This window comes from Sphaerospermopsis sp. LEGE 08334 (genome assembly GCF_015207205.1).
In the GTDB taxonomy this organism is placed as follows: Bacteria; Cyanobacteriota; Cyanobacteriia; order Cyanobacteriales; family Nostocaceae; genus Sphaerospermopsis.
The window spans coordinates 1-57671 of the sequence record NZ_JADEXH010000037.1 but is presented as its reverse complement, the minus strand read 5'-3'; the positions used below and the strand labels follow the sequence as shown (position 1 = coordinate 57671).

The 57671-nt window shown below is 36.2% G+C and carries 42 protein-coding genes and 1 pseudogene (1 of these 43 running past the window's edge); 12 read left to right on the top strand and 31 right to left on the bottom strand.

Going from position 1 to position 57671, the window contains the following annotated elements; translation table 11 throughout:
* From IQ237_RS19405 to IQ237_RS19370, 8 genes are all read right to left on the bottom strand, one after another.
* Positions 1-1159 carry the 5' portion of a CHAT domain-containing protein gene (locus IQ237_RS19405; protein WP_194058124.1) on the bottom strand. It extends 266 nt beyond the left edge of the window, so the window shows 1159 of its 1425 coding nt (coding positions 1-1159); its start codon is at positions 1157-1159; the stop codon falls past the left edge of the window.
* 281 nt (positions 1160-1440) lie between these two features.
* Complete coding sequence (locus IQ237_RS19400) at positions 1441-1944, bottom strand: tetratricopeptide repeat protein (RefSeq protein WP_194058122.1); 504 nt, start codon at positions 1942-1944, stop codon at positions 1441-1443.
* Between the two features lie 417 nt (positions 1945-2361).
* Positions 2362-3048 carry an STING domain-containing protein gene (locus IQ237_RS19395; protein WP_194058120.1) on the bottom strand — a complete coding sequence of 229 codons (687 nt, stop codon included), beginning with the start codon at positions 3046-3048 and terminating at the stop codon, positions 2362-2364.
* A 442-nt stretch (positions 3049-3490) separates the two neighbouring features.
* Positions 3491-4222, bottom strand: coding sequence for a hypothetical protein (locus IQ237_RS19390; protein ID WP_194058118.1), 732 nt, complete (start codon positions 4220-4222; stop codon positions 3491-3493).
* Complete coding sequence (locus tag IQ237_RS19385) at positions 4215-6695, bottom strand: CHASE2 domain-containing protein (RefSeq protein ID WP_228020487.1); 2481 nt, start codon at positions 6693-6695, stop codon at positions 4215-4217. The genes IQ237_RS19390 and IQ237_RS19385 overlap by 8 nt, the downstream gene beginning before the upstream one ends.
* Before the next feature lie 277 nt (positions 6696-6972).
* Positions 6973-10335, bottom strand: coding sequence for a CHAT domain-containing tetratricopeptide repeat protein (locus IQ237_RS19380; RefSeq protein ID WP_194058116.1), 3363 nt, complete (start codon positions 10333-10335; stop codon positions 6973-6975).
* 339 nt (positions 10336-10674) lie between these two features.
* Entirely contained in the window at positions 10675-12045 is a 1371-nt protein-coding gene (locus IQ237_RS19375; protein WP_228020486.1) for a DUF1822 family protein, read from the bottom strand.
* A 9-nt stretch (positions 12046-12054) separates the two neighbouring features.
* Positions 12055-13488 carry a hypothetical protein gene (locus IQ237_RS19370; protein ID WP_194058115.1) on the bottom strand — a complete coding sequence of 478 codons (1434 nt, stop codon included), beginning with the start codon at positions 13486-13488 and terminating at the stop codon, positions 12055-12057.
* 557 nt (positions 13489-14045) lie between these two features.
* On the opposite strand from IQ237_RS19370, the gene IQ237_RS19365 reads away from it, so the two are divergent.
* Complete coding sequence (locus IQ237_RS19365; RefSeq protein ID WP_194058113.1) at positions 14046-14357, top strand: hypothetical protein; 312 nt, start codon at positions 14046-14048, stop codon at positions 14355-14357.
* Between the two features lie 532 nt (positions 14358-14889).
* Here the strand turns inward: IQ237_RS19365 and IQ237_RS19360 are convergent.
* The 4 genes from IQ237_RS19360 to IQ237_RS19345 form a co-directional block, all read right to left on the bottom strand.
* Positions 14890-15633 (bottom strand): peptidylprolyl isomerase, encoded by a 744-nt coding sequence (locus tag IQ237_RS19360; protein WP_194058111.1) that lies wholly within the window; start codon positions 15631-15633, stop codon positions 14890-14892.
* Between the two features lie 136 nt (positions 15634-15769).
* Positions 15770-17290, bottom strand: a complete 1521-nt coding sequence (locus tag IQ237_RS19355) for an HlyD family efflux transporter periplasmic adaptor subunit (protein WP_194058109.1) — start codon at positions 17288-17290, stop codon at positions 15770-15772.
* A gap of 55 nt (positions 17291-17345) precedes the next feature.
* On the bottom strand, positions 17346-20060 hold the full coding sequence (locus tag IQ237_RS19350; RefSeq protein ID WP_194058107.1) for a peptidase domain-containing ABC transporter: 2715 nt from the start codon (positions 20058-20060) through the stop codon (positions 17346-17348).
* Positions 20061-20085: 25 nt separating this feature from the next.
* Complete coding sequence (locus IQ237_RS19345; RefSeq protein WP_194058105.1) at positions 20086-20706, bottom strand: helix-turn-helix domain-containing protein; 621 nt, start codon at positions 20704-20706, stop codon at positions 20086-20088.
* 235 nt (positions 20707-20941) lie between these two features.
* Here IQ237_RS19345 and IQ237_RS19340 point away from each other — a divergent pair, with 235 nt between their 5' ends.
* Complete coding sequence (locus tag IQ237_RS19340; RefSeq protein ID WP_194058103.1) at positions 20942-21115, top strand: hypothetical protein; 174 nt, start codon at positions 20942-20944, stop codon at positions 21113-21115.
* 524 nt (positions 21116-21639) lie between these two features.
* On the opposite strand, the gene msrA is transcribed toward IQ237_RS19340, so the two are convergent.
* Both msrA and IQ237_RS19330 read right to left on the bottom strand, forming a co-directional pair.
* The gene (gene msrA / locus IQ237_RS19335; RefSeq protein WP_194058101.1) at positions 21640-22305 is read right to left on the bottom strand and encodes a peptide-methionine (S)-S-oxide reductase MsrA; all 666 of its coding nucleotides are present in this window, start codon (positions 22303-22305) and stop codon (positions 21640-21642) included.
* A gap of 183 nt (positions 22306-22488) precedes the next feature.
* Positions 22489-24657, bottom strand: a complete 2169-nt coding sequence (locus IQ237_RS19330) for a recombinase family protein (protein WP_194058099.1) — start codon at positions 24655-24657, stop codon at positions 22489-22491.
* A gap of 76 nt (positions 24658-24733) precedes the next feature.
* On the opposite strand from IQ237_RS19330, the gene IQ237_RS19325 reads away from it, so the two are divergent.
* Both IQ237_RS19325 and IQ237_RS19320 read left to right on the top strand, forming a co-directional pair.
* Positions 24734-26059 carry a proton extrusion protein PcxA gene (locus IQ237_RS19325; protein ID WP_194058098.1) on the top strand — a complete coding sequence of 442 codons (1326 nt, stop codon included), beginning with the start codon at positions 24734-24736 and terminating at the stop codon, positions 26057-26059.
* Between the two features lie 139 nt (positions 26060-26198).
* Positions 26199-27455, top strand: a complete 1257-nt coding sequence (locus tag IQ237_RS19320; RefSeq protein ID WP_194058096.1) for a murein transglycosylase A — start codon at positions 26199-26201, stop codon at positions 27453-27455.
* Positions 27456-27587: 132 nt separating this feature from the next.
* Here the strand turns inward: IQ237_RS19320 and modB are convergent, their stop codons facing one another.
* The 5 genes and pseudogenes from modB to IQ237_RS19295 form a co-directional block, all read right to left on the bottom strand.
* Entirely contained in the window at positions 27588-29396 is a 1809-nt protein-coding gene (modB, locus tag IQ237_RS19315) for a molybdate ABC transporter permease subunit (RefSeq protein WP_194058094.1), read from the bottom strand.
* A gap of 186 nt (positions 29397-29582) precedes the next feature.
* Positions 29583-30185, bottom strand: a pseudogene (locus tag IQ237_RS19310) (DUF4276 family protein).
* Positions 30182-31333, bottom strand: a complete 1152-nt coding sequence (locus IQ237_RS19305; RefSeq protein WP_194058092.1) for an AAA family ATPase — start codon at positions 31331-31333, stop codon at positions 30182-30184. Before IQ237_RS19305 ends, IQ237_RS19310 begins: the two are co-directional and overlap by 4 nt.
* Positions 31334-31539: 206 nt before the next feature.
* On the bottom strand, positions 31540-32070 hold the full coding sequence (locus tag IQ237_RS19300) for a GNAT family N-acetyltransferase (protein WP_194058090.1): 531 nt from the start codon (positions 32068-32070) through the stop codon (positions 31540-31542).
* Positions 32071-32382 carry a DUF1778 domain-containing protein gene (locus tag IQ237_RS19295; RefSeq protein WP_194058088.1) on the bottom strand — a complete coding sequence of 104 codons (312 nt, stop codon included), beginning with the start codon at positions 32380-32382 and terminating at the stop codon, positions 32071-32073.
* A gap of 168 nt (positions 32383-32550) precedes the next feature.
* Between IQ237_RS19295 and ggt the strand changes: the two genes are divergently transcribed.
* On the top strand, positions 32551-34278 hold the full coding sequence (gene ggt / locus IQ237_RS19290) for a gamma-glutamyltransferase (RefSeq protein ID WP_194058086.1): 1728 nt from the start codon (positions 32551-32553) through the stop codon (positions 34276-34278).
* Here the strand turns inward: ggt and IQ237_RS19285 are convergent.
* The 3 genes from IQ237_RS19285 to IQ237_RS19275 form a co-directional block, all read right to left on the bottom strand.
* A complete protein-coding gene (locus IQ237_RS19285; RefSeq protein ID WP_194058084.1) occupies positions 34275-34532 on the bottom strand; it encodes a hypothetical protein in 258 nt (85 codons plus the stop codon). The genes ggt and IQ237_RS19285 overlap by 4 nt on opposite strands.
* Before the next feature lie 454 nt (positions 34533-34986).
* The gene (locus tag IQ237_RS19280; protein WP_194058082.1) at positions 34987-36417 is read right to left on the bottom strand and encodes a bifunctional orotidine-5'-phosphate decarboxylase/orotate phosphoribosyltransferase; all 1431 of its coding nucleotides are present in this window, start codon (positions 36415-36417) and stop codon (positions 34987-34989) included.
* A gap of 118 nt (positions 36418-36535) precedes the next feature.
* Positions 36536-36697: a hypothetical protein gene (locus IQ237_RS19275; RefSeq protein ID WP_194058138.1), complete on the bottom strand. Its 162-nt coding sequence runs from the start codon at positions 36695-36697 to the stop codon at positions 36536-36538.
* Positions 36698-36899: 202 nt separating this feature from the next.
* Here IQ237_RS19275 and IQ237_RS19270 point away from each other — a divergent pair, with 202 nt between their 5' ends.
* Positions 36900-37700: an Rpn family recombination-promoting nuclease/putative transposase gene (locus tag IQ237_RS19270; RefSeq protein WP_194058080.1), complete on the top strand. Its 801-nt coding sequence runs from the start codon at positions 36900-36902 to the stop codon at positions 37698-37700.
* 62 nt (positions 37701-37762) lie between these two features.
* On the opposite strand, the gene IQ237_RS19265 is transcribed toward IQ237_RS19270, so the two are convergent.
* The 3 genes from IQ237_RS19265 to ruvC all read right to left on the bottom strand — a co-directional run bounded on the left by IQ237_RS19265 (position 37763) and on the right by ruvC (position 39699).
* Positions 37763-38503, bottom strand: coding sequence for a molybdopterin-dependent oxidoreductase (locus tag IQ237_RS19265; protein WP_194058078.1), 741 nt, complete (start codon positions 38501-38503; stop codon positions 37763-37765).
* 67 nt (positions 38504-38570) lie between these two features.
* Entirely contained in the window at positions 38571-39164 is a 594-nt protein-coding gene (locus IQ237_RS19260; protein ID WP_194058076.1) for a cytochrome b/b6 domain-containing protein, read from the bottom strand.
* 43 nt (positions 39165-39207) lie between these two features.
* Complete coding sequence (gene ruvC / locus IQ237_RS19255) at positions 39208-39699, bottom strand: crossover junction endodeoxyribonuclease RuvC (RefSeq protein WP_194058074.1); 492 nt, start codon at positions 39697-39699, stop codon at positions 39208-39210.
* 303 nt (positions 39700-40002) lie between these two features.
* Here ruvC and yvcK point away from each other — a divergent pair, with 303 nt between their 5' ends.
* The 3 genes from yvcK to IQ237_RS19240 all read left to right on the top strand — a co-directional run bounded on the left by yvcK (position 40003) and on the right by IQ237_RS19240 (position 44664).
* Positions 40003-41376 (top strand): gluconeogenesis factor YvcK family protein, encoded by a 1374-nt coding sequence (gene yvcK, locus IQ237_RS19250; RefSeq protein WP_194058072.1) that lies wholly within the window; start codon positions 40003-40005, stop codon positions 41374-41376.
* Between the two features lie 116 nt (positions 41377-41492).
* Complete coding sequence (gene tsaE, locus IQ237_RS19245; RefSeq protein ID WP_194058070.1) at positions 41493-41951, top strand: tRNA (adenosine(37)-N6)-threonylcarbamoyltransferase complex ATPase subunit type 1 TsaE; 459 nt, start codon at positions 41493-41495, stop codon at positions 41949-41951.
* A gap of 397 nt (positions 41952-42348) precedes the next feature.
* The gene (locus tag IQ237_RS19240) at positions 42349-44664 is read left to right on the top strand and encodes a cation:proton antiporter (RefSeq protein WP_194058061.1); all 2316 of its coding nucleotides are present in this window, start codon (positions 42349-42351) and stop codon (positions 44662-44664) included.
* Positions 44665-44737: 73 nt separating this feature from the next.
* Here the strand turns inward: IQ237_RS19240 and IQ237_RS19235 are convergent, their stop codons facing one another.
* The gene (locus tag IQ237_RS19235) at positions 44738-44968 is read right to left on the bottom strand and encodes an RNA-binding protein hfq (protein ID WP_194058059.1); all 231 of its coding nucleotides are present in this window, start codon (positions 44966-44968) and stop codon (positions 44738-44740) included.
* A gap of 165 nt (positions 44969-45133) precedes the next feature.
* On the opposite strand from IQ237_RS19235, the gene dapF reads away from it, so the two are divergent.
* Both dapF and IQ237_RS19225 read left to right on the top strand, forming a co-directional pair.
* Positions 45134-45973, top strand: coding sequence for a diaminopimelate epimerase (dapF, locus tag IQ237_RS19230; protein WP_194058057.1), 840 nt, complete (start codon positions 45134-45136; stop codon positions 45971-45973).
* 159 nt (positions 45974-46132) lie between these two features.
* Positions 46133-46774 (top strand): Uma2 family endonuclease, encoded by a 642-nt coding sequence (locus tag IQ237_RS19225; protein ID WP_194058055.1) that lies wholly within the window; start codon positions 46133-46135, stop codon positions 46772-46774.
* Positions 46775-47046: 272 nt separating this feature from the next.
* Here IQ237_RS19225 and IQ237_RS19220 read toward each other — a convergent pair whose 3' ends face one another.
* Positions 47047-48258, bottom strand: coding sequence for a bifunctional sterol desaturase/short chain dehydrogenase (locus IQ237_RS19220; RefSeq protein WP_194058132.1), 1212 nt, complete (start codon positions 48256-48258; stop codon positions 47047-47049).
* Positions 48259-48495: 237 nt separating this feature from the next.
* On the bottom strand, positions 48496-49299 hold the full coding sequence (locus IQ237_RS19215; protein ID WP_194058053.1) for a sulfite exporter TauE/SafE family protein: 804 nt from the start codon (positions 49297-49299) through the stop codon (positions 48496-48498).
* 660 nt (positions 49300-49959) lie between these two features.
* Between IQ237_RS19215 and IQ237_RS19210 the strand changes: the two genes are divergently transcribed.
* The gene (locus IQ237_RS19210) at positions 49960-50370 is read left to right on the top strand and encodes a hypothetical protein (protein WP_194058051.1); all 411 of its coding nucleotides are present in this window, start codon (positions 49960-49962) and stop codon (positions 50368-50370) included.
* 146 nt (positions 50371-50516) lie between these two features.
* Here the strand turns inward: IQ237_RS19210 and IQ237_RS19205 are convergent, their stop codons facing one another.
* The 3 genes from IQ237_RS19205 to IQ237_RS19195 form a co-directional block, all read right to left on the bottom strand.
* Positions 50517-52565 (bottom strand): ABC transporter ATP-binding protein/permease, encoded by a 2049-nt coding sequence (locus IQ237_RS19205; RefSeq protein WP_194058049.1) that lies wholly within the window; start codon positions 52563-52565, stop codon positions 50517-50519.
* Positions 52566-52680: 115 nt separating this feature from the next.
* Complete coding sequence (locus tag IQ237_RS19200; protein ID WP_194058047.1) at positions 52681-57372, bottom strand: non-ribosomal peptide synthetase; 4692 nt, start codon at positions 57370-57372, stop codon at positions 52681-52683.
* A 3-nt stretch (positions 57373-57375) separates the two neighbouring features.
* Positions 57376-57671, bottom strand: a 296-nt coding sequence (locus IQ237_RS19195) for a phosphopantetheine-binding protein (RefSeq protein ID WP_194058045.1), incomplete at its 5' end; no start/stop codon positions are given.

Sequence of the window (57671 nt, the reverse complement as noted above, 5' to 3'; positions counted from 1 at the left end):
CACTTAATACCACTAATTCCGCTTTTAAATTCAAGTTGATAATTTCTTCAGATGTCAGCCACCCATCATCTTGTTCGGAAGTTCCTAAAGCTAATACATCGCTAAATTCTCCCTCTTTATTTCTTACATTGCTTACAGCTAAATGAATTATTTTCGCTTGGGGCATTCTTTGAACAATTGCGGTTTCTGTGGCTGCTTTTCCTGTCAGTGCTTGGGTATTAAAAATCCCAGCTATTTGTTTTGCTTCTTGTTCTGCACCTGGAAGATTAAATGTTTCTGGCGGATTTTCCCCTGGTTGCAATGGTTTAGTAGGCATGATAGGATTACCGACAATTAACACATCTTTAACTAATCCTTGATTTTGCCGTTTTCGTTGATAAAGTAAATCTAAAACTTGAATTGAGGGCGCAGTGGCAATGGTATGTTTTTCAATTAAATATTGACCTTTTTTATCCTGCAATGCTGCAAAGGGAACAAAAAATAAGTCTCCTTGAGGAATGAAAATAATGTGTTTATCGGGTTGATTTGGCAATAAATCAGCAATGGGTTGAATTAAAATTTCATGTAGTTTCTGCAAATGTTTTTTGTAAATATGCTCTTCTGTAGGAACTACTTTGATTTCTTTATTATTTCTATGTCGCGCTCCCATTCTCAGGCGACTTTCTGCGACTAAATCACTTAAAGATGTATTTTCTTTTTGCCATAAAGGTTTTAGATTCACTTGACGAAGTGCAATTTCTCCTGTAGGTTGAATTACCCAAATTAGCAGTTCTGATTCTTGAGTTTGTTTTTTACCTGCAATGACAAATTCATCATTGATAATTGAATATTGCACAATTGTGGCATTTTGTTTTTTAGCAACTTGTTTAATTTCTTCTGAAGATAGAGATTTGGCTATTTTATGGGATTTATGTGAAGTTAATAATTCCCAAAATCCCCCATTGCGGCTGCGTTCAGAAATTTCTAATGCCGCTTCTAGTTGATTCTGATGAATGAGGTTTTTTTGTAATTGGTTGTATGTTGATTTTTGGTGAGGAGAATGAGATATATTATTGGCTTGAACGGTGTTAACAGGTATGGAAATAGTTGCTAAAATTATGATGCAAGTTGATGTTAATTGGGAAATTAAGCTCAGGGGGGTAATTTTGAAGTTGTTCATGGTTAAGTAGGAGATTATTAATTATATAGTGTTTCCTAATCTAGTGAAGTACAAAATAATCTGCGTTTATCTGCGTTCATCTGCGTTTAATTATTACAGCTTGTACCTCACTTGAATGGTAAATTGCTATATCAAAATATCAAAGTTTATATACCTCTAGGGTTTTGGAGCTTATGCAATTTTATTTTGACAGGGAGATTATGTGATGTGAAAATGGGGAAATGTTGGGTTTCCTGGTGTCAACCCAACCTACGATTTTTGAGTAATTTATGGGATAATTTCTAACTAGCTTCTATTTGTTTGACTGCGTTATCTGCTTTTTGGGATAATTCATCTTCTCCTTCTTGTTTAAACAAAATAGATGCTTGTTTCAAATCAGCAATTCCTCCTTGTTTATCTTCTAACATGACTAGGGTAAGACCTCTAAAAAAGTGAGCATAAGCAATATCAGGAGTAATTTCTAAGGCTTGATCAAAATCTTTTTTTGCTCCTCTATAGCTTCCTAAGCTAAATCTACTAAATCCACGGCCAATATAGGCATAAGCATTATTAGGATCAATTTCGAGAATTTGGTTAAAATTAGCGATCGCTCCTCGATAATCTCCCGATTCTACTTTTTTAAAACCCTGTATAAAGTATGTATCTACATCTTGAGAATTTGAATTTACTGAGTTCTGCAATGGTGTTAATTGTTGGGGTTTTAACAAATTTTGAGCGTTGGCTTTGGGGCTAATAACTATTGTGCCTAATACCAAAATGCTTGCTGCTAATTTCCAAACTTTCATGGTTTTATTTCCTCAAAAATAATTAAGTTGAGTAATTGGATTTACTATTGGTTCACAACTATATATATTTCTAAGGTTTTGGAGCTTATGCAAAAATAGTGATGTAAAAAAAATAAATCCCCGATTTCTTTAACAAGTCGAGGATCTGGGTAAGTAGCTGGTTGCAATTAAATATAAAATGTGGGATGGGCATACTTCGACATAGTTCGACTGCGCTCACTAACCGCTCAGTACAAGTCTTGCCCGTTAACAGGCTAGAAGCCTGTTCCACTATCTAACAATTAATTAGGGTTTGCTGAAAAAGTTATCTGTGAAGGACCAGTGACAGTGAAACCCAACAAACACTGATTTTTTAATGCGACGATTTAATAGTTTAAAATGCTTCAAATAAGCATTGTAATATATACAAAGCATATTTCACTCAATTTTTCTCCAAGAAATCTGGTTGATGGCAACACCCTGTGACTTATTGCATAGAAAGTTAATTGTTTCACAGAACTTATCTAATGGTTGTGTTTCCAAGGAACGCCACTCCTCTGTATCTGGATCTAGTTTGAGATATTGCTCCATATACTCTTTGATGGTAAAAGATGGTTTAATTAAATCCTTAATGATCAATTTTGCTCCGTCATTTTCAAGTGCATAGTTAATCTTGAAGTTGCGTCCTGGTCTCATAATATCCGCTTGCCTTTCTACCTTGATACTATCTCTTGCGTGGCGGATAGAGGCGGCGTTTAGCCGTTTAGGAATTACCAATTGGATTTCTACTTGATCACGTGAAAACGTTTTTTGTGTTTGATCCTCAAATAGAACCTTAATATCATTTTCAAGTATGGCGTTGATATCTTGTAAAAAGTTGTAAAAGTAACCAACAGCAAGTCCTTGTGTAATTGTAGTGACTTCATCTAGCTTGCTGTTGGACTTCTGATGTTCAGTCAAAAATGGGACTTTATCCCATAGAGATACTATTACTGCTAACATTGCTGCACTGAAATTCAACCAGTCTCCAGCACTAATGCCAAGACCTGTTAGATAGTGACGCATAATATTGAAGAGCATCGCAGTAGCAAAGCCAAACACAAATCCAAAAACTATATTTTTCATTTTCTTCTAAGGGATTCTTCTATGGTGAATTATACAGATAAAATAGTAAAAAACATACAAGGGGAAAACGTAAAGTAAATAAGCAATTAGCAGAAAGAGTTTTGTCAAGAGCTAATGCAAAAGCAAGGCGAATATGTGATATTTTAGGTAATTCGTAGGTTGGGTTGAACAAAGTGAAACCCAACAAATCCTTATAAGCTAATATGCAGCTAAATATTATGTTTTTTAACTAAAACAAAATAGCCTTTAAATATTTTAATTTTAAGTTCTAAATTTAAACTTACTATTGTGCATTTTAAATGCACAATAGCTTAAATGTTGGGTTTCCTATCGTCAACCCAACCTACATATTAGACCTCTCCGAAAAAGATGTAGGGACAATTCATGAATTGTCCCTACCAAGGGTTTCAGGTTACGCATAATTAATTTTCGGAGATGTCTATTATGTTTTTGACCTTAACCGAAAACTATTGGTATCTTTACTCTCTGCTTTTGAATCTTTACATAACTGCTTAGGAATTTCTTTGAGCATCCTATCTAACTCAGGAGAGGGTTTTTGTACTGAGTAAGCTTGCTGTAACACATCTGACCATAAACCCAACTTAGCAAAGTAGTCAGCTTTAGCAACAGCGATCGCCTCAGAATGACTTTTTTTTGCTTGTAAGCGACTTTTTAGCTTCTTTAACTCTGCGGTAATACTATCACGTTGTTCACTCTCCATAATTTGAAATTTCACAAATACTGCTGGATTTTCTTTACCCAAAAATATATCTAACTTGTAGGTTTGGCCTGGTTGCAATGGTTCACCTGTGTAAGTAAATTGTTGAGTGTTTTCTACATTCTCACTGAAAATAACAGTATTATTATTTAGATCAGTGACTTTTATTGTTTTTACTTTACCTTGCCACGCAAATAAAGGGCGATCGCTCCAAATAATTCTAGTTTCAGAAGGAGTATCTGGGGAAATTATGCAGATAGAGTCTATAGGACGAGAACCACCTTTACGCGGTTTTACGGGTGGTTTTTTAGAGAATAGAATTTGGGATATATTACCCCAAAAAGAAGTAGGTTTCTGGGGATTTTTCCTAGCCAAAACCGCTTGATTTGGTAAAATAGCTAAAGTGCTAAAAACCAGAGATGATAAAATTACCCTAGATAAAAAAGACTTATTCATCATTTTTTTTCTCCGAAATCGCAGATAGAATGTAAAACCACAATGTTATGGAAGGTAACAGACAAGGTAATAAAATTGCAGTTGCAGAAATGTAGACTTGTAAACTTATTAAACCATAAATCCCTGTAATTATAGTGACTAGGATTAAAGATTGCAGTTGAGGAGATTTGTTCCTGGAGACTAAATATAGGACTAAATATAAATTTAAACCTTTACCTATGAATATAGCTATTCCCACCATCCAGAAATCAGGAATGGGAATAACTAATCTGTTAGTGAGTAAATGATGTACCATATAGGCATGATATTCACCACCTGTTAATATTTGGCTTATTTTGCTTTGATTAATGGGATTTTCTTGATCACGCCAATATTTAATAGCAGGAAAGTTTGATATTGAAATATTATCCTCACCTGGATAAGATAATCCAGCTTCTTCATATCTTGCTGCAACAATTACTATTGTATCTTGTAAATTATGAGGAATATTTTGATCTTCCAATAATTGCCAAGCGGGAATATTTTTATATATTGCTTGAGGAGAAATAGAAAAATCAATAATTGGGTGCATCCACATTTGATGCAGTGAGTAACTTAAAGTTGTAATTGGTTGAGAATGGGATCTTTTGGATATCAAAGATGTGAGCATATTAGGCTGATTTTCTTTTTGAGAATAAAGAAAATTTCTCATCTGTAGAGAAAAATCTTGCTGACTATCTAATTTAGGTTGTAGTGCATTAGGAAATTGTTGTAATTGATGACTAATAGTTAATAAACCTGAAAAACTCCAAATTGAGGATTGAGAATTATCTTCAGGTATTAATTGCATATATCCAGGTAAAATCTCAATTTCACCTTCTAAACTCCAATTAAGATCCGCAATATTAGGGAGTACCCGTAACCATTGACCATCTTGATTTGCGGTTCCAGCAAAAACAAACCATGTCGGTTTTGCTGATTTTACAGCAGTTTTGATAGAGTTGGCAAGAATGCGATCGCTTTCTCCTTGATGTCTATCTAATAAATAATCAATACCTATAATCTTAGCTTGATTAGCTGTTAACTTATCAATCAAATTTGCTAAATACTTACGATCAATCGGTTTAGGGTTAGAAATTTTAGCTTTTCTAATAGAATCTTCATCAATTTCTATCAACAGAACTGGGGGAGTTTCTACGGTTGCAACTGTAGCAGCAACTTGTCCTGTAAGTTGACGATAAATAGCTTGTAATAATATTCGACGCTGTAATAAAAATTGTTGAACTGGTAATAGCAAACTAATAATTAATAAAATTGAAACTACAATTAATTCTCGACGATTAGGAATTAACTTTTGAATTGCTTGATTAATAAAAGCAGGTTGAAGAAGAAATAACTCTGATCCTGGATGCCGAAATAAACAAGGAATTAAATATGCACTGGGATAAGTAAAATTCTTTTCAACTTTTAAATATTGTGCTGCTGAAATCAACGATTCATGAACATCTTTATATTCAGACAAAGCTTGTAAAAAGCGGGGTAAAAATACTTCTGCTACTTGATTATGAATAGGTTCACGCATTACCGCAACTTGACTGATACCCAAATCAATTAATTTATCAGCAATACTCAATCCATTACAAGAATTGAAAATAGCACATTGTAATCCTCTATCTTTAGCAGTAATTAAAGCCGGTTCAAGTTGAGAAATTGATAAAGCTACACCAGGAGCAATACCTAATTCACCACCAGTCAAATTAGTTTCATTACTATGTCCTGCAAAAAATAAAATATCCCAGCCATTTTGGCAAGAAATAGTTTGGACGATTTCAGTTTTTAAGTAATCAATATTCTTGTTAGGTTGCCAACCGATAAATTTAACATCTGCATAATCTTTTAAAGATGCAATAGCTTGTTTTTCCGATTCAAAATTTAAACCTGTGTCATCTCCTAAAATCACTAAAATTCTAGCTTTACTTGGATATTTACCTTGAGTATTTATCACCGTTCCTCGACGATTTGTAGCAGTGCGGACAATGCGAATTTGACTAGAATCTAAAGCAAATTCTGTACCAATTTCCCATACTTCCCAAGGCAACTTGGCTAAATCTGGAGTAATGCAAGCGATAAAAATATCAAGATATGGGGTTTGATTTTGTTTACTAACTTGAGCAATTTGTTTACGAATATCAAATAATTCTGCACTGCGTAACCAGTGATGAAACACAGATAAAAATTGTGCTTCAGCTTGTACTAATCGAGCGTGCCAATCAATGGGAGGGGTAGGGAGACTACCCATATTTGCAACTTTTCCCCGCAGTGCTGTATTATAAAAACTCAGATAAATCTTTTGCCATTCTTGGTATAGTTTAGTTAGATGTTCTGGATAGGCGACATTGACACTCAAATTTTGTCCTTGCCCCCAAGATAATTGAAATAAACATAATTTTTCAACCTGTTGAATTGTGAGATAAAAAGCTGTGAAATTCATCATATTTTTCAAGAGGTACAAGTTTGAATGATAAAACTTTTGTGGTGCAGGCATCTTGCCTGCTAAATACAGAAACCCAACAAAGATTTTCTAAGAGGTTGTTTCAAAAGTTTTCGGTTGTGAAATTAGATACTGATTGATCCCCCTAAATCCCCCTTAAAAAGGGGGACTTTAATGAATTTAGCCCCCCTTAATAAGGGGGGTTGGGGGGATCTGAAAATATTGGATACACTATGAGGGACTTTTAAAACATCCTCTAACAAATGTTGGTTTTTTTAACCTACTTAGACTCACCAATTAAAGTAAAAGCCGCCCAATTTACTGGAGCAGGTCTTTTTTTCATAGTGTTGAGCATAGCATTTCTTAACGCCACAGCCTTATCAGGATTTTGTTGCCATTGTTGATAAAACTCAGTCATTAATTCTGCTGTAGGTGCATCTGGAACAGCCCACAAAGAGACAATAACACTGGACGCACCAGCAGTAATCAAAGAACGAGATAAGCCAACAACACCATCACCAGTAATTGCACCTCTACCAGTATCGCAAGCACTCAAAACCACCAATTCAGCATTAATAGATAAATCAAAAATTTCCCCAGGAGTGAGTAAACCATCATCATTTTTCGTAGGTGCTAGGGCTATGGCAGTAGGAATACTTTTATCAGTATCATCTAAAAGTCCATGTGTTGCTAAATGAATAATTCTGGCAGATGATAATTTTTGTTTGAAAGCAGTTTCTGTGGCATCTTTCCCAGTGATAGCTTTAGTTTTAAATAATTGATCTTGGAAGAATTTAGCAATTGCCAAAGTTTCCTTTTCTGCACCTTTAAGGGGGTCAAGTTGTACAGGAGGATTTCCCACTTTAGGCATAATAGGATTACCCATGACTAAGATATCTTTACCCCGGACTTTTTGCCGTTGTTGATATGTTAAATCTAAAACTTGAATTGCTGGTGCAGTTAAGATTGTGTGCTTTTCAATTAAGTATTTACCATCTTGATCTTGCAGTGCCACAAAAGGAACTAAAAACAGCGATTCATGGGGAATAAAAATGACTTTTTCTTCTGAGTTAGTAGGCAGAAGAGAAGCAATAGGATCAATTAATATTTTATGTAGGGTTTGTAAATTCTCTTTTTGAACTTCCTCACCTGTAGGTTCTACTTTAATTCCCCGTCCTCCAGCACCCAGAGAAATACGGCTATTTTTTACAAGATCAACAAGTGGTGTTTTTAATGTTGTCAGGTCTACTTGTTTAAAGCTAATTTCCCCTGTTGGTTTAACTACCCAGATATACATCTCAGATGGATTCCAAGTTTTTGGATAATTTTGCCTTCCTGATTGATGAGTAATTGTATATTCTACAATTGTCGCATTTTGCTCTCTGGCAATTTTCTGGATTTTTTCAATGGTTGGTGGTTGAACATTTAACTGATTAACCTGCTTCCCTGAAATACGTGATGTTAATAGATTTACAAATGCTCTCGCCCTACCACGTTCAGCTACTTCTAATGCTTCTTGAAACTTATTTTGAGCAATTAAACTTTTCTGTAAAATAGTGTAAGTTGTAGATTGCAATTCAAAAATAGAAATTTGGCTTTTATCTGTTAGGTCAATCCGCACAGATTCATAAATTGTAATAGCTTCATATAAAGCAACCACCGCTTTAGGTAGATTGCCTATATCGAAATTATTTCTGCCAATTGCATTTAAATTTAGTGTTTGTGATAATTTGTCGTTAGCTTTTTGGGCAGCTGCTACTGCTTTTTCATGAAAACTTATGGCTAAATCATATTGACCTTGTTTTGTATAGAATAACCCAATACTAGCAAATATATTTGCTTGAGTTGCAGGAAAATTTTCAGATAATTCAATTGCTTGTTGAAAATGTTTCGATGCCAGATCATTTTTTCCAAGTTCAGCATAAGCAATACCAACCTCTGCTAAGGCAGAGGCTTTTGCTGCAATGACTCCAAGTGATCCCCACATTTCTAAATTATCTAATGCAGATTTTAAATTCTGGTCTTTAGAATCAGAACTAGAATCAGAACTAGAATCAGAACTAGAATCAGAACTAGAATCAGAATATGCTTTTCCTAACTGGTGATTTTTTCGTACTTGATCTTGTTGCCCTAAAAAAACATAATTCGATGCTATATCACTATAGCCTCCTCTAATGAAACGTTTGATATTATCAACATAAGACATTATAGAAAAGACATTTTTTTGATCTGGTTTCAGACCCTCAATATATTTAAAAGTTAAGATCCAGATATCTACCGATTGCTGATAAAATTCAATTGATTTTTCATACTTACTAAGACTCCTATATACATAGGCGATACTATCAAAAATAGATGCTTGAGCCCAATTTTTGCTTACAATATCTAGAGGAGATTGAGTAACTACTTTCTCTACAACAACTAAAGCTTGCTGATAGTATGTTAGAGATTTTTCTAATTGTCCTATTTGTTGATAAACGTCACCCAAAGTAGACAAGGTAGCTTGAAGTTTGTTAGTATTATTCTCCTGTTGGAATATTTTTGCAGCTTGCTCCAGTGCTGCTAATGCTTTTGATGGTTCAGTCCCCTTGTAGATATTGGCAATTTCAACTAACGCTTCTCCTTGTTTAATAATTGCCCCTGTCTCCTTGGCAACTGCGACAGCTTCTTCATAATACTGAAGTTCTTTGTTGATTTGAATAAGTGCTTCTGGATCTTTATTTAGTTCGTTACCAAAGAATCTATAACCTGTGCCAAGTGCAATAAGAAGAGAGGGTTCGTATTTGCGAAGGATCTGCTTTTCTGCTGTAGAATTACTATTCTGTCTAACAATTACCAAAGCTTGTTCTAATAAATTTATTCCTGTGACTGCATTCCTCCTGAACTGGTAAATAAAACCTAGCTTGAATAGTACCCATACTTTTGTATCATGGTTTTTACTTTTTTGTGCATTTATCATACTTTCTTGATAGTATTTACCGGCGCGATCATCTTTTCCTAAAGCTATTTGATACTCTGTCTCTCTACCCAAATTGAAATTGACTCTTGCTTGCAAGTCAAAATTATTAATAGCTTTGGCAATTTTTAAAGCTTCTTCATAGTAGGAAATAGCGCGTTTAGGTTCTTTTAGAGAATACAGGCCTCCTAATGCAAGTAATGTTTTTCCTTTTAATTCACGATTTTTGATAGTTTCAGCGATTTGCAATGCCCGTTTATAGTAAGTCATTGCCTTCTTTTCATCTTTCAAATCATAGTAAGCTCTACCAATTAATCTAATTGACTCACCTGCTCCCAGGGAGTTATTAATTCGGCGATAAATCTTCAATGCCTGTTGAAAACTTTGCAAAGCAGCTTGAGATTGCTCATTAAACAGCAGTTCTTCACCTTTTTGCAGCAGTTTTTCTGCTTGAGTTTTTTGATTATTTGGTTTTTGTGCCAATACCTGGTTAATTCTTGAGTTATGGTTCAGAAAGCTGGAGTTATTCAGCCCCAACGCTTCATTTTTGCGTGGTTCTGTAATTTCTGTCTGTGCAGTCAAGGTAGTTGGTATAATTTCCTTTGTCCTTGATTCAGCAACACCGACAGGGAAAGACAGGGAAAGCACCAAAGTCACAAGAGAAAGGGATTTAAGACGGTAAAGCATGGTAGACACTCCTCTAAGCAGGGTGAAAATAGATTGCTGTATATTTATCTTGTATATTTATCTATATCTCACACTTAGGGAGCTTATGCAAAAATTTGAGAAAAAATTTGATATTTTTTCACCTCAACCAAATTTTATCGGGAGCATCCCAAATGTGTAAGTTGATTTTTTGGTTGAGTTCAAGACTTGAAGTGAACGAACCACGAAGGGACGAAGGAAACGAAGGGAAGAGAGTTTTAGAGAGATTTTACAGTGGCTAAGTTTATTTTTTTAAAATTGGAATGCTCCCATTTTATCCGTGCCATAATCATCCGTTACAAAAAACGTAACCAACTAAAATTAATATGACCGCCCAGGATAAAATGTAAATGGAGGCAAGGTCAATTCAACACCATCTACTAAACTCACACTCACCAAAAACTTCTCATCCCAACTACCCACAACACGAGTAAACAAATAAGAATCACCCTGTTGTGGATTAATACCTTGTTCTATTAAAATGCTAGTCTGATCACTCACTCGCAATTTTAAATCAGCAGGTAAAGAATTTTGTGCAGTTGTACCCAAAACTAATAATAATGTCCACGAAGGATCTGATTCAGATAATATTGGCCAAGTTACAGCATACAATCGCAGGGGAAATCCTGCCAACAACAAATCATGATAAGCACCCCGCGCTTGAGAGGGAATTTCTAAACCCCTGCTTTGGAGTTGGTTAGTAATTACTTGAAATTCCTCCACAGGACTCCGCAAAGCTGGTATAGGTGCTATATTAGGTAATAATTGCCAAGAAAGTTCCGCTGCTAATTCATCTAACTCATCCCATAACCAACGCCCTACATTTATCGCTGGTTGGGTTAACAGTTTGAATAAATCTTTTAAACTATCTTGCAGTGAATAATTATGTCCTTGCTGCTGTAAATTATCTAGCCAATTGAGTAATTCTAAATTACTAATTACTGCACTTCCTTGTTCCCAAGTTAATACTTGCCAAAATTCAACATTAGGTAATTGTAATTGTGGTAATAATGCCATTAACTCATTTTGCATTGATACTAAAGTTTGCGTTCTTTGGTTGTTGGTAACTGGTAAAGTAATGGCATTTGCTTCTAAACAACGCAAGTTTAATAATAAAGAATTTGGTTCTTGTGCAAACCAACCCACCGGCATTTGATAAGTCCAGTCTGTTTCAGGTTGTAAATTCGCTGCTGTTTGTTTTTCTATCAATTGTTGATAGGATAAAAAGCCGGAAACTATTGCTATTTCTTGTTCTTCCAAAACTTCTATTAATACATAAAAATGAGCAATGTATTCTGGTAATTCTACAACGGCTCTCGGTACAATTATTTGATTATCACCAAGACTATCATTAGTCAATAAGCAAAGCTTAAATTCACCCACTTGCAAATTAGCAACAGCAGGAATAAGATTAGCTATAGCTGGTTGAAATACCGTACATTTATCATCATTAACAGTCAGAGAATCTGCTCTTTCTGTCAACCATGCTTTAAAAGTAAATAATGCCAAAGTATTAATATAAGTTTGCCATTGTTGAGCTTGATTTTTTATTTTCAGGCTGTTTTCTACCGCTTGAGTAATTTGTTCAGGCTCAAGATTAATAGCACTTATAGGTAAAACTTCAAATTCAAGGGACATTGGCTGATGATTATTTGTGAGATTATTTGTGAGATTATTTGACAAGTTATTCATAGTTCCTCGTTAACTGATGATATCATCTAAATAGTGGCAAAGAAGCTGGTTAAAAATACTGGTTTTGGGAGTGAGAGTTTTTGCTGTTTGTGCTTGAATTTCAGCAGCTTCAATCACATGATTAATTTGTTCATTGAGAGCAATATTAATTTTTTCTTCTAAGGTTTGTAGACTATCTGAGCGAGAATAATTTTTTGCTAATTCCATAACAGAATTACATAAGATGATTAAAAGCTCTTGGCCAACATCAGCACGAAAATCTTTTAACTTTAAAAAACGAGTAACAGCATCTTGAGCGCGTAATCCCACTTTTGCAGCAATTTCTGTCATTGATAAATTTTGACAGTGAAATAACTGAAGTGCAAACAAAAACTTTTTAGCTTTATCACCCTTTTTTCGTTGTAATTGTTCTACTCTTCTTTGAGTAACTATAGCTAAAGCTTGTTGTAAACTAGCCATAAATTGTGAGCGATATAATTGCAAAAATTCTGTTTGTTCATCTTCATCATTTACTGCTTGTGTAGTATTATGAAAACCTGCAATTCCCCCGCCATAGACATCAGGATCAACAACATCTAAAGATTCTGCTGGTAAAGAACCACCCCGCGCATAAATTCGATACTGTCGTAATTGTTCAGCGAGTTTTTGTAATTGTGCCATTACAGTTTCACTGCTGAGAGTTTGATTTGTTTTACTTTGTAAAAGAGTAGCAATAGCTTGTAATTGGTCAATTGTCGGTATAGTACATTTTCCTCCTCTTCTCTTGGGAGGTTGTTCTAAATTATCTTCTTTTTTCTTCCTAAGTTGTTCTAAACGAGCAGTTCTATAAATAGCATGATAACTTTCTAAAAGTTGTTGAGCTTGGAGAATTTCACCAGCAGTAAAAGAGTAAAATTCCGTAAAGATTCGTTGTAACTGTTTAGGTTTTGTATCATTGAGAATTGCCCAATCACTAACTAAATAAACTCCACATTCTAACAGGAATTGATTAAGTCTATGATTTTGTTTCACTCGTGTATTTGTCCAGGTTGTCAAATTGCTTTTTTCTGGATCAAAACTCTGCAAAATTTGACGAGAAAAAGACTGATAATTACTAACAGGTTCTAGTTTACCATCATCATCGAGAACACAAAGCAATAAGTCAGTACATTTAAAACCATGAACAGTCCCAAATTTAGCTTCTAATTGTAAGCAAACTTGCTCAATTTGCCAGGATATAAAACAGAGTAGACAACGTTCTGCTAACAAACATCTATCAACAGGTGCATTTTGGGATAATTGCAGTAGTTTTTTGTTAATTTCTGCATCTGGGAGATCATCATTAACTGTAGCAGTGGGAAACATCTCCAGAAAAAACGCCTTAGCTGGAGTAATTTCCTGAATCTGTCGCCGTCCCGCTGCATCAATTTTTACCAACTGCCAATATCGTGATCTCACACCCATAAATATTTGTATTTAACTATCTACAACAGTATCACCTGCCATTGATTCATAACTCTCGACTCCCTCACCTTATGCAGTTTTGACGGGAAAACTCCCACAAAGCACAGGTGACAGGGAATAGGGTGCTTATGACAAAAAAATCCTATCTACAGATATACAGAGGAAAGGGGGAAAAGTCTTTTTTGTCCAAAGAAATTGGACAATTTATCTTTAAGTGTTGTCTAAAATTACCTGAAACTGTTTTGGGATAAGGATTTGTAGTCATTTTAGTTATGTTGTTTAACTAAATTGCATTAACAAAAAAGCTCATAAATGTAGTAATTTTGAGCGATAAATTAGCAATTAGTGTCTGAATATTCAACTCAATAGATTAATTTCCGCAGTTGTAGATATTTTGATCAAGTAAATTGAGGTCAAAAATTGCATTATTTATGTACGTTTTTCAATTTAAAAACTATTGCCTTCACGAAATAAATGAGAGATTATAGTCATGGAAAGAGGCAAGAAAAAGCTGATTTCCCAAAAACAAACAAAATTAATTTGGAGTAGATTTCAAAATGGCTAACATCAAAATTAACAACTTGCAAGCAGCTAATCTTAATTCCTCTACCTCTGAACTTTTTAATGAATTAACTGAGGCGGAAATTTTAGATATTCATGGTGGTTGGTGGTTTGCTCCTGTAATTGGTTATACTGCTGTTGGGGCAGGGTATGGTGCTTACCATAGTTATCGTACAACAGGAAGTATTAATTGGCGTGATGTGGGTGCTTTTGCAACTGGTGGCTTTTATGCTTCTCCTATAGGAAGAGTATTGGGACCGACACGCACTTTGGCATTAGGATTCTTGGGTACAACTGCCTGGTATTAGATAAGCCGTTGGATATTTAATTTGCATATACCTAAAATTAAAACTCTTGTGCGATGGATATCCTACCTATCCTGGTTATGCAAATTAAAAATTTGTTAGCTTATTAATAAGTAGTAAGACAAAATTAATTACACAAAAACATACTGTGTAAAAATTTCAGTCCTATTACTTGTAATAAGAAAAGTGGTCGGCAGTTGTGCTAACCACTTTTTTTCAACACTTCTAATATAAATACTATGGCTATTCCGTACATAGTATGCTAAATTTAGTTTATAAAAACTATTAAATTTTAACCATATAAGCTGTTACACAGCTAAATTGTATAATCCTAATATTCTGAACTTTTGTGAAACAGGCAAGATGCCTGTTCCACTTATACAAATTAAATGCACAACAGCTTAACAAATATAGCAATCCTGAATGAAACCTGAGAATTAAAACAGCCGCAAATGCTTATAAAATAAGGATTTTTATCTATGTATTTTCTCCAGGTAAAGGGTAAGGAATGCTATATATTTTCTACATTAATTATTTATTGAATAACCAATTCAAAATCAATCTGTTCAATCTTTTGCTTTAACCACTGAGAAAATAAATCCATACCAATTTGATAAGCTAGTTCATCATCTAATTCTGCTTTAACAATCTCATCAACCAAAATTAAATGTACTCCCAAAGATGTCACAATGGGTTTTAAAACTTCTGGTGGTTTAGCAGCAAAAACCGCAGCAGAAATTTCTGGTTTTAAATCTTGACGGTGCATAATTCCCCTATATCCTCTTTTGCGTTTTAATTCTACATTTTGAATATGTAAACGCGCCACATCATAAAAATTAGTTTCCCCTTCCTGAATAGCATAGAAAAGTTCATCAGCCAAATCTTCATCATCTAAAATTACCTCATAAATGACAGCCCCAACATAATCTAACTTTCGTTCAAAAAAATAAGATTCAATCTTCTCCGCAAACAAATGAATAGCCAATTTTGTAGATAGTAAATTGTTGTAGATAATTGCTTCAAAATCATCAATAGACAAACCATTTTTATTCAACCATGCCCAGGTATCCTCAGCATTTATGAGTTTATTCATTAATCGCATTTCATCCGCTGCTGCTTGAAGTTCTTCTGTTTCAATTTTAATTCCCGCTTCAGTCGCAGCATCAGTAATAACTTTGCGGGTAATTATTTGTTTAACTATTTCAGGGATTTTACAATCAAGTTTGATTTGATGGAGAATATCGTTATTAGTAATAGTCAAAGATTGATATTGTAACATGATGTTTGTTTTTGATTAATGGTGGTTAATTAGTTTTTGTAGGTTGGGTTTTCTGAAGTCAACCAAACCTACATAATTCTATTTTTTCGGCTGAAGCGAAAAGTATTAGTCTATAAATTATTGAATTTTCATCTGACTACAATTGCAAACCGCCTTTTTGTAACTGTTTAAATGGGTCAATTAGAAAATCAATAATTCGCCGTTGACGCACAATTACTTCAGCCGTTGCCGTATCCCCTGGACGAAAAGGAATACATTTATTTCCACTCTTAATACAATTCTGTTGCAGAGAAATTTCTAAGTTATAAGCTGATACTTTGCCATTAGCTGTATCCACTTCTGTAGCAGTAGGAGAAATAGCTATTACCTCTCCTTCTACTATTCCATGTTCTTGAAAAGGATAAGCATCAAATTTCAACTTAACTGGTAATCCTTTTCGCAAAGAACCACTTTCATTAGTCATCATTTGCGCCCGAATTATCAAAGGCGAACCCAGAGGAGCAATTTCCGCTATCATTGTTCCTGGTTGTACTACAGCACCAGCTTTTTGAATAGGTAACTGAAACACAGTACCACTCACATTTGCCTTTAATTCTCGTTGTCCTAATTGAATTTTTAATGATTCAATTTGTCTTTTAGTTTGCTCAATTTCCGCGTTTAAAGTGGTAATTTCTGTTTCCAGATTTTTTTGTTGTTCTTCAATCTTGAGTAAAGCTAACTTACCCGTCTGAATTAAAGTTTGATAACTCCGTTTTTGTTCATTTAATCGTAATTGTGCTTGGGTAATATCTGCCTTTCCTTGTTTGATAATTCGTTGATAATTACTTTGTTGTTCAGCTAAACGTAACTGAGATTGTTGAATATCTGACTGGCTTTGTTTATATAACTTTTGTTTCTCTTGGACTATATCTTGCTTTTCTATGACATTGATTTCTGGAACTACTCCTTGCTGCCAAAGCTGACGATAACGTTCTTTTTCTCTTAAAGCACTGGTTAAACTACTTTGTGCTAAATTACTAGCAGTTTTACTATATTCAAGATTTTGTTTAGCTTGATTTACTTGAGTAATTTTTTCCTCTTTTTGTAGTTGATAAACATTAGTAGTCGCCATTAAATTTTGCTGTGCTTGGTCTATTTGAGCTTGCTTTTCTAAGGTTTGAGATTGATTTTGTTGTTGTTGGGTTGTTAAGGCAACAACTAACTGTTGTTTGGATAAATTTAACTGGAATCCTCGATTTAACAATCCTTTTAATTTATCTTCCCCTTGTTGTAATTCCTTGTTTAATAAATCTGTATCTAAACTTAGTATTTTTTGTCCATTTTTCACCACATCACCTTCTTTAATATTAATGTCTTTAACAGTCCCAGATACAGGACTATCTAGTTTTACAGTTTTACCTTTTGGCTCAATTCGCCCTCTAGCAGCGCCAGTTTCATCAACTTTATATAACATAGACCAAGGTAAGATAATGGCAACAAAAATTACTAGAAAATACAGTAATCCTCTAGTCCAAACTTGAGGTAAGCCATCAAGTAATTCTTTAGTAAAAAAAGACCAATCATCTGTTGCTATAGCTGCATTTTCAGATACTAATTCTTGCTGATATTCATAATTTTGAAGTTGCGTAGTTTGTCTTACCTTCAATTGATTAGTCATGATTTATTTTCCTCAGTGTAAATTGTTAGATAGGGCTTAAAATTGCTTACACAGTTCAGCAGATAATATTTAATTGCTGTTGATTGAGATAGAAATAATGCCCCCGCTTCGACATTAATTCTGCATGAGTTCCACTTTCAACTAACACACCTTTATCCAACACCAAAATTAAATCAGCGTTCTGCACAGTAGACAACCGATGGGCAATTACTAAAGAAGTTCTTGATTTGAGAATTGCATTCAAATTTTTTTGGATAATTTGTTCAGATTCAGTATCTAAATGAGAAGTTGCTTCATCTAAAATCAATAATGGGGGATTGCCTAAAAATGCCCTAGCAATGGCAATTCTTTGTCTTTGTCCACCAGACAATAATCCTCCATTTTCACCAATTATGGTTTCATAACCCAGTGCTAAGTCTTTGATAAATTCATCAGCACCAGCCAATCTTGCTGCTTCTCTAATTTCTCCTAAACTGGCTTCAGGATGTGCCAAGCTAATATTTTCACGAATTGTTCCACCAAATAAAAATGTATCTTGGTCAACTACTCCTATTTGCTGACGTAAAGAACGTAAAGAAATAGTAGTAATATCATATCCATCAATAAAAATTGCTCCTTCTGTGGGTAAATGTAGCCCTAAAAGTAATTTAGAAAGTGTAGTTTTACCACAACCACTGCGTCCTACTAAAGCTACCATTTGACCCGGTTGAATTGTGAAATTGAGATTTTCTAAAATATTCACAGAATCATGTTTATGGTAGCGAAATGTAACATTTTCAAAGCGAATTTCACCTTGAAGTTTGGGTAAGTATTGCTTAAATTGTTGCTGTAAATCTTCTTCTGGTTCTGCATCTAAAACATCATTAATCCGTTCTAAGGCAATGATTACCTCCTGTAATTTATTCCACAAAACTGATAATCTCTGAAAGGGGCTAATCACATTTCCTAGTAACATATTAAATGCTACTAATTGTCCAATAGTTAACTGGTTATTAATTACTAAATGCGCCCCATACCACAATAAACCAGTAGAAATAACTGCTTCTATTGTGTTACTAAAAATTTGCAATCCATTACCAATAACTTGACCAGAGAAACTTTTTTTAACCTCCTTTTGTAATAATTCTTCCCAATGCCATCTTACAGACTGTTCTACGGCGATAGATTTTACTGTTTGTACACCGGTAATCACTTCAATTAAATAGCTACTTTCATTGGTATTAGCATTAAATATCTCTCTGGAAATTTTCTGGAGAAAAGGGGTAGCAATTAAGGCTAATAGGAAAAATGGCGGTACAATAAGTAAGGCAAGTAAAGCCATTTGCCAACTATACCAAAACATCAATCCTAAGTAGATAAAAACAGTGATTAAATCTAGCAGGATTGACAATGATTCACCAGTTAAAAAGTCTTTAATTTTGCTATTTTCTTGTAATCGAGAAATAATATCTCCTACATAACGGGTCTCAAAAAAATTAATTGGTAGCTGCAATGTATGGCGAATAAAGCCAACAACTAAAGCCACATCTATTTTGTTGGCAGTGTGACCTAAAAGATATTCTCTTAATCCTGTTATCCCTACACGAAAAAGGCTAAAAATCATCAATCCCAAACCGATTGTTGTTAATGTCAGTGCAGAGCGTTGTACTACTACACGGTCTAATATTAATTGAGTAAATAGGGGTGTGATAAGTCCAAAGATTTGGATCAAGAGTGAGGCAATGAATATTTCTAATAGTACCAAACGATGAGGTTTAATTAGTTCAAAAAATTGCCAGAATGGAGTAGTGCTTTCTTGGGTATTTTTGAATGATACTGTGGGTTCTAATAGTAGTGTATATCCAGTCCAATTCTCTTGAAATTCTTTGTAGTTGAGAGTTTTTTGACCAATAGCTGGATCTCCTACAATTATCTGTTTATTGGTAATTTCATAAACAACTATATAATGTTGACCTTGCCAATGAATAATTGCGGGTAATTTTTGTTTTGCTAAATACTCGATTTTGGTTTTTATGGGACGGGTATTAAATCCAATACTTTCCGCAGCAGCTATTAAACCATGTAAAGATGCACCACTACGATCAACATTGGCAATATCCCGCAAGCGGTTAATACTGATAGTTTTTCCCCAGTATCGGGATATCATCACTAAACACGCTGCACCACAGTCTGCTTCACTTTGTTGGGCAAAGAAAGGATAGCGTTGAGTTACTCTTTGTAAGAGGTGTTTGACTTTCTGAGTAGGATGAGGAAAGTAAGCTTGGTTAGGCTTTTTTTGTTTGTGGTTTTCTTCTGTTGTAGGTTTTTTTATCGGCTGATCGGATACATTAGATGTTGTATTTTCTTGTGGGTTAGTGTTAAATAACAAAGAATTTAGATTTTGAGCTTCTGTTTTTAAATGAGTGTTAATTTGCGGATATTTAGCTATCAATGAAACAAGTAATTCACTGGGAATAAAACACAGTTGTACATCTTGACTGGCTTTGGCTTGGTAAGGTATGAAGTTTTCTTGTTGAAACAATGTGAAATGCCCATAGGCTTCTCCTATTGTGACTGTTTTAATTAATTTTCCCGCTTGATCCGTCAGCCGGATTTTACTGTTAAGGACAATATAAATACCCGGTTCAATAACGGATATTTTTCCTAATTTCGGTTCTAGGTATTTTAATTTGTGTTGATATTTTGGAAATTCATTTTCCGAAATATTAGACCCAAGAATATTGTTGAATAATGAATGAGTTACCGTTGTCGCAGATGTGTTTTGTACCATAATATTATGAAGTTATTAAAGAAATTTATTTTTGATTGCTTGCTAATGGGAGAAAGTTAACAGCTAATTTTTTTCTTTCATTAGCTATAATTTCAGATGACAGATCCCTAATGTAAATTTGCCGTTCTTCTGTTGGTTGGGTTATTTTTTTCATGGTTATAGTCGATTTTGGTCTGGTGGATAATCCCATTTGTTTGAGCAATCGCTTGATGTGACAATCACTGACTTTAATTTCTAATTCTTTGGCTAAATGCTTGCTTAACCAACCTGCTGTCCACTTTTCAAAACTGTAACCAAACTCACGGGGACTATGATTAATTAGTTGTTGTAACCGCTCTAAATATTCCTCATTGACGATTTTAGGACGACCAATAGGCGATGAATTCCATTGGTGTGCCATCCCACTACGAGCTATATGTATCCAATGTCTTGCTGTTGCTGGACAACATCCTAATTCTTTGCGAATTTGTGTTTGAGTTTTCCCTTCATCTGCCAACAACATAATTTGGATACGCTGGCGGGATAATTCAGGTAAATCCTTTTCCAGATTTTTTTGTAGTAGTTGACGCTGGAATGGTGTCAAAAATTTTCCCTGGCAAATATTTGGTGATTTAATTTCATCTACTTTTGGCAAATTAGTAACCATTGGTAACTGAATTGGGATAGATTGTTAACCTGAAATCACTCACGGTAATATATACCTCTCGCCGGAGAGACTATATGTAAAAATTGAGTTTCTGTTATCAATACCTTCGCCAAAATCAAAAATATCTTGATTTGTAGGTTGGGTTGAGGCTCATAAAAAAGACAGTAGGTGCTTTCTTTATAGCGTCTTGAGTCTGAAAAACCTTGCACTTTTCTGGGCGGACAGAAATGAAAAAATGTCTTTAATTCTCCTCCTGACTCCTATTTTTAAACAACATCAGAGAGGTTGGGCGATCGCCGGAATGATAATTGGCGCACCTGTGAGTATTACAATTTGGGTATTGGCATTTATTAGTCTGTTCAATCAAATATTTGATCTAGCAAATAAAATCAACAATTTGAAAAAATAAACTTTGATGTCGTTCATCTCGGTCCCAGTCTCAGACTGGGAATGCGATCGCAGAGTCTCTGACTCTGGTATCATTAAAGGCAGAGCCTTTAAAAATTCATTCCCATACAGAGTATGGGAACGAGAGGGAGCAGGGAGCAGGGGAAGCAGGAGAAGCAGGAGAAGAAAAATTAGTTCTTGATTCTTTCATTCTTCTTTCTGCTATATAAAACCTAGACAAAGCTAGACTTTACTTTCTACTTCAACGGGAGCATGGGAGCGGTTATCCCTCAGTAGACTTGCACGCTGTAGCCCAACGCGACTTTCTCAGGTTAAGATTTGGAAACAGACTATCACTATCAATGCTTGGTTTTCGCGTCGGTAATAGTCTGATTCAATACTTGATATCTGAGGATTATATATCAAGTTGGCATTTTTCTGAGCTAACTTATGTCCATTTTTGTCAACATAAGTATATTATTGTCTATAAAATGGTCAACTTAGGACAAGCTCTTGCCTTCTTACTGTCACCTGTCACCTAAGCTTCTAACTCACTGAAGTTTCAAACACACCCACAGGACAAGCAACATTAGTACCACCTAAACCGCAATAACCACCGGGATTTTTAGCTAAATACTGTTGATGGTAATCTTCAGCATAATAAAACTCAGGTGCATCTAAAATTTCTGTGGTAATTTTGCCATACCCTGCTTTTACTAACGCTTGTTCATAAGCATCCCGTGAAGCTTCCGCTAGTTGTTTTTGTTCTGGGGAATAAACATAAATACCAGAACGGTATTGAGTACCGACATCATTACCTTGACGCATCCCTTGGGTGGGATCATGACTTTCCCAAAAGACTTTTAACAGTTGGGAATAAGTAATAACTTTAGGATCAAATACCACAAACACCACTTCATTGTGACCGGTCATACCAGTGCAAACTTCCCTATAGGTGGGGTTGGGTGTGTAACCAGCAGCATAACCTACCCCAGTGCTGTAAACTCCGTTTTGTTGCCAAAACTTGCGTTCTGCACCCCAAAAACACCCTAAACCAAACATGGCAGTTTCCATACCTTCAGGAAACGGAGGTTTGAGGGGGTTGTTGTTGACAAAGTGTGTTGCAGGTACGGGCATTTTTGCTGTGCGTCCTGGCAGTGCTTGTTCAGGTGTGGGCATTGCCACTTTTTTTCCAAATCCGAATAATCCCATTGTTTTTGATGTATTGTATGTATGATGGCTTTACCTTTATATTGTAAAGATTTTGGTGATTGGTGGAAATATAGATAATAATTATGATTAAACCTCTAAAACCCATTTGATGTGAGGTTAAACAAAATCATCAAATCAATTCATTCATCTAATTTCATCTGCATTTATCTGCGTCCATCTGCGTTAATTTTCTATTACATCACAAGCATGAACTAAAGGTAATAATGGACCCATTTGTTCTTGTCCATTAACAGCTAAATCACTGTGACATAAATAAACTGTTTGGGAAACACGCGCTAGTAAATCTGCAATAATGCGACGTAATCTTTGCGTTTCTGCTGCTTGTTCATCTGCTGCTGTCCAAGGTTTTCCTAACCTATCTTGTAGAAATAAAGTAGCACCAAATAAAGTTGCTGCACCACCTTTAGCCCAAAGAGGTGAACCCGCATCTAACCAAAAATGCCATTTGTGATCTCTATGACTAGCACGATATTGGAAAATGGTAGCTAATGTAATGGCTTTTTTGGCTTTTCCGATGGGACGAATGGGGTAGGGATTAGCAGTAATTGTACCACATCGCAACAGTTGAATAAATTCGGCAATGGTATTATTTTGTATTGTTGAATTGGTAATTGTTTGTTTTAATCTGGTGTCTATTTCCCAATAATGTTGAGCAGTTTCTAATAATTCTCGTAATGCTGCTAATGTGGGAAATGGAGGATGATGATCTTTACACAAAAATTTTTGCATTGCTTGATATAAAAGATTAACTGGTGTGTAAATTACATTTTCTTGAACTTCTGTTTTCTGTTTTTCAATCCATCCCAATATTTCATTATAAGCGGTGGTTGCAGTATAGCCGATTCTATCCCAACGTTCAAAGGTTTTAATATTTAATAAATGGGGATTTTCTGGATGGGGTACAAAACAATGATCTGCTATTAAACCAGCACGCACTGGATCAATTTTTGGTTGTGGAAATTCTTTTTTTTCTCCATCTTCTCCATCATTGGTGTGACTGTGACTTAAAACAACTAACATTTCTGCCACTTCATCCCGCTCTACTAATCTTCCTAAATTGGGATAAACTAAACTAATTAAGGTGAGTAATGCTCTGACAGCGGGTGAACTAATTAAAGGACGTTGTTCATTGAGAGCTTCTACCTGAATATTTTGCTTGGTTAATATTTCTATGAGACTATAACGAGCGATCGCATCTAACCCAGGAGCGATAATTGCTATTTCTTCCGGTTCTATTTTTCCCGTTTTAATTCCATTAATTATCACATCTGTTATTTGTCGCAAAAGTTGAGCGCGAGAAGCAGTTTGAATACATTTTACAGACTTTGGTAAACTTAAAATTGTCATCGGTTCAGTGACTAATTCTATCATCGGTTGAACCAAGGTTTCAGCTAAATTAGCTTCAGGAAAACTCACCAACTTTTCTACCTGACAACGCTTTGCTAACCTGTTTAAATATTCAGGATCAGCACCCAAACCCCAACGCACTCCCCCATCAAGATTATAACTAAATGCTCCCACCGCACCCGCATTTAATAAAAACTCAAATAAGTGATAAGCTATGGCTGGATAATCATCTACATCATCAGCTATGATCATCTGATAACGTTTTTTTAAATGTTGCTGATAATCGCTATTAGTTAATAAATGTTGGTGATAAAGTTCGGTAATTAAACCATAAGTTAATAATCCCCTTTCTAAACACCAATTCCGCCAATCTAACAGCAAAGATGTGAAAAATTCTGGTTCTAGATTATTAGTATTTTCTGGTAAACCTGTCTGCAAAATCCCCGCAATATCTTCACAATCTGTACCACTATAAGCTGCTAATTGCCATAAGTCTAATATCCGCCTCACTAAGCGATATTCATTCACTCCTGCACGTCTCAAAGTTTCTGCATCTAACTGATAATTCCAAAGCTTTGTTGCTAATTCTTGCTCTGTTTCTGGGCGCAATCTTACCGGAAATTGTGCTTTTATTTGTAAAGATTCCACCAATAACGGCCAAAATAAAATCACTTCATCTTGAATAAAACCCAAGGTTGTTTTCGCCCGAATTGGGTATTTTCCTGAAGTTAAAGTGACAATTTTATCAGTTAATAATCTGCGATTATCATCATTAGATGCTAAAACTAAAGCACCAGGTTCTGTTTGCAAAAGATTTGCGGTTTTAATTGCACTTTTAGCTTGTTTCCGATTTTGATTTTTCGGATAAAATGACTCTATATCTTGATTGTCATTTTGTTGCACCCAATCACAAAACTGTTGGGCTAAACGAGTAGTTTTTCCGCTGCGGCTAGTACCAACAATCCAAAAAGAATTTGAAACCACTAATCTACTCCTGATGATAACTTCTGCGTTAACTTAAATTTAGGAATCACCAAACAGTTTTAAATGAGCATTGAGGATGAAAAACCCTGTGTTTAGTGAAAAAATATACTCTTTTTTCCTGGCTGCTTACAGATGGTATTTACTGACACCAGAACGCTCTTTAGAGGAAGCTTATAAATCAGCTTTAAAAATTAAAGAAATAGAAGATAACCATTTTAATGGTAATAAAATTAGCCGTGATGATGCTATGTACAGTAGTAGTGTCATGGATTATTTTCAAGCAGATTTACAAAAATTATTAAAAAATGTACGGATGCGGCTGACAGAGTTTAAAGCCAGTCGTTGGTTTTCCAATGAATCTAAGCAAAAAGCAGCAGCCAAAGCAGGTATAGAATATTCCAATGCGGCTTTAGTTTTAAAAAAGCTAGAATTCATTGATCAAGTCATTGGTAAATATACAAATGACGCTGTAAATGATGTTCTAGAAAACAATTCTGTAAATTTAGTAAATTCATCTACAATTGTAGCAGAAAATAAATTAAGTAATCAACCAATTACACCAAAAACTGTAATTAAAAACAACAATAATAAACCCAAAAGAAAAGCTGATTCTACAGGAGTTTTACCGCGTTCAATTTTAACAACTATTACTCGTCTGCAAGCGGAATTAGACCCTAGTTCTGAACAAGAAGTAGTGCAGAATTTTCGGCAGACGCAAAAAATCACAATTATCTCTGTGAGATTTATTTTACTATTAATTATAGTGCCACTTCTCACCCATCAAATAGCCAAAGCTGTAGTAGTAGGTCCTGTAGTTGATCGTTTTAGAGGTTCAGAAACAGAACAGATTTTTCTCAATGAAGAAATGGAAGAAGAAGCACTAATAGAACTGCAAAGATTTGAAGAAAGAATCAAGTTTGAAAATTTGATTAGTAATGCACCACCGCTATCATCGGAAGTGCTAGAAATTAAAATGCAAGAAAAAGCACAGGAGGTAGCAAAGGAATTTCGGCGTGAAAGTGCTAATGCGATTAAAAATGTGTTTGCAGATGTTTTTTCTATAGTTGCTTTTATCTGGTTGTTGCTGATCAGCCAATCTTCTATTTCAGTTCTCAAAGATTTCTTTGATCATGTAGTATATGGCTTGAGTGATAGCGCCAAAGCATTTATTATTATCTTGTTTACTGATGTCTTTGTCGGCTTCCACTCTCCCCACGGTTGGGAAGTAATTCTGGAAGGTTTATCACGACACTGGGGTTTACCAGCAAATAGGGATTTTATTTTCTTATTTATTGCTACATTTCCCGTGATTTTAGATACAATTTTCAAATATTGGATTTTCCGTTATTTGAATCGCATTTCTCCTTCTGCTGTTGCTACTTACCATAATATGAATGAGTAAATAAATTCATAATTCATAATTCATAATTCATAATTGGTGATTAGTAATGCCATAATTATTCCCTATTACCTCTTAACTGTCACCTGTTCCCTGTTCCCTGTTCCCTGTTTCCTGTTCCCTGTTCCCTGTTCCCTTAAAAATGAAAAAGATATTTAACACAACTTTTAGCTTACCTTTTTTCTTCACGATTTTTTTCCTGGAAATGCCAGCGATTAAAAATCAAGACACAATTCCTCCCGAATGTCAAGTAACTAAGTGGGATTTACCAACAGCTTTAAAAACTGAAAATAGCAAAAATGTACCTGTACTTGTACAAAGATTACCGGTTGGTTGTTGTGAAAAAGATGCTTCTTGTTTAGATGCAAGGATTTATGGTAGTGAACAAGAAGAAATAGGGGATAAAAAAGCATTAATAAAATCTATTGATCAGAGTTTAAAATATTTAAGAACTCGGCGGGCTGCGGCTGCTTATCAAAGATATAAAATTTCTGGAATTACCAGAGATCGGGTTTATCGTAGTTTGCAAAGATTCAGACAATTAGTATTATCAACTAATTCGCCTCAAGAATTACAAACAGCTATTGAAAAAGAGTTTGTTTATTATCAATCTATAGGCAGAGATAGTCAAGGTACTGTATTATTTACTGCCTATTATGAACCATTATATTTAGCTAGTCGCAAACCAACCAAAGAATTTAAATATCCTGTTTACCGCTTACCACCTGATTTAAAATCTTGGACTAGACCTCATCCCACTCGATTAGAATTAGAAGGTGCAGATGGTTTACAAGGTTCTCAAAGTAAATTAAAAGGTTTAGAATTATTTTGGTTTAAAGACAGATTTGAACCTTATATTATTCAAATTCAAGGTTCTGCTAGATTAAAATTAACAGATGGAACAGTCACCAGTATAGGATATGCTGGAAATACAGCCCATAATTATAAAAGTTTGGGGCGGACATTAGTAGAGGCTGGAAAATTACCTGAAAATGGCGTAACCATGCCCACAATTTTTGAGTATTTCCAAAAAAATCCCCAAGATTTAAATGTTTATCTTCCCCGCAATAATAGCTTTGTCTTTTTTAGAGAAACCTATGGGAGATCCGCACATGGTTCTGTTGGTGTACCGCTGACTCCAGAACGTTCTATAGCTACCGATAAATCTTTAATGCCTCCTGGTGCTTTAGCTTTAATTCGCGCACCTTTTCCTTTTGTTAATAATAACGGTGAATTGGAAAATCGGACAGTTAGCCGTTTTGTATTAGATCAAGATACAGGTGGTGCAATTAAAGGTGCAGGTAGGGTGGATTATTATTTAGGAACGGGAGATATAGCTGGCGATCGCGCTGGTGTAACAGTCAGTAATGGACAATTATTTTATTTGTTGTTGAAATAGGGAATAGGTGACAGGTGACAGGTGACAGGTGACAGTAAATAGAAATGGGAAGATGTGAGAAATATTTACTTCTACCAAAGATACCCCAAAGATCCCCGACTTCTCCAAGAAGTCGAGGATCTGAAAATTAACCTACTCCATCAACATTAACCTTACAGGATCTAAATGTACATACCAAGGAAAAGGTAGGTCTTTAATTGTCACCCATTTTTCTTTATAAACTTCCGCTTGCAAGTGATAATCATGAGAATTATTGGCAGGAGAATGTAACTTTAAAAATAAAGTCATGCGGTGAGGTGTTTCGCTAGTTCTCGCCAACCAACAAGGAAAAGTATTTTCCAGATTTGCATCATTTTTAAACACAATTTGATGGGCGCGAATACCAATATGAGATAAATTTTCAGGAATAGATTCTACAACTTCTAAAGTACAACCCCAATCAACAGCTTCTACTTTTTGGGATGACAAAACAACAGCGCGAGAAAAATTTTTACATCCTGTAATTTTTGCCACATTCATAGTAGCAGGATGTTGGAAAATTTCATATTTAGAACCATGATGTGCTTCTTTTCCGTCTTCTAAAACTAACAAATTAGGACACAATCTATAGGCTTCTTCCATATTATGAGTAACAAATAAAGTCACACCAGAATAATCAGCTAAAGTCTCTGTCATTTGTTGTTCTAACTGACTGCGTAAATGTGTATCCAGGGCAGAAAAGGGTTCATCTAAAAGTAAAGCTTCTGGTTGACTTGCTAACGCTCTCGCTAAAGCTACCCGTTGTTGTTGTCCTCCTGAAAGTTGGTGAGGATAACGATTACCTAAACCCTCTAAGTGCATGGCTATTAATTGCTTTTCTACCTCTAATTTAATATTCCCATTTGATAATTCTTTAGGTAAACCAAAAGCGATATTTTGTGCTACCGTGAGATGAGGAAATAAGGCATAATTTTGAAATAAAAACCCTATTTTTCGCTCACGTACAGGAACATTAATTCCTTTTTCTGAGTCAAATAAAACTCTATTATTTAATACTATTCTTCCTTTGGTTGGTGTTTCTATACCTGCCAAACAACGGAGAATCATACTTTTACCCGCGCCAGAACTTCCCAATAATCCTAAAGGTTGATGATCAGTAGTAAAGGCAATTTTCAGATGAAAGCTTGATAGTTTTTTTTCAATATCTATAAATAAGCCAGATGTAGAAGAATTGGTAGGTGAAGAAAAAGATTGATTTTCTGGTTTTATTGGTTGAAGTTCTGGTTGATTTTTGCGTCTAAATTTATGCTTGCTTTCTTGCCAAAAATTAGTTAAAATAATTCCTGTTAAAGAAATTGATACAATAATAATTGCCCAAAACCAAGCTTCATTCATATCCCCAGCTTCCACAGCAAAATATATCGCCATTGGTATATTCTGCGTTTGTCCAGGAATGTTACCAGCTAACATCAAAGTTGCACCAAACTCACCCAAAGCACGAGCAAAAGCTAAAGTTGCACCTGCTAAAATACCAGGAAATGCTAAAGGTAAACTCACCCGCCAAAATATAGTAAATTCCTTAGCGCCTAAAGTTCTCGCTACTCTTAATAAATTAGCATCAATTTGTGCAAAAGCTCCCAAAGCAGTTTTATACATTAAAGGAAAAGAAACCACCATTGCAGCGATCGCCGCACCATACCAAGTAAATACAATAGTCACATTAAAAGGTTCTAGTAATTTACCAACTGGACCATTTTTACCAAAAAATAGCAACAGCAAAAAACCCACAACTGTAGGCGGTAAAATTAGCGGTGCAACAAATATCCCCTCAATAATAGATTTTCCTTTACCCCGATATCCCAGCATCCAGTAAGCAGCACCAACACCTAAAAAGAAGGTGATAAAAGTCGCTAAAAATGAGGTTTTCAGCGATATCCAGAGGGGTGATAAGTCCTGTGGCATAATTTTTACAAATTCCAACTTAGTTGGTAGTATACCAGGAAATAGGGGAAATAGTTAAATATTTTTTACATTTGTCTGATAGCATAGCGTGGCGTAAGCCATATCAGGATTTCCAGGATTAAAGGATTTACAGGATGAGGTAAAAATCTCAACAAAAGCTATTTGCTCATCCTATAATTTCATAATTCATGGAATTAAATCACCCTTACTTAATTCAATAATAGTATTAATAAATGCCTTTAATTCAGGACATTGATTAATAGAAACCATCAAATCTTGATCTTTCAAAATTCTCGCACCATCACGAATTTTATTATAACTAAGTTGACATTTACCTGTTTCAAATACTTCTTTAATTCTATAAGATGGTGGATTTCCATGATTTACCTTTTCTGGTAAACCTCCTGGTGCTGACTTGTTAGATTTTGCTAATTTCTGAATTGTTGACCAATAAGGTAATAACCAAGCTTCAAAATCATGCTGTGCTACATGAGGATAAAAACTAGGATTATTCCCTACCCATTCTTGCATTTTCGCTTTAGCATCTGCCCCATCTTAAAAATCATTAGTTCCTGTATAAACATCAGTTAAAGCAATAACAGCATCATAATCATCTTGATTTAGTAAATTTTCAACGACTCTTTTAAGTTTTTCTCCTTTAGGAATACGACCTTTCTGAGGAATAAACCTAAGTTTGGGCATTTGTGGTAAACGCAATTTGAGAAAATCCGATAGAATTTGCTTAAAAGCTTTCTCTGTTTCACCTTCAACTAAAATAGCTATCTTCATGGACGACCACCCATTAAATTCATTGCCCAAACTTGATCTAAACTATAATCTTCTAACCAATGTTTTAAATTAAAACTATCACCCCAATTCATAGTAGTTAAACCATCTTCTACATCACAAACTAGAACTTCTTTAGGCTCTAAAAATCTTATTAATCTATCTGAATGAGTGGCGACAATTAACTGAGTTCTTTGGGCTGCTTCTCGCATTAAATGAGCCAGTAGTTCCAATAATTCTGGGTGTAAACTAACTTCTGGTTCATCAATAAGAGTAACAGCAGTTAAATCTGGACTTTGTAACAATGTTACTAACCAAATAAACCGCAAAGTTCCTTCAGAAAGTTGGTGCATATAAAGAGGCTTAGAAAAATTTTTATCTTTCCAAGTCATTGTAATAGTTCCTGCTGCTACTGGAGGAAAACTCAATCTTTCAAAATCTGGAAATGCGACAGCAAGGGTATCTTCAATAATTTCAAATCGCTCTGGGTCAGTTTCTCGTAAATAGTACAGACAGGAAACTAAATCTTCACCATTAGCACCCGGCAAAGTTGCAGGACGCATTGACTGTGGTAAACGCACAGGACTTTTAGGAGCAACATTCAATGCACCATAAAATGTACAAGAAGCTAATTGTTTCCGTAGGTGTTCTGGTTCTTGATACATTTTAGGAACTTGAGCCAGAGAAGTTTCCAAAGGATTATGATCCCAATTTGGACGTAATAATTTTTCATCCTCAAAATTGAAATACTTCACATCCAATCCAAATGAATCAATGTGCTTGAATGGTTCTAAAACCAAGGGATTATTTTCAGTTAGTGTTTCCCGCACAATTTCATAAGTGAAACCTTTTAGAGCAACTTCCAGTTGGTAATTAAGTGGTGCATACCCTGGTACACTCATGGACAAAGAAATTGCTATACTATTGGCTCTATCGCGGGTAATAATATCAGGCAGTCCACCTAATTCAGAAATTTTATTTGCTAATTGAGCATTTGCTGATGCTGCTAAAAGTGAAAAAATTTCTAACAAAGAAGTTTTACCTGCACCATTAGCACCAATCATGACTGTCAGAGGACGATTTCGCATATCTATTTGTACATTAAATAAGCGACGGTATCCTTCAATAGTTATACGTTCAAATGAGTTCATAATCTAACTCTTGCCAATAGCCATAAATCAATACTATTTTAGCATTTGACTGATTTTTGTAGTTTTTCAATGTAATAATTACATCATATTTAAAATATCTCTGTTCAAAATCATGCTAAATTTTTAATAAATCTTTGCAAATTTATTTTTTTGTAACTACTTAACCCATCATCAAAATGCCCACCATCACCAAAACCAAAAAACCTCTATGCAAGCATTTTCTCTATTGTATCCATCATCAAAAAGAGCCTGTGATAATAATCAGGAAAGCGAGAAAATTGATAATGCTCATAAAAAGAACGTGCTTGATCATCTTTAGCTTCAACCACAACAGCAAGTGTGGCAATTTCACTTTGCAGACTACGATATAGAGCATCAATTAACAACATTTCGCCCAACCCTTTTTGGCGATGGTTTTGATCTACAGCTAATCTACCTAACAAAGTAGCAGGAAGTAGAGGATATTTTGGCAGTTTTTTAGTTATCTCTATAGGCAATTCTTCTAATTTAATACTTGTTGATGATAGTGTATAAAAACCTGCTATATTTCCAGAACTTTTTTCTACTAAAACAAATGGGGCAGCCATTCGTTTACGTGCATCTTGCCCAGCGTGTTTTTGAAAATAATTATCTAGTTTATCAACACCACAACAGAAGACCGCCCGGTTATGTTTTTTTCCTAGCGGCTCTATTAAATAATGCTTGAAAGCATCAGAACTATCTATTAAATTTTCCACTTATACACCCATATTCTTTTTATAACGTTGAGCAGCAGCCCGTAACTTTTCGCTGGGTTCAGGTGGATTAAGCAGTGCTTCTACAAAAACCTCTTGGTCTTTTCTGCTTAATATCATGATTTCATTTTCTTGAATAACTTGGTTTGCCGCACTGACAAGACTGCTAACTACAAAATCTGTGAGTGTCCTCCCCTGAATATCCGCCGCACGTTGGAACAATTCCTTATTTTCTGGACTGATACGGGCTTCTAATCTTTCTGATTTAGATCGCAAGGATTTTTCTCGGCTGCTTTTAGCTGATGTATGAGTCATGATAGCCTCTACACAAATAACATAGTGTGATAAATTATATGTACGGCAAATGTCCTAACACTATACTAATAGTTTAACCATTTAGCTCGAAAAATGTCAAATATTTTATCGCTCTACTAAAATTAATGATTTTAACCTGTGGTCTAATTAATATCCCCAACCATAAAAATGCCCACCATAACCAAAACCCAAAACCTCATCATCTCCTTCATCTCCTTCACTGCTATCCTCACCACCCAAGCAGTATCAGCCACCATCAGCGTACCTTTAAAAAGCAAAAACGGAATGGTGACATCCGCCAACCCCTTAGCCAGTGAAGCGGGAATTTCCATATTAAAACAAGGCGGAAATGCCGTAGATGCAGCAGTAGCAACCACATTTGCAATTTCCGTTGTTGAACCTTTTTCCGCAGGTATTGGTGGGGGTGGTTTCTTATTATTTCATTCTCAAAAAACAGGGGAAATTAAAGCTTTAGATTTTCGGGAACGCGCTCCTATTAAAGCAACAAAAAATATGTATTTAGATGCTAATGGGAAAGTTATTCCCGGTGCAAGTACCAACGGTTATTTAGCAGTAGCAACACCGGGAACTGTAGCGGGTATGTATGAAGTACATCGTCGTTATGGAAAGTTACCTTGGCAAGAAGTTGTTAAACCATCAATTGCACTGGCTAAAAATGGTTTTATTATCAGTAATAGAGTTTCTTGGCTTTCTTTGTCTCGTTTTCAAGACCGTAAACCGAGAATTATCGACAACCCCGCAGCTAGTAAAATCTTTACTCGCAATGGTGAATATTATCAACCAGGAGAAAGATTAATTCAAACTGATTTAGCTAAAACTTTAACAGCTATTTCTGAAAATCCTCAAAGTTTTTACACCGGAAAAATTGCCAAACTTATAGCTGATGATATGGCTAAAAATGGCGGTTTAATTACTCTGGAAGATTTAAAATCATATAAACCAATTTGGCGAACTCCTGTTTGTGGTAACTTCCGAAAAGTTAAAGTTTGTTCTATGCCACCTCCATCATCAGGAGGTGTTCATTTAATCCAAATGTTAAATATTATTGGTGACACAGACTTAAAATCATTAGGATGGAATCACCCAGACGCGATCCATTTAATGGTAGAAAGTATGAAAATTGCCTATAGCGATCGCGCCAAATATTTAGGTGATCCTGATTTTGTTCAAGTCCCCGTTTCTGAACTAATTAGCAAAAATTACGCCCAAAAACGTCGCCAACAAATTAACATGAATAAAGCGACACCATCAACAGAAATAAAACCAGGACTGAAAACAACAAAAATTCCTGAAAAAACAGAAACCAGCCATTTAAACGTAGTTGACGCAGATAGAAACGCCGTCAGTTTAACCTTCACCATTAACTTAGGTTTTGGTGCGGGAATAGTCATACCAGGAACAGGAATAGTGTTAAATAATGAAATGGATGACTTTGCAGCAGCACCAGGAGTACCTAACGCCTTTGGTTTAGTGGGTAACGAAGCTAACAGCATCACCCCCCGGAAAACACCCCTTTCCAGTATGACACCCACCATCGTCACCGAAAACAACCGCTTGCGTTTAGCCGTCGGTTCTCCCGGTGGTAGCACCATCATCACCCAAGTATTGCAAATAATACTCAACGTTTTGGAATACAAAATGGATGTGGGTGCAGCCGTTTCCGTCCCACGCATACATCACCAGTGGCTACCCGATGTGTTACTTGTCCAGTCTTGGGGTTTAGATGCGTTAACCTTGCAAGACTTACGTCGTCGGGGACACAAAATCAAAGAAACTGCACCTTGGGGTAATGCCAATGCGATCGCAGTTACAGAAAATGATACCTTAGAAGCAGCCGCAGATCCCCGTGGTGAAGGTTTAGCTAGTAGTTATTAATATTGCACGATTGATTCTGCAAAATTATCACTAAACTCATTTGCCCGTGCGCTAGGAACTAATGACCAGCCCGCTTTCAGCAGTTTTTGATAAGTTGCCCAACCCTTAGAACCACCGGGTATTTGATAATCAGGAACAGAAAATTGAGGAAACGCCGTATAAGGCCGCCAAGGTTGACCAGGAGAAGTCTGCAAATGTAAGATTTTTTCACCATCATCACTAGACTTAGATAACCAGCACATTTGTCGTTGCATGGTAAACTCCTTTGCGTTTAGCTTATGTTGGATTAAGACAGGATTATGTTAATACCTGCCTCATTTTTGTGAGAGAAATTATGAGTCTAAAAGATTAGACTAGAGGAATTTGATATTATTAAACTCAGGTAAATTTCTGAATAAAATTGACTCCTATGTGCGGTTTTCCGCGAGAGTAGAAGAAAAACACAGAACAAAAAAGGTTGTTCTCCAAATGTTTTCTTCTAGTACAATATTTTTTTAATGTTAACTATCGTTTTTGTGACTGTATGTAACAAACACTACGATTTTTCCAAAAATCTCCAAAAATCACCCATAAGTTTTTCTGTTCACATATATAAGGATATAGCTAGGGAATAGAGAATAAGATCCCCGACTTCTTTTTAAAAATTGTCAATATACTATAAATTCATGTCAGAAGTCGGGGATCTGGGTGTTGTAATTTACCAAAAAACTAACTTTCCCTAAAAGCTAACAATTGTTCATCATTTATTCTGCCTACTTCGTGTAGAGTAGTCACAATTTCCGAAATAGTTAAAACCGAATGACCACAATAACCATTTGCTTTTAATCTATCTTTGACACCCTTTTCATGGTCAATAAAAACCACAATATCATTAACCTTTAATCCCACAGATTTGATTTTTTCTGCTCCTTCCATCACACTTTTACCACTAATTAAAATATCATCAACCACCGCAATTGTTTCACCAGGATGAAAATTACCTTCAATTACTCGCCGTGTACCATGTGCTTTAACTTCTTTACGAGGAAAAATCATTGGACAATGTAAACGTAAAGATAAACCAGTTGCAGTAGGTAAAGAACCATAGGGAATACCAGCCAACCTATCAAAAGTCAGACCTGTTAAAATTTTCTCATAAGCACTAAGAACCTGATTAAAAACTTGAGGATTAGAAATGATTTTCCGTAAATCAATGTAATAAGGAAAAGTCGCCCCTGAAGCTTGGACAAATTCCCCAAACATAATACAACCAATATCAAAAAGTTGTAAAATCAAATCTTGATGAGGATGTTTATCTTGCACGTCAACATCAGAAAACCAAACTTCACAACTAGAAGCATCATGGATAAATTCACCTCTAAATTCATTAATCTCTCTGCGTAAAGATTGAATTTCCTCAGATAGATTTCCACTTCCTAATATATCTTGAGGAACAGGAATTAATAAACCATCACCACTGCAATTTAAACCTGCTGCCAAAATTTGTTTAATATTACCTTCCCCAGCCCAAATACTCCGTGCCATAATAATTCTTTCCGGAGCAAGAGAACGAATAGATTTTAAAACTTCTGCATTTGTAGTTCCCACTTCTAAACATAATTGTTCAGGAGTTCCCCAAGTTTTTGATTCTTGAACAACCTGTAAATAAAGCGGTGAATTATGAGGATATTGTTGTACAGTAGCAGCACCAGGATTAGAAGTACAACACAAAATAAACACAGCTTTATCAGGATAAACTACAAAAGGTGCAACATGATCCTGACCAGTATAGGGACTAAGAGTAACCGCGTCTACCTGCCATTCTGTAAATATTGAATGGGCGAAAATACTGCTAGTATTTAAATCACTGTGTTTAGCATCTAAAATAATTGGAATATGGGCGGGGATAGAGTTTAACGTTCTGATTAATAACTCTAAACCTGGTACGCCCAAAGCTTGATAAAATCCCAAAGTAGGTTTATAAGCACAAACAAAATCAGCCGTTTCTGCAATCATAAATTGCAACCAACTTTCCAAACCAGTCATCAAATCAGATGATTGATAACGGGCTGGAATCATCTCAGGATTTGGATCAAGTCCCACAAATAGTAAACTTTGATTTTGGGAGATTGCTGTATTTAACTTGTCAAAAAAGTTCATGTTAAGGTTTTTAGGGATTTATTTCTTTATTTTATCTGATTATTCATCAAGTTTGACACACCTACATAAGCGGAAAATAATAAATGTTGGGTTTCGTTCCCTCAACTCAACCTACTTACTAAAGAACTTCAACATCTCTAACAACGTCTAACAACATTTGTAAAAAATCATCAAACTCTGAAAGTTTACCTGTAAATTGAACATCTGATCGACTTTCTATTTCTACCAGTCCTTTGTCTGTTTTAATACTGATAAGACCTATGGAAAATTTAATAGACATATTTTTGCTGTCTGTATTCAGGGATTATACTACTTATTATAAGTATACACAAAAATAGTTAAATATAACTGATAATTCCTAAAAAATTGAGTAGGTTATATTGACACAAAGAAACCCAACATTACCTATTCAAAATGACATAGAATGAGGTTGGGAAAGTAAATAGGAAAAATATCGCTAATCAAATGGGTTTTAAATTCTCATGTATGACAACATCTGCAAATTCTTAGCCGAAAACTTCAAAGATGACTTAGCAACATGGTTACTAGGTTCACCAGTTAAATTAACAGAACTTAGCCCTACAGAATTATCAAACGAACCAATTCGCGCTGATTCATTAATCTTATTACAATCAGATGAATTAGTTCTACATATCGAATTTCAAACCGACACAGATAAAGATATGCCTTTTCGGACATTAGATTATCGAGTTAGGGGATATCGTCGGTTTCCTCATAAAAAAATGCGTCAAATAGTCATCTATTTGCGAAAAACAGGGTCAGAATTAGTCTATGAAAACAACTTCAAATTAGAAAACACTTACCATCAATTTGAGGTTATCCGCTTATGGGAACAACCAACAGAGCAATTTTTGACAGTTCCCGGTTTATTACCCTTCGCGGTGCTGAGTCAGACAAATGATCCTACAATAGTATTAACCAAAGTAGCACAAGCAGTAGAAAGAATCACAGAACAAAGGTTACAAAGAAATATAGCTGCTGCTAGTAGCGTTTTAGCCGGTCTAGTGTTAAACAAAGATGTAATTAAGAAAATATTCAGGAGTGAGATTATGCGCGAATCAGTCATTTATCAAGAAATCCTAGAAGAAGGTAAAGCCGAAGGTAAAGCCGAAGGTAAAGCCGAAGGTAAAGCGGAAACAACCAGAAAGTTAGCTTTAAACTTATTAAGAATGGGAATAATGAGTTTAGCCCAAATTGCTGAAGTCACGGAATTATCTGTTGAGGAAGTGCAAGCTTTACAACAAGAAATTCAGAAATCTTAAATTTTCACAGGGTGTAAAGGATTATCTTTTACACCTAATAATCTTTCTCAACTTAATTTGCACTACAACCCTGCAAACCATTCATAACCTTGATCTTCCCAATAACCTTTAAAAACTGATAACTGGCTAGTTAAAGTCACTCTCGTTACCCATTTACTTTGTTTATAACCAAGTTTAATAGGAGAAGCTAAACGCAAAGGTGCGCCATTTTCAATAGGCAATTTTTCCCCATTTTTTTGATATGCTAACAAAGTTTGCGGATGGGTAGCAGAAGCAATATCCCAACTTTCATAATAACCATCTGCTGATTTAAAATAAGCATATTTAACATTTTCCTGGGGTTGAGCTAAAGCGATTAAATCACGTAAACGAATACCTCCCCATTGTACAATTGCTGCCCAACCTTCAACGCAAACATGACGAATAATCATAGAAGTTAAAGGTAAATTTTGAATTTCTGCCATACTTAAACTCACAGGATTATTGACTTCACCATCAATAATTAACCGAAAATTATCAACATCAATAAGTGGTGTACCACGAAAACTATTAATGATTAAAGCTGCTGGTTGAATTTCACTAGCAGCAAATTCTGGTACAAGTTTTTGAGGTTGAAATATCAATTCTTCAACCTTTTGATTTAAAGGTTCTGAAAGCTTACCTACCAAATCTTCTAATGCTGGTGTACCACAACCACCAAGTAAAAAACCCATGCTGGAAATTCCCGAAATTTGTAAAAATTGGCGGCGCGATAATTGAGGTTTGACGATATGAATGAGGTCTTTTTTATTATTATAATTCATTGGTATCTATTGGATAATCAACAAAAAATATCTGCGTTCATCTGCGTTAAATCATTAATTCAAAAAACTACCAAAACATAGACTCAATTAATTTATCACCTCCGGCTTTTTGTCCTAAACGCCAATGAATAATTACAAATATTATCACCAATGGCACAGAAGCAAAATGCACAATTCTTAATGCTTGCCAATCGCCAAACATATCCACTATCCAGGGAAATTGAGCAGGTTTGTACATTCCGATTCCTGTTAATATTGCTAACAACAATACAGGAATAATAGATGTGTAAATAATCCGATGCCAAGCATAGGTTAAACGCTTAGGATTTTGCGTTTTTTGTAATGCCTGAATGTCATTACTACCGACAAATCTATGTCGCCAACGTCGGGTAATGAAAATGTAAATTCCATAAAATAAAAGATTGAGAGAAAATAGCCACATAGATGCAAAATGCCAGTGTCTACCTCCTGCTAACCAAGCGCCTAATGTGAAAATAGGGGGAATATGTAAACCTGCACGGCCACCAAAGACGGGATTAGCGTTATAAATTTGCAATCCACTGGTAATCATTAAAAACAGGCTCATGATATTAATAGAGTGGAAGATTTTAGCGGCTAGTGCTTGGGTGGGTAATTTTGGGGGTTTTGTGGGAGAATTCATAACAGTAATATTTGGTTTTGAGAAAAATTATTTGTAACTAAAATTACAATTGAAACGCAGCAGTCAAAGCCACCGCTAAAGCATCTGCCGCATCATCAGGCTTAGGCATTTCCTCTAAATCTAACTCCCTCATTACCGCTTCTTGCACTTCTTCCTTATCTGCCTTACCATAATTTGTTAAAGCTTGCTTAATTTGAGGGGGTGCAAACTCTACATAAGGAAGTTTACGTTGCCCCAAAACCAACATTAATACACCCCTAGCCTGTGCAACTAAAATAGTGTTGGCCATACGATAGAAGAATAATTTTTCAATGGCCACTAAATCCGGTTGCAAATCGTCCATTAGGGTGTTTAAATCATCAAATAAAGTAGCTAGTCGCTGACTCATTTCCATATCTGACGACGTGCGAATTACACCAAAATCAAGCATTTTAACAGTTGTATTCTGTACTTTACCTTGACTTTGCTGCCAGGCGATCGCCCCAAATCCCACAATAGCTAAACCCGGATCTAATCCTAAAATTCTTTTTTCCATAAGTTTTGTCTGATTTTCCCTAAATTTCCATAAAATTAACTTTGATTCTCAACTTCTAACACCCGACTCCTACTATACTTAATCTGCACTTTCCGGTTAGCGATCGCCAATCATGAAGAAATAAACACTTTTTGGATTTTGGATTTTGGATTTTGGATTTTGGATTGTTTTTGTGATCTCCAATCTAAAATCTAAAATCTAAAATCTAAAATTTTCCTCCCCAGTCACCAATCACCAATCACCAGTCCCTGTTAGTGTACATTTTCTGCTAAACATTGTTTGTACCACAGTTCCCTATTAAGTATGTCAATCGGTTTTCTTCGACAAGCCCTCAACGCCATACAACTTCAGTCACACAGTCGCACTTCCCACCGGGTTAACCAGTGGTTTAAATGGTTATCTCCTGGAATATCGGTAAAACGCTGGTTTCTAGTCAGTGTAGGGGGTTTCTTATTGGCAAGTTTGGGGTTAGCTATTTGGATTAAGCTAACCCCAATTTTTTGGACATTGGAATTTCTTAAAGGTTTGTTGGGTTTCCTCACCAACATCTTACCCAACTATGTCAGCGGACCTTTGGTGTTGCTGCTGGGTGTGCTGTTGTTATTGTGGGGACAATCCCGTACTGTTGGTTCAATTACAGAGGTTTTAAGACCTCAAGGTGATGAAGAAGAACTGATAGATGTTCTCTTGGCACATCGTCGTTTATACCGTGGTCCAAAAATTGTCGTTATTGGCGGTGGTACTGGACTTTCTACTTTACTCCGGGGCTTAAAAACCTATAGTGCTAATATGACTGCTATTGTCACAGTAGCTGATGATGGTGGTTCTTCTGGTAGGTTGCGGCAGGAATTTGGCGTTTTACCTCCTGGAGATATTCGCAACTGTTTAGCTGCATTAGCAGATGAAGAAAAGTTATTAACTGAATTATTCCAATATCGTTTTCGCGCTGGGGATGGCTTAACAGGCCACAGTTTTGGTAACTTGTTTTTAACTGCCATGACTGATATTACTGGCGACTTAGAAAGGGCAGTTGCGGCCAGTTCCAAAGTCCTGGCTGTGAGGGGACAGGTTTTACCAGCAACCTTGAGTGATGTGCGTCTATGGGCAGAAATGGCAGATGGCCGACGCATTGAAGGTGAATCTAGCATTCCCAAAGCCGGGGGCAAAATTGTCAAAATTGGCTGTATTCCCGAAAATCCCCCCGCCTTACCCGCTGCAATTAAAGCAATTAAAGAAGCTGATTACATTATTATTGGTCCTGGAAGTTTGTATACTAGCTTAATTCCCAATTTATTAGTTCCAGAAATAGCCGATGCGATCGCTGCTACAAAAATTCCCCGCATTTATATTTGCAATATTATGACCCAACCAGGAGAAACAGAGGGCTATACCGTTGCTGAACATATCCAAGCCATTGATCAAGCTGCTGGTGACAGAAAACTTTTTGATGCTGTACTCGTACATCGCAAAACCCCATCAGCCCAAGCATTGATCCGCTACGCCCAACAAAATTCCCATCCCGTTTTCTTAGACAGAGAAGCAGTTACTCAGTTGGGACGGCGCATAGTCCCCGCTAACGTTTTACACGAAGATGAAACTGGTTTTGTCCGTCACGATCCCCAAAAACTAGCTAAGGTGTTATTAAAATGGTACAGTGGAGCGCAACATGGGAAGTAATGGGGACTGGTGACTTGGGACTGGTGACTGGGTAATCAATTTTATTTTTCCCAATTACCAATTACCAATCACCAATCACCAATTACCAATTACCAATTACCAATTACCAATTACCAATGACTACAATCTTTCTTCCAGATATAAAAGCAACACAGCAGTTAGGTATTATTCTAGGGGAAAACCTGACTGCTGGTAATGTGATTTTATTAGAAGGTGACTTGGGTGCGGGTAAAACTAGCTTAGTTCAAGGTATTGGTCAGGGTTTAGGTATCACTGAATCTATTGTGAGTCCTACTTTTACCCTGATTAATGAATACACAGAAGGACGCATCCCTCTTTATCACTTAGATTTGTATCGTTTAGAACCTCAAGAGGTGACAGGCTTAAATTTAGAAAGCTATTGGGAAGGTATAGAAGTAACACCTGGTATTGTTGCTATTGAATGGGCGGAACGAATGCCATATCTACCAGATAGTTATTTAAAGGTATGTTTAACTCATGCTGAAAATGGTACTCGTCAGGCGGATATTACTGCTGTTAATTGTGAATTAAGTATTTTAAGTATTTATATATAAAAAATATCACTTGAAAAGTGTTGAGTTAGATATAAATATCCTTTAGATTATACACCCCTATAATACCACAAAAAGTCAAGATGTCAAGAACCTTGAAAAATCGTTCACTTATTGACAGCATTCTCAATATTATTGCGAATAAACCTTCTCCATTCTCAATAAATAAGCAGGAAAACTTTTTTGGACTGCCTTATAAACAGACTTAAATACTCCTTAACTCTCTGCGTCTCCGCGCGACGGACACTTTGCACAAGTCGGGAAACCCGCCCAAGCAAGTGTCCTCCTCTGCGTGAGAATAAATAAAAATTCCAAAAATTCCTCCCCCTCTACCCTCCCCTCAAATAGAGAAAACTTTGTATCCTGAAATTAATAAACTTTATATTTCTTATTAAAGCTGGTGCAAGAGGACTTTCGCTTAATTGTTGATTTGGTTTCGGTGTTCGCTGTCGCTGCTTGTGGTGGACTACTGGCCGCATTGTTGAAACAACCCGTTTTGCTGGGATATCTCATCGGGGGGATGATAGTTGGACCAGCAGGACTGGGATTAATTAAAGAAGTTGTCCAAGTGGAAACCTTGGCGCAGTTTGGTGTAGCTTTTTTACTCTTTGCTTTGGGTGTTGAATTTTCCCTAGCAGAACTGAAAAAGGTAAGGGCTATAGCTTTGGGTGGTGGAGGATTACAAATTATCCTCACTATTATTATCACAGTCCTAGTTTGTGGTGTTACAGGTGCTTGGGGTGCTTTACCGGCTAAAGGGGTATTTTTAGGTTGTATTTTGTCTTTGTCTTCTACTGCGGTAGTTCTCAAGTGCTTGATGGAACGCAACGAGACAGAAACACCCCACGGCCAGGTCATGCTGGGTATTCTCGTTGTTCAGGACTTAGCACTGGGTTTAATGCTGGCCGTGTTACCCGCACTGCATGAACCAGGAGAAGCGATTGGTTTAGCAGTCCTCACCGCTTTGGTACGCATTGGTTTATTTGCTGCGGGTGCGGTAGTTGCGGGTATTTGGTTAATTCCGCCGTTGTTGCGATTATTAGCCCGCACAGAAAGCAGAGAGTTGTTTTTGTTGGGGGTAGTAACTTTATGTTTATGTATTGCCCTGCTAACTGAATATTTGGGTCTTTCTATTGAGATGGGGGCGTTTGTTGCAGGGTTGATGATTTCTGAGGTGGAATATGCTGATGAAACTTTAACCATTGTTGAACCGTTGCGGGATATTTTTGCGAGTTTGTTTTTTGCTGCGATCGGAATGTTGATTGATCCGGTGTTTTTGTGGCAAAACCTAGATGTGATCTTGGGTTTGGTGGTTTTGGTGTTCTTGGGTAAGTTCCTGATCATCACACCTTTGGTTAAATTATTCCGCTATCCGTTAAAAACTGCTTTGATTGCGGGTTTGGGTTTAGCGCAAATCGGAGAATTTTCCTTTGTTTTAGCTAGTGAAGGTCAAGCTTTGGGGTTGGTTTCCCGGAGAATATATTTATTAACTTTGGGAACGACTGCGGTTACTTTAATGTTGACTCCCTTTGTGTTGCGTTTAGTACCATTGTTATTTAATTTTGCGGAGTCCATGCCTTGGTTAAAACCTTATTTGGTGGAAGAACAAGCGCGAGATTTTGCGGAAGATTTACCCCGGAAAGATCATTTTGTAGTTTGTGGTTATGGTCGCATTGGTAAAAATTTGGTACGGTTATTGCAGTTACATGATTTGCCTGTAGTCGTTATTGATCAGTCTGAAAGTAGGATTCAACAGTTACGGGAAGCGGGTATACCGTATGTTTATGGTAATGCGGTGAGTTTTCATGTGTTGGAAACTGCTGGGGTGAATCATGCTAAAGGGATGGCGATCGCACTTCCTGATCCTGCTAGTATTCGTTTGTGTTTAAAACGGGCTTTGGAAATATCCCCAGAATTAGATTTAGTGGTTCGTGCTACTCAAGATAAAAATATTGAGGTGCTTTATCAACTGGGTGCTAAGGAAGTGGTACAACCAGAATTTGAAGCGAGTCTGGAAATGGCCACCTATTTACTTACCGATGCGGGATTATTGCCAGAGGTGGTACAACGGAAAATGCAGGATATTCGTAAGGATCATTATTTAGATTTGCGTCCTGAACGTTCTGCTGCGGAAGTTTCCCAACACTTACAACAAGTTACCCGTGATTTAAACCGTCGGTGGTATGATTTACCTGATGACTCGCCTTTGATTGGGATGACGTTGGAGGAAGCGGATATGCGCTATCTGATCGGGGTGAGTTTAATGGCCATTCGTCGTGCTGATGGCACAGAAATTGATTATCCTAATAGTCAGGTGAGGTTAGAAACTGGCGATCGCCTTTTAGTTGTGGGTGCAAGTAAAGAATTAGCAGCTTTAGCAGAATTTGCTAAGGGTAATGCAGCTGTTCCTGGAGAAACTAACGCTTGTCAGTGGGTTACAGTTCAAGCTAACTGTACTTTTTTGGGTAAAAATTTGGCAGATTTTACCTATGATGAACAGTATGTGGTAAAAGTGCCAGCAATTCGGCGAGATGGCAAGTTTATCCGCTTTCCTCATGGCAACATCGAATTGAAAACAGGCGATCAAGTGCTGCTGTGCGGTAGCTTTTCCAGACTCAATCAGTTGCAACAATTTTTTACTGCTGCTTGTGAATTACCCTTAGCAATTTCTAGTGTTAAAAATGAAGAGGTAGAAACTATCAAAGAGTTGCAATGATCAAGTTTTTCGCCTAACCTTATGAATCGATCTTGGCAATTTCAACTCTAGCTTGTCTGGGAACTAAACCTCTTTATACAACTGTATCACTGCGAACTTTCATGTAAGCGATCGCCATTTTCCAAACGCTTATTTGTTCGTTGTTAGCATCTACAATAGATACACAATTGATATCTTGCCAAAAAACCTTACCGACGATGACATCACCAGTCATCAGTTTAAATTCAACGGTGGCTTTTTGCTTGATCCAATTTTGTAATTGTCTAATGCTAGGTAAGGTAGTGTCAAATTCTGTTGCTGGCATTTTTGGTAATGATATAAAGGGAACAGGGAACAGGGAACAGGGAACAGGGACTGGGTAATCAGTTTTATTATTCCCAATCACCGATTACCAATTACCAATTACCTATCTTATTGGACAATGTTGAAATCAGTAGTAACTTATCTTTGATAATTCATCTAGGGGAAAATGGCAATAGAATTTACTAAGTATCACGGTTTGGGTAATGATTTTATTCTCATTGATAACCGTTCCTCTCTTACTCCCATAATCACACCGGAAAAAGCAATCAAATTGTGCGATCGCCATTTTGGTATTGGTGCTGATGGTGTTATTTTCGCACTTCCTGGGCAAAATGGTACTGATTATACCATGAGAATTTTTAATTCTGATGGTTCAGAACCGGAAATGTGTGGTAACGGTATTCGCTGTTTAGCTGTTTTCCTCACTGAGTTGGAAGGTATATCCCGCACTAAAGATTTTTACACTATTCATACTTTAGCTGGTGTCATTACTCCTCAACTTACAGATGATGGGCAAGTAAAAGTAGATATGGGTCAACCTCGCTTATTAGCGCAGGAAATTCCTACCACCCTTGCACCTACTGACAGTAAGGTAATTAATGTACCTTTGGAAGTTGCGGATCATACTTGGAATGTTACCTGTGTGAGTATGGGAAATCCTCACTGTATAATCTTTGTAGATGATGTAGCAGCTATTCCCCTGGAAACTATTGGACCCAAATTTGAACATCATTCCGTTTTCCCTCAAAGAACTAACACAGAATTTATCCAAATTGTCAACCGTAATTATTTAAAAATGCGGGTATGGGAAAGAGGTGCGGGTATTACCTTAGCTTGCGGTACTGGTGCTTGTGCGTCTTTAGTTGCTGGGGTATTGAATGATAAATGCGATCGCGCTGCAACGATAGAATTACCAGGAGGAGAGTTAGAAATTGAATGGTCAGAAATTGACAATAAAATCTATATGACAGGACCAGCAGAAAGAGTGTTTGCAGGTAAATTCTAATTAGTATTAGTAGGTTGGGTTGACGCAAGGAAACCCAACATTTTATTCAGATCCCCGACTTCTATTTTCATCGTTTCCAGAAATCATCAATTAATGTCAGAAGTTGGGTATCTTACCATTCAAATATTCAAATATTTATCTACTCAGGAGACTGAGAAAATGAGTAATTTACAAACTCAAATACCTACAGATACATGGATTTATACTTCTTGGAATGAGTATGAACAAATAACCACCAACTTACTTAATAAACCGGGAAAAAGTTACTATTATAAAGGATACATGAGGCTAGAAATGCCACCAGTTAGTTTTGATCATGGAAAAGATCATGTAATAATTATTTTTGCTGTCACTCTATTCGCCACTATTAAAGGAATTTTAGCTACAGGTTTAGATACCACAACCTTTCGTAAACAAGGTATTCAAGACTGTCAACCTGATGTAGCTTATTATCTCCAAGAACGCGCCCAAACTATCCCCACAGGTACAGGAATTGTTAATTTAGATCACTACCCAGCACCAGATTTAGTCATTGAAATTGCTAAAACATCTTTATTAGATGACTTAGGAACAAAGCGTAGTCTTTACGAAGAATTAGGTGTTGCTGAATACTGGGTGATAGATGTACAAAACACCCAAATTATCGCCTATAGTATGATCAACCAAGGTAGTAAACGTATTCAAGAATCACGGGTTTTACCTGGGTTAAAAATTGCAGTTTTAGAAACAGCTTTACGTCGTAGTCGTGAAAGCAGTCAATCTGAAGTTTGTGCTTGGTTACTTAGCCAATTTCAACTATAAGAATTGTAATTGAATCGGAATTAATAAAACTCAGATCCCCGACTTATTAAACTAATTCATCGTTTATAACCAAGATGAAAAAAGAATTAGGGGATCTTGTATTGAAATATTTTGATGGGAATGTGGGATTAAAGACTGTCCCTTTTGTAGTAAAATTTAGATTCGGAGACTCTATAATTGCATTCCCAGTCAGAGACTGGAAACGAGAAAAACTGTTCCCTGTTCCTTGTTCCCTGTCTCCACGAAAAGACTTTTTCAGCAAACCCTACTTATTACTTCTGACTAAAAACACGATAGTACAACCATGTAGTAAATTCTTTGATGGGGAATAGTAAATAAGTTAGTGGGTTGACTGTGACAATAATATTTCTAAAATCCCGTTTTGCTAAAAACAAAATTCCCTGTGCAACTTGATTTGCTGACATCACACCGAAGGGATTAAGTTGACTTTTGAATGGTCCTAAAATCAATTTTCTAATTACACAAATTCCATCCAAACGTTTGAGGGTAATGATATCACCTAACGCCCTTTTGCTGATTTCATATAATGGACTTAAAGCTGGTGAAACTTCTGCTTCTGATGTGTTTACCCAAATTTCTTTAGTCGCTTTAGCATCTGGTCCAGTGACAGTTGCAGAAAAGATATCTATTAACCGCAACGCGGAAAAAGTGTTAACTTGATAGGAATTGTGAATTGCTGTGGATGTGCGATCGCCATAAACATTCACCCCATGATTGATAATTAAAATATCAACTTTTTGCAAGTTGGCTTTTAATTCTTCTTCATTTCCCAATTCCCAAAACATCACTTTTAAACCAGTTTGTTCCTCTATTTTATCTGGGTTAGTTGTTAAAGCAATAACTTTGGCTTTATGCTTGATTAATTCTGCGGTTAATGCTTTTCCTAAAGCACCAGAAGCGCCAGTTACAGCAACGGTTTTACCTTTTAAAGAAAGTCCTGTTCCTAATATTTTATCCACAAGAGAAAATACACCACTATAATAAGCATTTACATCATCAAAATGATGTCGCCAATGATATGTTCTATTCACAAACCACACAGAAGGAGTTGCTGCTAATGGTCCTGGTAAATGATTGTAATCTGTGTCTATTGTACCTTGGAAATATCGCAAAGATGCACCATATAAAAAAGTTCCACCATAAGCAACACCCAACCATAAACCCCATTGTCTGAAAACTAAAGCAACTGTGATTAATAAAACTAGCAGTATAATTGACTCAACTATGTCGTGATACAACTGGGAATCTAAGTAAGCTTGTTGAGAAACTAATGTTAAATCTCGACGGTAAGCTGCATGATGTTTATTATGCCATTTTGCCAACCAGGTGACTTGATGACACAAAACATGATAACTATCTCTAATTATTTCCGCAAGTAAGATGGAGAAAACACCCCAAAGAACGAACTTGATGCAGTTATTTACTAAAATCCAATCAATTGTTAAACTTTGAGCCAAAATCATCATATTTTTGCTAACACTATTTTCTCTTAATTATTCTTCATATTCCATAATTAGTGTAGTAGCAATCGGTAACATTTGTCCTGAACCTGAAATTTTGGCATTTTTAAGTATATTAGGTGACAGGTAACAGGTGACAGTGCTAAAAGCTTTTCAGGTTTACACTCTGTGCATTTGTGATCATTGTGTATATTTTAGTCTTGAAAGCTGATAGCTGACGGCTAAATGCTTACATCAAAGTTAGTAACTTTGCCAAGCTTTCCAAAATATATAAATAGATAAAATAGCCAACAAACTTCTAAAAGCTAAACTCACTACTTTATCTGGTAATTTTGGTAAAAACCGTGTACTAAATTGTACTCCTAATAAACCACCAAAACCTAAAATTGCGCCAGTTAACCACAAAACATTACCTGAATAAGCATGGCCAGCAGTTGCAGAAATAGCGGTAATGACTATGACTCCTAAACTCGTTTGAATAGCTTTTTTAATATTTTCATTTAATAAGACAATTTGCAAAGGGACCATAATTATCCCCCCACCAACTCCAAATAAACCTGCTAATAAACCACCTGCACCTCCTGTTAAGATTTTATGCCATAAATCTTGAATTTTATTCACATTATTTTCGTTATTTTCGTTATTTTCTTCTACAAATTCTTGATTTTTTCTAGCAACTATTTTTTTTCTAAGCTCAACTAAATAAATGTTGGAAATTAATAATAATCCAAAGGTAAATAATAACAAATATTCAGGAAATAAATTAGCGAAGAAAACACCGATTTGAGCAGTTATTAAGGCTGGTAAAGCCATACTTAAAACATTGTTGATATCCAGATAACCCATGCGCCAATTCTGAATACTTCCAGCAGATGCGGTAATGACAATTGATAAACTACTGGTAGCTACTGCTTGGATAGATTCGTTTCCTAAGCTAATTAATAAAGGTACTAAAACTGTACCTCCACCAATTCCTAAAAAACCTGCCAAAATCCCAGCTATAATTCCTGCAAATGCTAAAATTAATAATTCAATCGGTGTCATTTTAGATATTAGATATTAGATATTAGATATTAGATATTAGTTAGGAGCATCCCAAATGTGTAAGTAAGTTTATTTTTTGTTGGAGTTCAAGACGTGAAATGAACGAACCACGTTCACCGAAGGTGTTCCCGAAGGGTAGGAGCGAAGGACACGAAGGTAAGAAGGAAGAAGAGAGTTTTTGGTGTTGCTGCGGTTATTTTTGCAAAATTGGAATGCTCCCCATTAGTTAGTAGTTATTAGTTATTTTTACCCAATCACCAGTCACCAATCACCAATCACCTTTTCTCAATATTGTACAGCTAAACCCGGATTTCTCACAAGAGGAAAAAATAATGTGTAATTTGACAAAACGGGAGCATCCTTATTACAGCAGTTTTCATGTATTTGTACCACATCTTTCTTGTTATCTTCCTTTCTTCCTTTGCGCCTTTGCGTCTTTGCGTGAGATTAAAAAATGTGGTTCATTTACCTTAAAATCGCTGTAATTCAGTCTTTGTCTAGAAAATAGCTGATTACTGATTACTGAATACTTACGTGGAATTTAATAGCTTTCCATCAATACCCTGGGATAGATTTTGTTTAAAAATTTTTGAATATCATCAATAAAAGGTTTGAAAACCTAATGATCCAAGAAATATTTTTGATGAAATTGCCGATCCTATGAAGAAATATTGTCGTGATCAAGCTAGAGATGAACTTTGGTTAATGATGGGAGCAGGAGCAACAGCAGGACTCACTGGAGGAATTTCTCCTCTTGGTGCGATCGCTTTTCAAACCAGTTTAGCTGGTGTACAGTATGCTGTAGTTACTAGAATTGCTCAAATTTATGATGTGAATTTGATACCTGCTAGTGGTGCTGGAGCAATGGCCGCAGCAATTATAGGCGTGGGTGGGGGACAATTTTTGTTTAATATGGGCAGTATTATAGCAGGGTTGATTCCTGGTATTGGCTCAGTGATTCAACCCGCAATAGGAGCGGCCGCAGTTAAAGCATTGGGTGAAGTTGCTATTACCTATTTTGAAAATAAGTATCCTCACAAAATCTACAACCCAAAAACAAAAACATTGTAATATCATGTTCTGTTGAATACTTATCATATCTGTTGGGGCTGGTAATTGGTAATGGGTAATTGGTAATTGGGAAAAGGCATTTATTAACCAAAAACCAACAACTTATTCATCAGTGATTACCCGGAATTGATATAACTTGTTTCACCCTAAACGCGCACCCATTTCAAAACATTGGGGTCTTTATTATAGCTGTAGGTAGAACCATCCTTAGTTGTAATAACTAGACCTTTACTAGCTTTAGTTCTCACAGTCCCCAGTGAATAATCTGTTAATTTCTGCATTTCTTGATGAGAAAGTCTGGTAATAACACTTACTTGGGTTGCTAGGTTGGCTATTTTTGGTGTTGCTATTTCTGACTGATTAGGAGATTGATTATAGGCAAAATTATCTATTGTAATTTCAGCTTTTTCAGCCACATTGATAACAGCAGATTGGAATTTCTGACGTTGATAATCCTGCACAGTTAAAAGTTGCCAACTAGAATCTTGAGAAAGTTCTAAAACCCATTGATGATAATCAAATAAGCTTTCTCGATGTCCGACACTGATAAATGTTGTTTTGGTTTCTTGTAATTTTTGATATAAATTACTTTCATTATTTAAATCTAAAGCACTGGTAGCTTCATCTAAGATAGTGAAATCCGGTTGAGTAACTAACAATCTGGCAAATGCTAAACGTTGTTGTTCTCCTAAAGATAATATATTTTCCCAAGGAACTTCAGTGTCAAAACCATCTACTCGACTTAATAAACTATCCAGATTAACTTGTTTTAAAACTTCTTTGAGTGCGCGATCGCTGACTATTCGTTCTGTGTGTGGATAAAGTAACTGTTCCCGCAAAGTTCCTAAAATAATATAAGGACGTTGAGGTAAAAATAACACTTCTTCTAAAGCAGGCCGCACTAAACGACCTGTTCCTGAGTTCCACAAACCTGCGATCGCCCTCAGTAAAGAACTTTTACCCCTACCACTCGGACCAACAATTAATAAACCTTCTCCCGGTTGTACAGAAAGTGATAAATCTTCCACAATTACCCTTTCATAATCGGGAGTTTGTAAAGTTACTTGATCAAAACTAATATAATTATCTTCTACTGTTTTAATAGTATTGGCATTTTCCGGTTGTTTAGTAACTGCTTCCAAAGCAAAAGAAAAATTAGATAACCGCTCAACATAAACAGAAAACTTCCCTGAAATTCCAAACTCATTAATTAATTCTGCTAGAGCATTAGCAAAAAGATAAGCACACAAAGAAGCTTGACTAATTTCTCCAAAATCCAAATGATTTGAAATATATAAAGGACCCAATATTAAAAATGGAAATACCTCAATTACAGCTTGATATCCTCTATTAAAAAAGTCTTGATTTCTTTCCCAGCTAATTTTCCTTTTAGCAATCTTGATTAACTCATCAAATCTTTTACCAATAATATTTGACTCTTGTTTTTCTCCCCGAAAAAAAGCTATAGATTCAGCATGAACCCTAACATGAGTTAAACAATAGTTATAATCAGCCTTAGATTCCAGTTCCTCTTGATTAACTTTATTTATTTCTTGATTCAAATAGAAAGCAACTACATTACCCAAAAGAGTATAAATTACTAAAATAATTGCAACTTGCTTGGAAATTGACCAAATAATTATAATATAAGCTGCGATTTCCAGTATTTTTTCTAGTAAGGTAGTTGAAAAAGTCAAAGCATTATTTATAACAGGTTCAATTTCTTGGGTGATGCGTTGATCAGGATTATCAATATCAGAGTTAAAATTGATTTTGTAGTATGCTCTTTCATGTAAATATTTTGCCAGAATGTGATTATTTAACCATTCATACCACTCTAGGACGATTTGCCTTCTGACAAACTTAGAAAACCCTACCAATGCTGTTACAAATGCTAGGGTTATAGCATAAGTAAATACAATATTAAAAAACTGAGAAACATCTTTTCCTGTAATAGTAATATCAACTATGTAGCGATAAAGAAAATTACTAAATACATTTAAACTAACAAGTCCAATTATAAGTATTATCAATAGAATAAGCATTCCCCAGGAACGAATCACGTCTGAAAATGCTCTTTCCCTTGAGGTATTTGGATACCAATAAGGTTCGGCAATAGATTGAACATTTTTCCAAAATTGAGTCAAAGCTGCAAAAGGATTTGTGGAAGGTTCAGATTGAACTTGAGTTGGCATAGTTGTCAGTTGTTGCTTGTCAGTTGTCAGTTGTTGGTGGTCAGTTGTTGGTTGTTTAAAATAACCAATCACCAATCACCAATTACCCATTACCAATTACCAGATTTATTCAAAACTAGGTATTGCCAAAAATCACCTGTTTTTGTAGCAATCGTTCATCTATAAAACCGCTACTGATGAAATAGGAAATATAAGTCCTCAATAAATCTTGATCCAATACAGGATACATAATACCAGCATTCCTTAGCCCATTGACCATGTTTTGATAGTCAGTCAACGGTTCAGAACCATTTTCTAGCGCCGTTTTGGGGATGACATGAGACACAACTCTTAAATTATCCGTATCACACACTTGACTGTTAAGAAAAATCTCTGAATGCCATCGCTCTACAGGAATCATCTGTACAGGGTATCCTAAAGACAGAATCAAATTAAACAAATTTCGGATACTAGTAGATTCAGGATTAACTAGGTGAAATGCTTGTCCTAAAGATTCTGTTTGTTTTGACAGATAAACTATCATCTTACTCACATAGTCCACAGGAGTCAAATTATCCTCCATCTGCACATCAGGAAATATTCTGGTTTCTAAACAACCTTTGACTAACCTGCAAAATAAATCATCTGTGTTACTAATACCTGTCTGGGTACTTCCCGTAATCCTTGATGCTCGATAAATAGCCACAGGTAGACCTAAATCACGAGCTTGCATGACTAATTTCTCTGCTACCCACTTACTTTGAACATAGCCATTTTCTAACACTTGATATTGATCAAGAAGATCAGACTCTAAAATTAATCCTGCTTCATTAGGAGTAGCTGCTGACAAAACGGATGTAGTTGAAATGTAATGTAAAGGTTTAACTTTGATCTCACAGGCTAACCGAATTATCTCTTGAGTTCCCAACACATTAGCAGGTTTTAAAACAGAGTAAGGATAAATAACATTAATCCAAGCACCACAATGATAGATAACATCTATCTGACTTGCTAACTTTTGAAACTCTGATGTGGAAAGACCTAAATATTTTTTCCCTAAATCTCCAACCACAGGAATAATACGTTTTCTGTCAACTCCTGACCAGAGTTTGTACAATTGGAGTTGATTTTGTAGCTTTTGTCGTGCCTGTTCAATATCTGTAGCACGAATCAAGCAATAAATATTAGCTTGGGTGTGTTGCAGAAGTTCATAAAGTAAATGACTACCCAGAAAACCCGTCACTCCCGTTAAAAAGATTCCTTGAGGTTTGTTGTTGTACTCTGTAGAGACGTTATATATAAAGTCTTTACGGATTTGAATGCTGGGATCTAAAACTGCTTCTGCTTTTAAATCTAGGTTAGAGGTGGTAATGGTATCCGTCTGGTTTGTTGCTAGAGAGGTTGTATACAACGTCTCTACTAACCCGGCAGCCAGTTCTGCGACTGTGGGGTTTTCAAACAAATAACGTAGGGGTAAATCTATTTGCAAAGTCTCTCTTAACAAAGACATCACTTGCATAGCGCGTAAAGAATTGCCCCCCATGTCAAAAAAGTTGTTATGAATGCCTAACTGTGTTGTACCTAAAACACTACTCCAAATATCTGCTATCAATTTTTGTGTGTGAGTAGTGGGTAAAACAAAGTTAGTCAAGTCAATCTCTTGGCTAGGTGCAGGTAAGGCGCGACGGTCTACTTTCCCATTAGTTGTGACTGGCAGTGCTTCCATCATGACAAAAGCCGTAGGAATCATATAATTTGGCAGCTTTTGTTTCAAGAAGCTTTGTAATTCATTTTGGGTTAAGGATGGATTATCAGAGACAACATAAGCAACCAATTGTTTATGTCCTGGTTGATCTTCTCTGAGCATTACCACCTGGCAAATTACATCAGGATGCTGAACTAATAGACTTTCGATTTCTCCCAGTGCAACACGAAAACCTCTGATTTTCACTACATCATCAATACGTCCGATAAACTCAATGTTACCGTCGGGTAAATAACGTGCTAAATCCCCTGTTTTATATAATTTTGGATTTTGGATTTGAGATTTTGGATGATTAAAGGGATGAGCAATAAATTTCTCTTGTGTTAATTCTGGACGGTTGAGATAACCCCGTGCTAAACGCTCACCACCAATGTACAATTCACCTTTTACTCCAATTGGGACTGGTTGCAGATTAGAGTCAAGAATGTAAATTTCTGTATTAGCAACAGGACGACCAATAAGGACTGTATTGGTTTTTTCTGGTTGGTAATTTTGCACGTCATAGACGATCGCTGTCACCGAGGCTTCCGTGGGACCGTAGGCATTTAAACAAGTTATTCTATCACCTACAAATTTCTGCCACATAGCCACTGTTTCCGGTAAAAGTGTATCTCCACCCACAGTCAATAAACGTAAACTTTGGGGTACGGTGGAGTATGATTGAGACAGTGCTACCATCCATTCATGCCAATAAGCGGAAGTCAAAGTTAAAACGCTCAGTTGTTGTTGTTCTATAAACTGAGCAAAATTGGCAAAGGAAGAAAACATTTGTGTTGGTCTTAATACTACTGTTCCACCTTTGAACCAAGTGGGGAACATTTCTTCCAGTGCGACATCAAAACCGAAAGCTGCAAATTGTAAAACACGATCGCTACTTGTCAAACCAAATGCTTCACTAATGGCACTGCTATGATTTACCAAAGCTCCATGAGTTAACATCACACCTTTGGGATTGCCAGTAGAACCAGAAGTATATAATACACAAGCCAAGTTTTCCGCTACTACTTCACTGACCGGATTTTCTGGACTGTGAGAATTGAATACTTCACATTCTTGATCTAAGACAATAACTTTTACCCCTTCCACTGGCAAGGAATTGAGTAAACTTTCTTGTGTGATCAGTACAGAAATTTGTGAATCTTGGGAGATGTAAGTTAATCGCTGTTGGGGATAATCAACATCTAGGGGAACATAACCACCACCAGCTTTGAGGACTGCTAACAGTGCTACAGTCATGGATAAGGAACGCTCTAAATAAATTCCCACCAAAACCTCTGAACCCACACCCAGAGATTGTAAATAGTGCGCTAATTGATTCGCTTGGGTGTTTAACTGTTGATAAGTCAACTGTTGATTATCAAACACCACTGCTACAGCATCCGGTGTAAGTTCTGCCTGTTCCTCAAATAATTGATGAAGACATTTACCTACAGGATAATCAGCTTGAGTATCATTCCACTCTATTAATAGCTGGTGTTTTTCATCTGCTGTTAATATAGGCAACTGGTCAATGCGTTCTTGGGGATTATTTACTACTGCTTCTAGCAAAGTAATAAAATGACTTGTTATAGCTTCAATGGTGCTATGGTCAAATAAATCAGTATTGTATTCCCATAATCCTACCATTCCGTTACCTGTACTGAGCGTAGTCGAAGTAGCAGTATTCTGCATAAATAAGTTTATATCAAATGCAGAGGTTACACCTTTAAATGGCACTGAACTAACGGCTAACCCATTGAACTCCAACTCAGATTCAGGAGCATTTTGCAGATTAAACATGACTTGGAATAGTGGACTATGGGATAAATCCCGTTCTGGTTGCAATGCTTCCACTAGCATTTCAAAGGGCAAATGTTGATGAGCATAAGCACCTAAAGCCATTTCCCGCACACGAGTCAGCAATTCACTAAAACTGGGATTACCTGCCAAGTTGGTACGCATCACCAAAGTATTGACAAAAAAGCCAATTAACCCTTCTACTTCTGAGCGATCGCGGTTAGCAATAGGTGAACCTACTAAAATATCTGATTGTCCTGTGTAGCGATACAGCAATGTGTCATAAGCAGCCAACAAGGTCATAAATAGGGTACAACCTTGATTTTGACTGAGTTTGATCAATTTATCAGTTAACTCAACTGACAAGGCAAATTCATGAGTTGCACCAACTACAGTCTGTACAGCAGGTCTGGGGCGGTCTGTGGGTAATGATAATAAGGTTGGTGCGTCTTTAAGTTGTTCTTGCCAGTATGTTAATTGATTTTGTAATACATCCCCTTGTAACCATTGTCTTTGCCAAATTGCAAAATCAGCGTACTGAATTGGTAGGGGTGTTAAAGATGAAGGTTGATTTTGAGAATAAGCATTATATAGCTGTGTGAGTTCTTGGACAAACACACCCATTGACCAACCATCGGAAACAATGTGGTGCATACACACTAACAATACTTGCTCTGTCTCGTTCAACAATATTAACTGCACTCTAATTAACGCTTCTGTTTTCAAATCAAATGCTTTCATCATTTGTTGTTGCGCTAATTGTTCTACAGCTATTTCTTGTTCTGTTTTGGGTAAGTGCTGTAAGTCAACAATTGATACTATTCCCTGTTCCCTGTTCCCTATTCCCTGTTCCCTAATAACTTGAGTTGGTTGTCCATCAATGGTGGTGAAATTAGTTCGTAAGGCTTCGTGACGATGAATAATTGTTTGTAAACTTTGCTCTAATGCGTAAGAGTGCAACTTTCCTCGCAAATGTAAAGCTGTGGGCATATTGTATACCACACTGTTAGGCTCAAATTGGTCTAAGAACCACAAACGCTGTTGGGCAAAGGACATTGGTATATCTCTATCTCGTGGTACTGGTTGAATGGACAACTGCTCCGAGACTTTGATTTGCTTTGCTTCTTGTAAGAGGGAAATAATTTCTGTTTTGCGTTTAGCGATTTCTTGGCGCAGTGTAGGAGTTAAAGCACCTTCAGGGGCATGACAACGAAGGCGATCGCCTTCCGTCTCTAGATTAATTTTTAATTCCTTGAGTTGACAAATAAATTCAAACGTGCTTTGCATTGCTTAGAACTCCACTAATTCACCACTGTTATTAGGTAGGGCAGCATCGTCTGAAGCCCAATTCATCACTTCCAAATAAGATGCGATCTCCTCGACGGTGGGACACTCAAACATCTTCTGCACAGAAATACCAAATCCCAAAGTTGAGTTAATCCGCGATATCACTTGAGTTGCTAATAAAGAATGTCCTCCCAATTCAAAGAAGTTGTCATTTACACCAATGCGCTCAGTAGCTAGAACTTCACTCCAAATTTGCACCAACTGAGCTTCCAAAGGTGTACGAGGAGAAACAAAATTAG

Coding starts and splice junctions, on each gene's coding strand:
- IQ237_RS19400 (WP_194058122.1), bottom strand. CDS start 1,944: ATGAAAGTTTGGAAATTAGCAGCAAGCATTTTGGTATTAGGCACAATA.
- IQ237_RS19395 (WP_194058120.1), bottom strand. CDS start 3,048: ATGAAAAATATAGTTTTTGGATTTGTGTTTGGCTTTGCTACTGCGATG.
- IQ237_RS19390 (WP_194058118.1), bottom strand. CDS start 4,222: ATGAATAAGTCTTTTTTATCTAGGGTAATTTTATCATCTCTGGTTTTT.
- IQ237_RS19385 (WP_228020487.1), bottom strand. CDS start 6,695: ATGATGAATTTCACAGCTTTTTATCTCACAATTCAACAGGTTGAAAAA.
- IQ237_RS19380 (WP_194058116.1), bottom strand. CDS start 10,335: ATGCTTTACCGTCTTAAATCCCTTTCTCTTGTGACTTTGGTGCTTTCC.
- IQ237_RS19375 (WP_228020486.1), bottom strand. CDS start 12,045: ATGAATAACTTGTCAAATAATCTCACAAATAATCTCACAAATAATCAT.
- IQ237_RS19370 (WP_194058115.1), bottom strand. CDS start 13,488: ATGGGTGTGAGATCACGATATTGGCAGTTGGTAAAAATTGATGCAGCG.
- IQ237_RS19365 (WP_194058113.1), top strand. CDS start 14,046: ATGGCTAACATCAAAATTAACAACTTGCAAGCAGCTAATCTTAATTCC.
- IQ237_RS19360 (WP_194058111.1), bottom strand. CDS start 15,633: ATGTTACAATATCAATCTTTGACTATTACTAATAACGATATTCTCCAT.
- IQ237_RS19355 (WP_194058109.1), bottom strand. CDS start 17,290: ATGACTAATCAATTGAAGGTAAGACAAACTACGCAACTTCAAAATTAT.
- IQ237_RS19350 (WP_194058107.1), bottom strand. CDS start 20,060: ATGGTACAAAACACATCTGCGACAACGGTAACTCATTCATTATTCAAC.
- IQ237_RS19345 (WP_194058105.1), bottom strand. CDS start 20,706: ATGGTTACTAATTTGCCAAAAGTAGATGAAATTAAATCACCAAATATT.
- IQ237_RS19340 (WP_194058103.1), top strand. CDS start 20,942: ATGTCTTTAATTCTCCTCCTGACTCCTATTTTTAAACAACATCAGAGA.
- msrA (WP_194058101.1), bottom strand. CDS start 22,305: ATGGGATTATTCGGATTTGGAAAAAAAGTGGCAATGCCCACACCTGAA.
- IQ237_RS19325 (WP_194058098.1), top strand. CDS start 24,734: ATGAAAAACCCTGTGTTTAGTGAAAAAATATACTCTTTTTTCCTGGCT.
- IQ237_RS19320 (WP_194058096.1), top strand. CDS start 26,199: ATGAAAAAGATATTTAACACAACTTTTAGCTTACCTTTTTTCTTCACG.
- modB (WP_194058094.1), bottom strand. CDS start 29,396: ATGCCACAGGACTTATCACCCCTCTGGATATCGCTGAAAACCTCATTT.
- IQ237_RS19305 (WP_194058092.1), bottom strand. CDS start 31,333: ATGAACTCATTTGAACGTATAACTATTGAAGGATACCGTCGCTTATTT.
- IQ237_RS19295 (WP_194058088.1), bottom strand. CDS start 32,382: ATGACTCATACATCAGCTAAAAGCAGCCGAGAAAAATCCTTGCGATCT.
- ggt (WP_194058086.1), top strand. CDS start 32,551: ATGCCCACCATAACCAAAACCCAAAACCTCATCATCTCCTTCATCTCC.
- IQ237_RS19285 (WP_194058084.1), bottom strand. CDS start 34,532: ATGCAACGACAAATGTGCTGGTTATCTAAGTCTAGTGATGATGGTGAA.
- IQ237_RS19280 (WP_194058082.1), bottom strand. CDS start 36,417: ATGAACTTTTTTGACAAGTTAAATACAGCAATCTCCCAAAATCAAAGT.
- IQ237_RS19275 (WP_194058138.1), bottom strand. CDS start 36,697: ATGTCTATTAAATTTTCCATAGGTCTTATCAGTATTAAAACAGACAAA.
- IQ237_RS19270 (WP_194058080.1), top strand. CDS start 36,900: ATGTATGACAACATCTGCAAATTCTTAGCCGAAAACTTCAAAGATGAC.
- IQ237_RS19265 (WP_194058078.1), bottom strand. CDS start 38,503: ATGAATTATAATAATAAAAAAGACCTCATTCATATCGTCAAACCTCAA.
- IQ237_RS19260 (WP_194058076.1), bottom strand. CDS start 39,164: ATGAATTCTCCCACAAAACCCCCAAAATTACCCACCCAAGCACTAGCC.
- ruvC (WP_194058074.1), bottom strand. CDS start 39,699: ATGGAAAAAAGAATTTTAGGATTAGATCCGGGTTTAGCTATTGTGGGA.
- yvcK (WP_194058072.1), top strand. CDS start 40,003: ATGTCAATCGGTTTTCTTCGACAAGCCCTCAACGCCATACAACTTCAG.
- tsaE (WP_194058070.1), top strand. CDS start 41,493: ATGACTACAATCTTTCTTCCAGATATAAAAGCAACACAGCAGTTAGGT.
- IQ237_RS19235 (WP_194058059.1), bottom strand. CDS start 44,968: ATGCCAGCAACAGAATTTGACACTACCTTACCTAGCATTAGACAATTA.
- dapF (WP_194058057.1), top strand. CDS start 45,134: ATGGCAATAGAATTTACTAAGTATCACGGTTTGGGTAATGATTTTATT.
- IQ237_RS19225 (WP_194058055.1), top strand. CDS start 46,133: ATGAGTAATTTACAAACTCAAATACCTACAGATACATGGATTTATACT.
- IQ237_RS19220 (WP_194058132.1), bottom strand. CDS start 48,258: ATGATTTTGGCTCAAAGTTTAACAATTGATTGGATTTTAGTAAATAAC.
- IQ237_RS19215 (WP_194058053.1), bottom strand. CDS start 49,299: ATGACACCGATTGAATTATTAATTTTAGCATTTGCAGGAATTATAGCT.
- IQ237_RS19210 (WP_194058051.1), top strand. CDS start 49,960: ATGAAGAAATATTGTCGTGATCAAGCTAGAGATGAACTTTGGTTAATG.
- IQ237_RS19205 (WP_194058049.1), bottom strand. CDS start 52,565: ATGCCAACTCAAGTTCAATCTGAACCTTCCACAAATCCTTTTGCAGCT.
- IQ237_RS19200 (WP_194058047.1), bottom strand. CDS start 57,372: ATGCAAAGCACGTTTGAATTTATTTGTCAACTCAAGGAATTAAAAATT.